52 protein-coding genes and 2 tRNA genes (2 of these 54 running past the window's edge) are annotated in these 55,471 nt (G+C 65.9%); 22 read left to right on the forward strand and 32 right to left on the reverse strand.

What is annotated here, in order from left to right; all coding sequences use genetic code 11:
* From alr to rpsF, 10 genes are all read right to left on the reverse strand, one after another.
* Positions 1–148, reverse strand: partial view of an alanine racemase gene (gene alr, locus Q9R14_RS03320; protein ID WP_306003493.1) — the beginning only. It extends 893 nt beyond the left edge of the window; only the first 148 of its 1,041 coding nucleotides appear in the window; it begins with the start codon at positions 146–148; its stop codon lies off the left edge, out of view.
* A gap of 60 nt (positions 149–208) precedes the next feature.
* Positions 209–1,366 (reverse strand): serine hydrolase domain-containing protein, encoded by a 1,158-nt coding sequence (locus Q9R14_RS03325; RefSeq protein WP_306003494.1) that lies wholly within the window; start codon positions 1,364–1,366, stop codon positions 209–211.
* Positions 1,367–1,847: 481 nt separating this feature from the next.
* Complete coding sequence (locus Q9R14_RS03330) at positions 1,848–3,338, reverse strand: replicative DNA helicase (protein WP_091746147.1); 1,491 nt, start codon at positions 3,336–3,338, stop codon at positions 1,848–1,850.
* 111 nt (positions 3,339–3,449) lie between these two features.
* Positions 3,450–3,926: a hypothetical protein gene (locus Q9R14_RS03335; protein WP_306003495.1), complete on the reverse strand. Its 477-nt coding sequence runs from the start codon at positions 3,924–3,926 to the stop codon at positions 3,450–3,452.
* Positions 3,917–4,282 carry a hypothetical protein gene (locus tag Q9R14_RS03340; protein WP_295239354.1) on the reverse strand — a complete coding sequence of 122 codons (366 nt, stop codon included), beginning with the start codon at positions 4,280–4,282 and terminating at the stop codon, positions 3,917–3,919. The genes Q9R14_RS03335 and Q9R14_RS03340 overlap by 10 nt, the downstream gene beginning before the upstream one ends.
* Before the next feature lie 160 nt (positions 4,283–4,442).
* Complete coding sequence (locus Q9R14_RS03345) at positions 4,443–6,866, reverse strand: TonB-dependent receptor (RefSeq protein ID WP_306003496.1); 2,424 nt, start codon at positions 6,864–6,866, stop codon at positions 4,443–4,445.
* 340 nt (positions 6,867–7,206) lie between these two features.
* Entirely contained in the window at positions 7,207–9,663 is a 2,457-nt protein-coding gene (locus Q9R14_RS03350) for a TonB-dependent receptor (RefSeq protein ID WP_306003497.1), read from the reverse strand.
* Positions 9,664–9,995: 332 nt separating this feature from the next.
* Positions 9,996–10,580, reverse strand: coding sequence for a 50S ribosomal protein L9 (rplI, locus tag Q9R14_RS03355; protein WP_017506581.1), 585 nt, complete (start codon positions 10,578–10,580; stop codon positions 9,996–9,998).
* Position 10,581: 1 nt separating this feature from the next.
* The gene (gene rpsR, locus Q9R14_RS03360; protein WP_008259463.1) at positions 10,582–10,860 is read right to left on the reverse strand and encodes a 30S ribosomal protein S18; all 279 of its coding nucleotides are present in this window, start codon (positions 10,858–10,860) and stop codon (positions 10,582–10,584) included.
* A 12-nt stretch (positions 10,861–10,872) separates the two neighbouring features.
* Complete coding sequence (gene rpsF / locus Q9R14_RS03365) at positions 10,873–11,259, reverse strand: 30S ribosomal protein S6 (RefSeq protein WP_026108635.1); 387 nt, start codon at positions 11,257–11,259, stop codon at positions 10,873–10,875.
* A 219-nt stretch (positions 11,260–11,478) separates the two neighbouring features.
* Here rpsF and Q9R14_RS03370 point away from each other — a divergent pair, with 219 nt between their 5' ends.
* Both Q9R14_RS03370 and Q9R14_RS03375 read left to right on the forward strand, forming a co-directional pair.
* Positions 11,479–13,071 (forward strand): carboxyl transferase domain-containing protein, encoded by a 1,593-nt coding sequence (locus Q9R14_RS03370; protein ID WP_306003498.1) that lies wholly within the window; start codon positions 11,479–11,481, stop codon positions 13,069–13,071.
* 50 nt (positions 13,072–13,121) lie between these two features.
* Positions 13,122–14,021 carry an enoyl-CoA hydratase-related protein gene (locus tag Q9R14_RS03375; RefSeq protein ID WP_306003499.1) on the forward strand — a complete coding sequence of 300 codons (900 nt, stop codon included), beginning with the start codon at positions 13,122–13,124 and terminating at the stop codon, positions 14,019–14,021.
* Positions 14,022–14,056: 35 nt separating this feature from the next.
* Here the strand turns inward: Q9R14_RS03375 and Q9R14_RS03380 are convergent, their stop codons facing one another.
* On the reverse strand, positions 14,057–14,668 hold the full coding sequence (locus Q9R14_RS03380) for a TIGR02466 family protein (protein ID WP_242076764.1): 612 nt from the start codon (positions 14,666–14,668) through the stop codon (positions 14,057–14,059).
* Positions 14,669–14,755: 87 nt separating this feature from the next.
* On the opposite strand from Q9R14_RS03380, the gene Q9R14_RS03385 reads away from it, so the two are divergent.
* A complete protein-coding gene (locus Q9R14_RS03385; protein ID WP_306003500.1) occupies positions 14,756–16,717 on the forward strand; it encodes a biotin carboxylase N-terminal domain-containing protein in 1,962 nt (653 codons plus the stop codon).
* Here Q9R14_RS03385 and Q9R14_RS03390 read toward each other — a convergent pair.
* The gene (locus Q9R14_RS03390) at positions 16,714–17,004 is read right to left on the reverse strand and encodes a putative quinol monooxygenase (RefSeq protein WP_039247635.1); all 291 of its coding nucleotides are present in this window, start codon (positions 17,002–17,004) and stop codon (positions 16,714–16,716) included. The genes Q9R14_RS03385 and Q9R14_RS03390 overlap by 4 nt on opposite strands.
* A gap of 104 nt (positions 17,005–17,108) precedes the next feature.
* Here Q9R14_RS03390 and Q9R14_RS03395 point away from each other — a divergent pair, with 104 nt between their 5' ends.
* From Q9R14_RS03395 to Q9R14_RS03410, 4 genes are all read left to right on the forward strand, one after another.
* Positions 17,109–17,507, forward strand: a complete 399-nt coding sequence (locus Q9R14_RS03395) for a DUF1489 domain-containing protein (RefSeq protein WP_306003501.1) — start codon at positions 17,109–17,111, stop codon at positions 17,505–17,507.
* A 63-nt stretch (positions 17,508–17,570) separates the two neighbouring features.
* On the forward strand, positions 17,571–18,917 hold the full coding sequence (locus tag Q9R14_RS03400; protein WP_371929778.1) for an MATE family efflux transporter: 1,347 nt from the start codon (positions 17,571–17,573) through the stop codon (positions 18,915–18,917).
* A gap of 54 nt (positions 18,918–18,971) precedes the next feature.
* Positions 18,972–20,675 carry a methionine--tRNA ligase gene (gene metG / locus Q9R14_RS03405; protein WP_306003503.1) on the forward strand — a complete coding sequence of 568 codons (1,704 nt, stop codon included), beginning with the start codon at positions 18,972–18,974 and terminating at the stop codon, positions 20,673–20,675.
* A 17-nt stretch (positions 20,676–20,692) separates the two neighbouring features.
* Positions 20,693–21,406: a 2OG-Fe(II) oxygenase family protein gene (locus tag Q9R14_RS03410; RefSeq protein ID WP_306003504.1), complete on the forward strand. Its 714-nt coding sequence runs from the start codon at positions 20,693–20,695 to the stop codon at positions 21,404–21,406.
* On the opposite strand, the gene Q9R14_RS03415 is transcribed toward Q9R14_RS03410, so the two are convergent.
* Genes Q9R14_RS03415 through rlmB form a run of 3 tightly spaced genes read right to left on the reverse strand, consistent with a single transcriptional unit; the run spans position 21,407 to position 23,464 of the window.
* A complete protein-coding gene (locus Q9R14_RS03415; protein ID WP_306003505.1) occupies positions 21,407–21,745 on the reverse strand; it encodes a rhodanese-like domain-containing protein in 339 nt (112 codons plus the stop codon).
* The gene (locus Q9R14_RS03420; protein ID WP_306003506.1) at positions 21,742–22,548 is read right to left on the reverse strand and encodes a TerC family protein; all 807 of its coding nucleotides are present in this window, start codon (positions 22,546–22,548) and stop codon (positions 21,742–21,744) included. Before Q9R14_RS03420 ends, Q9R14_RS03415 begins: the two co-directional genes overlap by 4 nt.
* Positions 22,549–22,579: 31 nt before the next feature.
* Complete coding sequence (rlmB, locus tag Q9R14_RS03425; RefSeq protein ID WP_306003507.1) at positions 22,580–23,464, reverse strand: 23S rRNA (guanosine(2251)-2'-O)-methyltransferase RlmB; 885 nt, start codon at positions 23,462–23,464, stop codon at positions 22,580–22,582.
* 149 nt (positions 23,465–23,613) lie between these two features.
* Between rlmB and Q9R14_RS03430 the strand changes: the two genes are divergently transcribed.
* The 3 genes from Q9R14_RS03430 to tuf all read left to right on the forward strand — a co-directional run bounded on the left by Q9R14_RS03430 (position 23,614) and on the right by tuf (position 25,107).
* Positions 23,614–23,697: transfer RNA gene (locus Q9R14_RS03430), tRNA-Tyr, on the forward strand.
* Between the two features lie 81 nt (positions 23,698–23,778).
* Positions 23,779–23,852, forward strand: a tRNA-Gly gene (locus Q9R14_RS03435).
* Positions 23,853–23,916: 64 nt separating this feature from the next.
* Positions 23,917–25,107 (forward strand): elongation factor Tu, encoded by a 1,191-nt coding sequence (gene tuf / locus Q9R14_RS03440; protein WP_017506879.1) that lies wholly within the window; start codon positions 23,917–23,919, stop codon positions 25,105–25,107.
* 262 nt (positions 25,108–25,369) lie between these two features.
* Here the strand turns inward: tuf and Q9R14_RS03445 are convergent, their stop codons facing one another.
* From Q9R14_RS03445 to Q9R14_RS03455, 3 genes are all read right to left on the reverse strand, one after another.
* Complete coding sequence (locus tag Q9R14_RS03445) at positions 25,370–26,257, reverse strand: pentapeptide repeat-containing protein (protein WP_039247899.1); 888 nt, start codon at positions 26,255–26,257, stop codon at positions 25,370–25,372.
* Between the two features lie 81 nt (positions 26,258–26,338).
* Positions 26,339–26,830, reverse strand: a complete 492-nt coding sequence (locus Q9R14_RS03450) for a pentapeptide repeat-containing protein (RefSeq protein ID WP_017506525.1) — start codon at positions 26,828–26,830, stop codon at positions 26,339–26,341.
* Between the two features lie 57 nt (positions 26,831–26,887).
* A complete protein-coding gene (locus tag Q9R14_RS03455) occupies positions 26,888–29,416 on the reverse strand; it encodes a TSCPD domain-containing protein (protein ID WP_306003508.1) in 2,529 nt (842 codons plus the stop codon).
* Positions 29,417–29,622: 206 nt separating this feature from the next.
* Between Q9R14_RS03455 and Q9R14_RS03460 the strand changes: the two genes are divergently transcribed.
* Genes Q9R14_RS03460 through Q9R14_RS03470 form a run of 3 tightly spaced genes read left to right on the forward strand, consistent with a single transcriptional unit; the run spans position 29,623 to position 31,030 of the window.
* Positions 29,623–30,015, forward strand: coding sequence for an NADH:ubiquinone oxidoreductase subunit NDUFA12 (locus Q9R14_RS03460; protein WP_039247905.1), 393 nt, complete (start codon positions 29,623–29,625; stop codon positions 30,013–30,015).
* Positions 30,012–30,665: a DUF2155 domain-containing protein gene (locus Q9R14_RS03465; protein WP_306003509.1), complete on the forward strand. Its 654-nt coding sequence runs from the start codon at positions 30,012–30,014 to the stop codon at positions 30,663–30,665. Before Q9R14_RS03460 ends, Q9R14_RS03465 begins: the two co-directional genes overlap by 4 nt.
* A gap of 26 nt (positions 30,666–30,691) precedes the next feature.
* A complete protein-coding gene (locus tag Q9R14_RS03470; RefSeq protein ID WP_306003510.1) occupies positions 30,692–31,030 on the forward strand; it encodes an EF-hand domain-containing protein in 339 nt (112 codons plus the stop codon).
* Here the strand turns inward: Q9R14_RS03470 and lepB are convergent.
* From lepB to aroQ, 5 genes are all read right to left on the reverse strand, one after another.
* Positions 31,027–31,791 carry a signal peptidase I gene (gene lepB / locus Q9R14_RS03475; RefSeq protein ID WP_306003511.1) on the reverse strand — a complete coding sequence of 255 codons (765 nt, stop codon included), beginning with the start codon at positions 31,789–31,791 and terminating at the stop codon, positions 31,027–31,029. The two genes, Q9R14_RS03470 and lepB, sit on opposite strands and share 4 nt — an antisense overlap.
* Before the next feature lie 78 nt (positions 31,792–31,869).
* Positions 31,870–32,577, reverse strand: a complete 708-nt coding sequence (aat, locus tag Q9R14_RS03480) for a leucyl/phenylalanyl-tRNA--protein transferase (protein ID WP_371929754.1) — start codon at positions 32,575–32,577, stop codon at positions 31,870–31,872.
* Positions 32,547–33,899, reverse strand: coding sequence for an acetyl-CoA carboxylase biotin carboxylase subunit (gene accC / locus Q9R14_RS03485; protein WP_306003512.1), 1,353 nt, complete (start codon positions 33,897–33,899; stop codon positions 32,547–32,549). Before accC ends, aat begins: the two co-directional genes overlap by 31 nt.
* Positions 33,900–33,908: 9 nt before the next feature.
* Positions 33,909–34,400 (reverse strand): acetyl-CoA carboxylase biotin carboxyl carrier protein, encoded by a 492-nt coding sequence (accB, locus tag Q9R14_RS03490; RefSeq protein WP_306003513.1) that lies wholly within the window; start codon positions 34,398–34,400, stop codon positions 33,909–33,911.
* A gap of 47 nt (positions 34,401–34,447) precedes the next feature.
* On the reverse strand, positions 34,448–34,894 hold the full coding sequence (aroQ, locus tag Q9R14_RS03495; RefSeq protein WP_112861799.1) for a type II 3-dehydroquinate dehydratase: 447 nt from the start codon (positions 34,892–34,894) through the stop codon (positions 34,448–34,450).
* A 336-nt stretch (positions 34,895–35,230) separates the two neighbouring features.
* On the opposite strand from aroQ, the gene thiS reads away from it, so the two are divergent.
* Positions 35,231–35,431, forward strand: a complete 201-nt coding sequence (gene thiS, locus Q9R14_RS03500; protein WP_295172788.1) for a sulfur carrier protein ThiS — start codon at positions 35,231–35,233, stop codon at positions 35,429–35,431.
* 61 nt (positions 35,432–35,492) lie between these two features.
* A complete protein-coding gene (locus tag Q9R14_RS03505) occupies positions 35,493–36,275 on the forward strand; it encodes a HisA/HisF-related TIM barrel protein (RefSeq protein WP_039247919.1) in 783 nt (260 codons plus the stop codon).
* Positions 36,276–36,403: 128 nt separating this feature from the next.
* Here the strand turns inward: Q9R14_RS03505 and udk are convergent, their stop codons facing one another.
* Entirely contained in the window at positions 36,404–37,051 is a 648-nt protein-coding gene (gene udk, locus Q9R14_RS03510) for a uridine kinase (protein ID WP_039247924.1), read from the reverse strand.
* A 170-nt stretch (positions 37,052–37,221) separates the two neighbouring features.
* Here udk and Q9R14_RS03515 point away from each other — a divergent pair, with 170 nt between their 5' ends.
* Both Q9R14_RS03515 and Q9R14_RS03520 read left to right on the forward strand, forming a co-directional pair.
* Positions 37,222–38,850, forward strand: a complete 1,629-nt coding sequence (locus tag Q9R14_RS03515) for a long-chain-fatty-acid--CoA ligase (RefSeq protein ID WP_306003514.1) — start codon at positions 37,222–37,224, stop codon at positions 38,848–38,850.
* An 18-nt stretch (positions 38,851–38,868) separates the two neighbouring features.
* The gene (locus Q9R14_RS03520; RefSeq protein WP_306003515.1) at positions 38,869–39,537 is read left to right on the forward strand and encodes a DUF1499 domain-containing protein; all 669 of its coding nucleotides are present in this window, start codon (positions 38,869–38,871) and stop codon (positions 39,535–39,537) included.
* Here Q9R14_RS03520 and Q9R14_RS03525 read toward each other — a convergent pair.
* The gene (locus Q9R14_RS03525; protein WP_306004113.1) at positions 39,534–40,436 is read right to left on the reverse strand and encodes an MBL fold metallo-hydrolase; all 903 of its coding nucleotides are present in this window, start codon (positions 40,434–40,436) and stop codon (positions 39,534–39,536) included. The two genes, Q9R14_RS03520 and Q9R14_RS03525, sit on opposite strands and share 4 nt — an antisense overlap.
* A gap of 65 nt (positions 40,437–40,501) precedes the next feature.
* Here Q9R14_RS03525 and Q9R14_RS03530 point away from each other — a divergent pair, with 65 nt between their 5' ends.
* From Q9R14_RS03530 to Q9R14_RS03540, 3 genes are all read left to right on the forward strand, one after another.
* Complete coding sequence (locus Q9R14_RS03530; RefSeq protein WP_165116191.1) at positions 40,502–40,648, forward strand: hypothetical protein; 147 nt, start codon at positions 40,502–40,504, stop codon at positions 40,646–40,648.
* Positions 40,649–40,955: 307 nt separating this feature from the next.
* Positions 40,956–44,132, forward strand: coding sequence for a TonB-dependent receptor (locus tag Q9R14_RS03535; RefSeq protein ID WP_306003516.1), 3,177 nt, complete (start codon positions 40,956–40,958; stop codon positions 44,130–44,132).
* Between the two features lie 144 nt (positions 44,133–44,276).
* Positions 44,277–44,831, forward strand: coding sequence for a hypothetical protein (locus Q9R14_RS03540; protein ID WP_306003517.1), 555 nt, complete (start codon positions 44,277–44,279; stop codon positions 44,829–44,831).
* Positions 44,832–44,876: 45 nt separating this feature from the next.
* Here the strand turns inward: Q9R14_RS03540 and metH are convergent, their stop codons facing one another.
* Genes metH through Q9R14_RS03560 form a run of 4 tightly spaced genes read right to left on the reverse strand, consistent with a single transcriptional unit; the run spans position 44,877 to position 50,550 of the window.
* Entirely contained in the window at positions 44,877–47,543 is a 2,667-nt protein-coding gene (metH, locus tag Q9R14_RS03545) for a methionine synthase (RefSeq protein WP_306003518.1), read from the reverse strand.
* Entirely contained in the window at positions 47,544–48,638 is a 1,095-nt protein-coding gene (locus Q9R14_RS03550; RefSeq protein ID WP_306003519.1) for a homocysteine S-methyltransferase family protein, read from the reverse strand.
* On the reverse strand, positions 48,635–49,591 hold the full coding sequence (metF, locus tag Q9R14_RS03555; protein WP_306003520.1) for a methylenetetrahydrofolate reductase [NAD(P)H]: 957 nt from the start codon (positions 49,589–49,591) through the stop codon (positions 48,635–48,637). Before metF ends, Q9R14_RS03550 begins: the two co-directional genes overlap by 4 nt.
* On the reverse strand, positions 49,591–50,550 hold the full coding sequence (locus Q9R14_RS03560; protein ID WP_161639379.1) for a metalloregulator ArsR/SmtB family transcription factor: 960 nt from the start codon (positions 50,548–50,550) through the stop codon (positions 49,591–49,593). Before Q9R14_RS03560 ends, metF begins: the two co-directional genes overlap by 1 nt.
* 119 nt (positions 50,551–50,669) lie before the next feature.
* Here Q9R14_RS03560 and Q9R14_RS03565 point away from each other — a divergent pair, with 119 nt between their 5' ends.
* Positions 50,670–51,059 carry an EF-hand domain-containing protein gene (locus Q9R14_RS03565; protein ID WP_306003521.1) on the forward strand — a complete coding sequence of 130 codons (390 nt, stop codon included), beginning with the start codon at positions 50,670–50,672 and terminating at the stop codon, positions 51,057–51,059.
* Between the two features lie 2 nt (positions 51,060–51,061).
* On the opposite strand, the gene Q9R14_RS03570 is transcribed toward Q9R14_RS03565, so the two are convergent.
* Together Q9R14_RS03570 and ettA are read right to left on the reverse strand one after the other, a co-directional pair.
* Entirely contained in the window at positions 51,062–51,988 is a 927-nt protein-coding gene (locus tag Q9R14_RS03570) for a 2-hydroxyacid dehydrogenase (RefSeq protein WP_306003522.1), read from the reverse strand.
* A gap of 29 nt (positions 51,989–52,017) precedes the next feature.
* The gene (ettA, locus tag Q9R14_RS03575; RefSeq protein WP_306003523.1) at positions 52,018–53,685 is read right to left on the reverse strand and encodes an energy-dependent translational throttle protein EttA; all 1,668 of its coding nucleotides are present in this window, start codon (positions 53,683–53,685) and stop codon (positions 52,018–52,020) included.
* Between the two features lie 220 nt (positions 53,686–53,905).
* Between ettA and Q9R14_RS03580 the strand changes: the two genes are divergently transcribed.
* The gene (locus Q9R14_RS03580) at positions 53,906–55,309 is read left to right on the forward strand and encodes a Do family serine endopeptidase (RefSeq protein WP_306003524.1); all 1,404 of its coding nucleotides are present in this window, start codon (positions 53,906–53,908) and stop codon (positions 55,307–55,309) included.
* Between the two features lie 4 nt (positions 55,310–55,313).
* Here Q9R14_RS03580 and Q9R14_RS03585 read toward each other — a convergent pair whose 3' ends face one another.
* Positions 55,314–55,471: the end of a VOC family protein gene (locus tag Q9R14_RS03585; RefSeq protein ID WP_306003525.1), read on the reverse strand. The gene runs 265 nt beyond the window's last position; 158 of the gene's 423 nt are visible here — the last part of the coding sequence; the start codon falls outside the window, past its right edge — the gene reads right to left on this strand; it ends in the stop codon at positions 55,314–55,316.

Below are 55,471 nucleotides of genomic sequence, written 5' to 3' on the forward strand. Positions count from 1 at the left end.
TCAGCCGCGCCGCCACAGCCTGCGCGCCCAGTCCATAGCCGTCCGCCTTGACCACCGGATGCACCGGCTGGCCGCTGACGGCCTCCAGCGTGTGATAGTTGCGCGCCAGGGCGTTCAGATCGACGGAGAGGACGGCGGGGGCGGTCATGCCGCCCTTATGATCCAAGTTCGGCGCGATGGAAGAGGGAGCCGGGCGCAAAATGGTCGTCTATCCGTCCAGCGAGGCGTTGACGGCGGCGCGGACGGCGCGGAACGGCAGGGCAGGGCCGACGTCGCCGTTGCACAACACCGCGACCGTCACCTTTCGGTCGATCCAGGTTTCCAGAAAGGCGGAAAAGCCGTTGACGTAGCCATAGTGCAGGATCGACCGGCCCCGCGCATTGGCCGTGGGAAGCAGCAGGCCCAGTCCATATTGGACATCGCCATAGCTGGCGTCAGCGGGCGAGAACCGATTGGCGCCGCTGAGACGCCCGTCGCGCAGCCGACCGGGCTTAAGCATCTCCTCGACCCAGCGGCGCTCAAAAATCCGCCCGGACAGCAAGGCCTCGTGCCAGCGCACCAGATCCGGCGCGGTCGCCCGCATGGCGCCGGCCGCGCCGGTGTCGGAAATCTCGATGTGGGCGGCGTTGGTGAAGGCGCCCGCCGTGTCGCCCGGCGTATAGCCGTTGACCCTGCCGGGCACGACGTCGCGGTCGGCGTCCACGGCGGCGGACGTCAGGGACACCGAGTCAAGGACGAGGGTGCGCATGGCCTGGGCCAAAGGGGCGCCGACGACCTGTTCGATCACAGCCCCCAGAACGATGTAGTTGGCGTTGCTGTACAGCCAGGCCGAGCCCGGATCGAAGTCGAACAGACGCGTCTGTCTGACGATGTTTTCGGCCAAGGCGATTTGTGAGCGGGGTTCAGCGTCATCGGCGGCGCAGACCGGCTGGGCGTCGTCGCTGAGGCCGGCGGTGTGGTTCATCAACTCCCGTAGTGTAAAGCGCGGCACGGCAGCGAAGATGGGCAAATAGGCGGAGACAGGTTCGTCCAAGCCGACCCTATCCTCGGACGCCAGTTTGACGACGCAAGCGGCCGCGAACTGTTTGGTCAACGAACCGATGCGGAAGACGGAACCCGGCGTCATCACCGCGTTCAGCTCCAGATTGGCGCGGCCGTAGACCTTCACCATCGGCGGCGCGCCGTCGCGCGAGATCGCCACACAGACGCCGGGGCAGGCGCCGGCGGTCAAGGCCGCGCCGACCGCCGCATCGACAGCTGTCTGGAATGGAGGAAGGTCGGCGGCGGCGGTGGCGGGAACTGTCGCGGCGGCCGTCAGGGCGACCCCGCCGCCGAGCATCGATCGTCTGGAAACGTCTGATCGCACGCCCGCGCCCTCCCGCCTGTCGGTCCCCATCTTTAAACCCGACGAGCCGAAGCGTCGATCACCGACTCATGGCGTCAAACGCGCGCTCACGGGCGTTCAACCTCAAGGGCGCGTTAATTATCATTCAGATTGTTTCGCCGAGCGATGAGCATATCGTCGGCTGGCTCCAGCCAATCCGGTGAGGGTTTTGGAGACGAAGCCATGCGGAAGTTTTTGTCTGCGGCCGCGCGTCTTGCTGCGGGTTCGGTGATCGCCGCAGCCGCCCTGATCGGTTGATCGACTGCCGGCGCCGAGACAAGTCAGCCGACAAGCTACTATCAGACAGCTCAGCAATGCATTCGCGACGGCATCGCCTATTGCACGGCCACCTATCCGTCAGGAGCGGAACGCCAACAGTGCATCGCCGACATGCGCGCGGCCTGTAACGGTTCCTGACAAGGAAATGTCTGTCGCTCTGCATCGACGGGGCGGCGGATAGGCGCTACTCGTAGCTGACTTCCTCATAGCCGTGCGCCAGGTTGCCGAAGCGGACGGTGTCGGCGTCGAAGGCCAGTTTGACGATGCCGATGGGGCCGTGGCGCTGCTTGCCGATGACGACCTCGGCCTGGCCTTGCAGGCGGTCCATATCCTGCTGCCATTGCAGGTGTTCCTCGGTCCCCTCGCGCGGCTCGGCGCGGCCAAGGTAGTAGCTTTCGCGATAGACGAACATCACGCAGTCGGCGTCCTGCTCGATCGAGCCGGATTCCCGAAGGTCCGATAGTTGAGGGCGTTTGTCGTCGCGCTGTTCCACCTGACGCGACAGCTGCGACAGGGCGATGATCGGCACCGACAGTTCCTTGGCCAGGGCCTTCAGTCCGCCGGTGATTTCGGACACTTCCTGCACGCGGTTCTTCTGGCCGCCGCTATTGCCGGTCGTGACCAGCTGCAGATAGTCGACGATGATCAGGTCCAGCCCATGTTCCATGCGCTTCAGGCGGCGCGCGCGGGCCGCCAGCTTGGAGATGGACAGGCCGCCGGTGGCGTCGATGTAGAGGGGGCTTTCGCCGATCTCGACCGCCGCGTCGCGCAGCTTGCCGAAGTCCGTAGCGTCGATCTCGCCCTTGCGCAGCTTGTCCGACGAGACGCCAGACGCATCGGCGAGGATACGCATCGCCAGCTGTTCGGCGCTCATTTCCAGCGAATAGAAGGCGACGACGCCGCCGTTGACCGTCTTGCGGCCCTCCGGCGTCGGCTCCCACTGATAGGCGCGCGCCACGTTGAAGGCCATGTTGGTCGCCAGCGCCGTCTTGCCCATCGACGGACGACCGGCGAGGATCAGCAGGTCGGACGGGTGCAGGCCGCCCAGTTTGCGGTCCAGATCGTTAAGGCCGGTGGCGAGGCCGGCCAACTTGCCCTCGCGCTGATACGCTTCGGCCGCCATTTGAACAGCGCCGGACAAGGCGTTGGAGAAGCTGACGAAACCGGACGAAGGCTTGCCCGTCTCGGCCAGCGAATACAGGGTCTGTTCGGCCTGTTCGATCTGCTCGTCGGCGGGCGTCTCGGGATTGGGCGCCTCCTTGATCATGTCGCCGCCGATGCGGATCAGGTCGCGGCGCAGCGCCAGGTCATAGACGACGCGGGCGTAGTCTGGCGCATTGGCGGCGGGCGGCGCGCGGTCCACCAGATCGGCGAGGTAGCGCAGGCCGCCGAACTCCTGGAAAGCCGGATCCTGCTTGAACCGCTCCATCAGAATGGTGGGCTCGGCCAGCAGGCCCTGGCGGATATGGTCCTCGATCGCGTCGAACAGCCGCTGGTGGAACGGTTCGTAGAAGTGCGAGCCACGCAGCCGGTCGTTCAACCGCTCGAACACGGCGTTGTCGAACATCAGCGAGCCCAGCAGCGCCTGTTCGGCCTCCAGATTGTGCGGCATCGAAGTGAAGCCGCCGGAGTCCAGCGGAGACGATGAGAAGGGCATGGGGGCGAAGGCGTTCATCGATTAACGCTTTAGCCCTCTCACGCCCTTGCGTCAGACGCGGACGCCGCCTGGACCGTGGACAGATCGCGCCGCCTTGGGGACGAACCGGAATTCCTCAATGGGCTCGCATCAGGAGGCCGACACAAGACTGGTCAGCGCAAAGCTCCAGAAGACCCACTTCAGCCCGACGGCTTGAACGCTGGCGCGAAAAAGGGATCGCGGCCGATCCAGTAGATACGCCATCGTCACGATCATCCAGATCCAGGCGGATGTCGCCAGTCCCAGCCAGCCGTTGTCCCAATGGATGCCGACGATATAGGCGCCGCCGCCGAGCGCCAGGCCGGGCCAGACTGATTTGAAGAACCGCCTAGAAAGTTCGGCCGGAAGCAGCGTGAAGACGCCCGCCTCAACAGTCATCAGGGCTAACCCAATCGCCGCCAGGACTAGCGGGGAAAGGCGATCCAGTGCGTCAGGAACGACGCCGTCGCCCGGAGCCAATAGGCCAAGCCCGACAACCCCGCCGATCAACAGCAGGCTGCCGCCTGCGAATATCGCAAATGAGCGGCCGATGCCCGATGGGGTCAGATCATCGGCGATCAGGCGCACGGATAGTCGTGCGCCATCCATTCGCGGACGGCCTGGGTCACGCTGATGTTGCGACGGCTTTGCGGGACGGCGTTGAGATGGCCCAGGATGGCGTTGGGCGAAAAGCCGACCTTGTCCGGCATGCAGGTCGCGGGCTGACGGCCGGCCGCCTTGGCCTGGGTCTGTTCGGCGCGGACGGTGCGAACGGCGGTGCGGAACTCGGCCATCAGGCGACGGGTGTCCGAGCGCAGCAGGGCGGTGGGATTCTGAGGAATGGCGTTGGCGGTGGTCAGGAATTCCTGAACCGTCATGGCGTTGGCCGCGCCGGCGAAAAGCGTCAGCGCCAAGACGCCGGCTGCGATCGATCTGGTCTTCATCTGGTCCCCTCCAAAGCCCCCTCTGGCAGCGCGCAGGTTGAACGGCGATATGTGTCGCAACTGGGGCGAAGCCGAACGGTCAAGCTGAAGGTTTCGTAATGCGAACAAGGAAAAGGGCGCTCCGCAGAGCGCCCCTGCCTAGCCGACGATCAGCCCGACCTCACCATTTCAGGCTGAGGCGCGCATAGCCGTAGCGACCGTTGAAACCGAAGGGCGAATAGTAGGGGAAGCCCAGAACGCCGTTGGAGTTCAGCGACGCCGGCACGAAGTCCGGATATTCGTCGAACACATTATCCACGCCGATCGCCACCCCGACGCGTTCAGTGAGCTGGAACCGGCCTTCCAGATCCACGACCGTCTTGGCCCCGGTGCTGTAGTCGTTCGCCGCCGTGGATCCGGGTTGCAGCACGTCGCCATAGTAGGTGGCGCGAACCGTGGCGCCCCACTTGTCCCGGCTCCAGTCCGTCGACGCCGAGACCTTGGTGTCGGGCGTGCCGTCTTCGATGGTCAGGATGCGCTGGCGGGCGAACAGGGTCGGCACCGGATTCAGTACCGAGGAGGACGTCGGCACGCGGTTGACCGACACATCGTTGAAGTTGGCCGCGACAGTGAAGTCGAAATCGCCGAGCGTGTCGGTCGGCAGACGATAACGCCCGACGACATCCACGCCTTCGGTCGAGGTCGAGACGCCGTTCAGGAAGAAGCGCGCGGCCTGGACGCCTTGCGGATCCAGCAGGCCGGCGACCTGGCCCGAGAATGTCCGGTTGATCAGTTCGGACAGAACGATCTGATCGTCGATGTCGATCTTGTAGGCGTCGACGGTCAGGTCGAACCGTCCCAACCGCACCACGGCGCCCAGCGAATAGTTGGTCGAGGTCTCGGCCTCCAGCGGACGCGCGCCAAGGGCCGCTGCGACGGTGCTGGTGGCCGGGAAGGTGCCGGTCTCGACCACGGCGCCGTTCTGGATCACCGAGGCGGTGGAGGTGAAGAAGGACTGCTGCAAAGACGGCGCGCGGAAGGCGGTCGAGACCGAACCCCGCAGGGCGAAGCTGGGGGTGAAGTCATAGCGGGCCGACAGCTTGCCCGTCTGGGTGTCGCCGAAGTCGGAATAGTCCTCGAACCGCACGGCGCCTTCGACGCGCAGCTTGTCGGTCAGGGGAATTTCGACGTCGGCGTAGGCGGCGAAGTTGTCGCGATCGACATCCACGGCGTTCGAGGGCTGGAAGCCGACGAAGCCCTGGGCGCCGCCGGTCAGGGCCGTGTTGGCGCCCAGGGGGCCGCGGTTGTAGCTCTCGGGCTGACCGGCCTCGATCTTGTAGTTTTCCCAGCGCTGCTCCAGGCCCCAGGCGAAGTTCAGCGGGCCGCCGGACAGACCGACCTCGAACTCACGGCTGAAGTCGGCGCCCAGCACCAACTGGTCATAGATCAGGCTGCCGGAATCGAAGCTGGTCGGCGAAGTCGCGCCGTAGGTGGAGTTCAGCGAATCCTCTGTGCGGAAGTCCAGGGCGTTGCGGCCATAGGTCAGGCTGATGTCCGTATTCCAGCCCGCCAGTTCGCCGCGCAGGCCGCCGGCCAGCGAGGCGTCCTTCGAATTGATGGCGACCTTCGGCAGGAAGCCGTTCGGGTAGATGGAGGCGACATTGTTGACGTTGTCGGACAGGCGAGGGAAGGCGGCGCCTTCGCTGTCGCGGTCCTGATAACCGGCCCAGCCATAAGCCTCCCAACCATTGCCCAAACCCTTGCCGGCGTTGGCGAAAACGGTCCATTGCTCCACGTCCGGGTCGCCGAAGCGGGCGGTGATCGCGCCGTTCGCCGCCGCGCGGGGGTCATAGTCCGAACGATTGGTCGACTCGCGGTTCAGATACTCGGCCGACAGGGTCAGAAAGCCGTCGTCGCCCAGCGAGAACCCCTGCCAGGCCGAGGCCGTGACGGTGCCGCCGTCGGTCTCGTCACGTTCGCCGCGCGCGGTCTTCACCGTCGTGAAATACTGGCCGTAGGTCACGCTGGCGCCGCCGCCGCTGGAGGCCTCCTTCAGGCGCAGGTTGACCACGCCGGCGATGGCGTCGGAGCCATATTGCGCCGAGGCGCCGTCGCGCAGCACCTCAACCCGATCCAGAGCGCCGGTCGGAATGGTGTTCAGATCGACGGCGGCCGAGCCTCGCCCCACCACGCCGTTGACGTTGACCAGGGCCGAGGCGTGGCGACGCGTGCCGTTGACCAGCACCAGCGTCTGGTCCGGCGACAGGCCGCGCAGGGTGATCGGGCGGATCGAGTCCGAGCCATCGTTGGCGGACGGCCGCTGGAAGGTCAGCGAGGGCACGGCCTGGGCCAGGGCGGTGGCGAACTCGGTGGTGCCGCGCGTCTGCAACGCCTCGGACGTCACGACATCGACGGGCGCCAGGGTGTCGAGGCGCGACCGGTTCTGAACCCGCGTGCCGGTCACGACGATGTCGTCCACCTGCGCCGCCTCATCGGCGACGGGCTCGGCGTCTTGAGCAAAGGCCGGAGCGGCGCTCAGCAGGGCGAAGGTCGAGACGGTGGCGAGCAGCGCCGGTGCGGCGGCCCGGCGAGAAAGAGAGCGCATTGAGAGATTTCCTAAAGTCTGTTTTTGGCGCGAGCGCGCATCGCCGCCGCTTACCGCGACGGGCATTTTATGATCGGCTTGGGTTGGGTATGGCGTGCGTTCTTAGTCGCAACATCGCGCGATGGCGGGCGGCGTCGCCGTAGAACGGGGGGTGATCTTCATGGCCTCTCCAACCGCAAGGTCGGGGAGGTCCCGGCGGTCATGGCCATATCAGGGCGAAGGTGCGGCGGGTCAATCGACGCAGGCGACCATGTTTTGTTGCAGCAGGCAGTAGCAAATCTATCGTCACGCAAATGGGGCGCTCCGAAGAGCGCTCCATTCGGCTGTGATATTGCTTGGCTTAGAAGTTGTAGCTTAGACGGCCGTAGAAGAAGCGGCCGTTGAAGCCGTAGGGCGAGTAGCTTGGATAGCCCACCGAACCGGTCGCGCCGTTGATGTTGGTCGGCGTGGCGGTTGGATATTCGTCGGTCAGGTTGTTCACGCCGACAGCGAGCGAGACGCCGAACGGCAGGGTGTAGCGGCCCTCCAGATCCACCAGCAGCGCGTCGCCCGTTTCGTAGTCCAGGGTGGCGTTGTTGTTGGCGACCAGAACGCTGTCGTAGCTGGTGCCTTTCAAGGTCGCCCCGAAATCGCCCAGCGACCAGTCCACGCTGGCGACGATCTTCTGTTCAGGCGTGCCCTGCTCAAACGACAGTTTGGAAGAGCGGTCGAACAGGAAGGCGTCGGACGGGGCAATGGCTAGGTTGCTGGGAACGGCAGGCGTCTTGGTCACTTCGGTAGAGTTGAAGTTGCCCGCCAGTGTGAAATCGAACCGCCCGAAATCCTGTTGTGTCCGATAGCGCGCCACGACATCAACACCGCTGGTCGAGGTGTCGACACCGTTCAGGAAAAACCGCGCGCCGGTGACGCCGAACGGAGCGAGCAGCGCCTGAATGGCAGCCGTGGATTGCGCCGTCTGGCTGGGCCGCGACACGCCGAGCGTCTCGGAATAGATGATCCGGTCAGCGACATCGATGCGGTAGGTGTCCACCGTCAGTTCAAAGCCTTCATGTCGGAAGACCGCGCCGAGCGAGTAGTTGGTCGAGGTCTCGGGCTCCAGCGGCTTTGAGCCCAGGGCGATCGCGATGGGATCATCGACCCGGTACGAGCCGTTCTGCTGCAGCACCACGCCGCCCGCTGTGGCGACAAGGTTGGTGGCGATGTAGCTGAAGTACTGTTGCTGAAGGGCTGGTGATTTGAAGCCCGTCGAAATGGCGCCACGCAGGGCGAAGGCCTCGGTGAAGTCGTAGCGTCCCGAAATCTTGCCCGTGAACTGATCGCCGAAATCGGAATAGTCCTCGTAGCGCCCGGCCAGGCCGACGCTGAACTGTTCAGAGAATTTGCCCTCCAGATCGATGTAGGCGCTGATGTTGTTGCGATCGACATCGACCGCATTGGATGGCGCAAAGCCGGGGAAGCCCTGCGATCCGGCGCCGCCGGCCGTGACGGGGCCCTTATTGTAGGACGTCGGTTCGCCTGCGGTGACGTTGAAGTCCTCGCGTCGGTATTCGACGCCGATGGCGACGTTGAGCGGTTCATACAGGTTCGCTTCGATCTGTTTGACCGCATCCACGCCGATGGTCAGTTGACCGTAGCTGAGGCCGCCGGCGTCGAACTGGGTCTGAGACGCGGCGCCGTAGGAGGCGTTCAGGGAGTTCAGGACGCGATAATCCAGCTCATTACGCCCATAGCCGACCGAGATGTCCCAGTCGAAGCCGGCTGCGGGGCCTTTCAGGCCGCCGTATATATTATAGTCGTCGATGTCGGCGGCAATGATCGGCAGGAAGCCATTGGGATAGATGGCGGTGACGTTGTTGGAGTTGTTGAAGGCGCGGGCGGTCGCCGCAGCCTCGGACTTGCGCTTCTGATAGCCGCCGAAGGCGTAGGCTTCCCATTCGCCGCCGAGCGGTTTGCCGGCGTTGAAATAGCCGGTGTAGGCTTCGGTATAGGGGTCGCCGAAGCGACCGATGACGGTGGTTGCACTGCCTCCGTTGACGGCGGTGGTCGCGGCGTAGTCGGAGCGATTGGTGGGCTGGCGTTTCTGGACTTCGCCCGAAAGGGTCAGGAAGCCGTCGCCGAACAGGGGCAGGCCCACCCAGCCGGCAAGCGAGGTCTGTTCGCCGTCGCGGCGGCTGTGCTCGCCGCGGGCGGTCGTGAAGTCGGTGTCGTAGATGCCGTAGTTGGCGGTGATGCCGCCGCCGCTCGACGCCTGGCGCAGACGCAGATTGATGACGCCGGCGATGGCGTCGGCGCCGTACTGCGCCGAAGCGCCGTCACGCAGGACTTCGACCGAGCCGAGGCTGATCGATGGAATCGTATTCAGGTCGAAGGCGGTGGAGCCACGGCCAAGCGCGCCGTTGACATTGACCAGGGCGCCGACATGGCCGCGCTGACCGTTGATCAGGACCAGGGTCTGGTCAGGAGCCAGACCGCGCAGGGTTGCTGGACGGACGTGATCCGAGCCGTCGGAAATGGCGGGACGAGGGAAGTTGATGGACGGGGCGGTGGCGGCGAGGGCGGCGGCCAGCTCTGTGCCAGTACCCTGTTTCGCCAGAGTTTCGCCGGTGATGACATCGACGGGCGCGACGCTGTCGAGCCGGCTGCGCCCAACGGTGCGCGTGCCGGTGACGACGATCTCATCGACATCGGTGGCTTCGCTTGGCGGAGGGGTGGTCTGGGCGAACGCCGATGAGGCGATGAAGAGCGCGCTGGTGGAGGCGAAGGCCAACAGGGCCTGACGACCGTATCCGAGTTTCATTGATAGTCCCCGACGATGCACGACAGCCCTCTATGTCGGCGCTCGGCAGGCCGCCATGCCGTCGCCCGCGGCTGGCGTCTCGAAAGGCGCAATAATCTTGCGCATATATTCGAAACGCGAGCTGCAGTTGCAGGCTGTGACCGCAATGTGACGGCGTCAAGCAAGCTTAATGTCTAGATGCCCGTTTCGAAGATCAATGATCTGGCTTTGTTGTAATCTTGTCATAGGTCAAGGTGACGATCGGCCGTGCGGTTGGCGATCGCCTCCCGCGCAGCAAAAAGGGCGCGTCTCTTGCGAGACGCGCCCTTGATGTCTTTCAGGATCCGGTCGGATCAGGCTTCGTCGCCGAAGCCTTCTTGTTGACCGGCGCCGCCTTCGATCAGTTCCTGGGCCGATTGCTCGGCGGCCTGGCGCTCATCGTCGAACTGGCTGCGGATCACGTCCTCGCCCTTGGCTTGGCGCTCGGCCTCGTCCATCGAGCGGGCGATGTTGATCTTGACCGTGGCGCGGACCTCGGCGTGCAGGCGAACCGGCACTTCGTGGACGCCCAGGCTCTTGATCGCCGTGTTCAGGACGACCTGCGAGCGCTCGACCTTGCCGCCTTCGGCCTGGATGGCCTCGGCGACGTCGCGACCGGCGACCGAACCGTACAGGTGACCGGTTTCACCGGCCTGACGGATCATGACGTAGGTCTGGCCGTCGATCTTGTCGGCGACCTTCTGAGCGTCGGCCTTGTTCTTCTCGTTGCGCTGCTCGATGGCGGCGCGGTCGAGTTCGAACGCCTTCAGGTTGGCGGCGGTGGCCCGGCGGGCCTTGTCGCGCGGCAGAAGGAAGTTGCGAGCGAAGCCGTCCTTGACAGTGACGACGTCGCCGATGGCGCCGAGGTTATCGACGCGTTCCAGCAGAACGACCTTCATCTCACTTCACCACGTAAGGCAGGAGGGCCAGATAGCGAGCGCGCTTGATGGCCTTGGCCAGTTCACGCTGCTTCTTCTGGGAGACGGCGGTGATGCGCGAAGGCACGATCTTGCCGCGTTCGGAGACGTAACGCTGCAGCAGCTTGACGTCCTTGTAGTCGATCTTCGGCGCATTGGCGCCCGAGAACGGGCAGACCTTGCGGCGACGATAGAAGGGGCGGCGGCCGGCGGCGCCGGAGCCCGCCGGTGCGCCCGGGGTCGGGGCGGTGGTATCGGTCATGTTCCGGGTTCCTTATTCGGCGTCGGCGGCGGCGTCGTCGCGCGGGGTGCGCTCGCGCTCACGCTCGCGTTCACGCTCGCGGCGGGCCAGCAGCGGCGACAGTTCCAGGTCGAGTTCCTCGACGCGGACGGTCAGCCAGCGCAGCACGTCTTCGTTGATCGACAGCTGACGCTCGACTTCGGCCATGGCGGCCGGAGGGGCGTCGACGGCCAGCAGCGAATAGTGAGCCTTGCGGTTCTTCTTCACGCGGTACGTCAGGTTGCGCAGACCCCAGTATTCGATCTTGGCGACCGAGCCGCCACCGGCGACGATCAGATCCTTGATGGTGTCATTCAGCGCTTCGGCCTGTTGCGCCGAGATATCCTGGCGCGTCATGACCGTGTGCTCGTAAAGAGCCATGCGGTAGTCTCCCTTGTGGGCGTCGGCGCGGAAACGACCGGGTAAGTCGGTCTCCACGATGGCTCCTGGCGCGGCGGCCGGACCGAACGTCCAACCCTTTGGTGCTCCGCGACAGGACCGAAGCCCTGGAAAGGCGGGGCCTATAGGCGAAAAGGGGCGAGGAAGCAAGGATGGCGGCAGACGCTTGTGGCGCCCCTCGACCCCGCCTAAACCAACCCCATGCCGAAGCTGACGTCCGCGGTCGATCCGCAAAGCCAAAAATACAAGTCCCTGCACGCGCACAACAGCGCCCTGGTCGCCGAGTTGCGCAACCATGTGGCCAAGGCCGCGCGCGGCGGGTCTGACAAGTCCCGCGACCGTCACGTCGCTCGCGGCAAGCTGTTGCCGCGCGACCGCGTCGAGCGCCTGCTGGACCCCGGCTCGCCCTTCTTGGAGATCGGGCAACTGGCTGCGCACGACATGTATGACGGCGAGGCCCCGGCGGCGGGCGTCATCGCCGGCATCGGCCGGGTTTCGGGCCGCGAGGTCATGATCGTCTGCAACGACCCGACGGTTAAGGGCGGCGCCTACTTCCCCATGACGGTGAAGAAGCACCTGCGCGCCCAGGAGATCGCCGAGCAGAACCGCCTGCCGTGCGTCTATCTGGTCGATAGCGGCGGGGCCAACCTGCCGCACCAGGCCGAGGTGTTTCCCGACCGCGATCATTTCGGCCGCATCTTCTTCAATCAGGCCCGGATGAGCGCCAAGGGCATCGCCCAGATCGCCTGCGTCATGGGCCTGTCCACCGCCGGCGGGGCCTATGTGCCGGCCATGTCGGACGAGACGATCATCGTCAGGAACCAGGGGGCAATCTTCCTGGCCGGCCCGCCGCTGGTGAAGGCGGCGACGGGCGAGGTCATCTCGGCGGAGGAGCTGGGCGGGGCCGAGACCCACGGCCGTCGCTCCGGCGTGGTCGACCATGTCGCCGAGAATGATGAGCATGCGCTGGAGATCGTGCGCTCCATCGTCGCCAATCTGAACACGACCAAGGCCGTCGAGATGGATGTGCGCGAACCGCGCGCCCCCGCCTTCGACGCGGAGGAGCTGTACGGCCTGATCCCAGACGACGTGCGCGCCCCCTATGATGTGCGCGAGGTCATCTCTCGGCTGGTGGACGGGTCGGAGTTCGACGAGTTCAAGAGCCTGTACGGCTCGACCCTGGTGTGCGGGTTCGCGCGCATCTGGGGCTATCCGGTCGCCATCCTGGCCAACAACGGCGTCATCTTTTCCGAAAGCGCCCAGAAGGGCGCGCACTTCATCGAACTGGCCTGCAAGCGCAAGATTCCGCTGCTGTTCCTGCAAAACATCAGTGGCTTCATGGTCGGCGGGAAATATGAGGCGGGCGGCATCGCCAAGGACGGCGCCAAACTGGTGACGGCCGTGGCCTCGGCCGAAGTGCCCAAGTTCACCGTCCTGATCGGCGGGAGCTTCGGAGCCGGAAACTACGGCATGTGCGGCCGGGCCTATTCGCCGCGCTTCCTGTTCACCTGGCCCAACAGCCGGATCGGGGTCATGGGCGGCGAGCAGGCCGCCAGTGTGCTGGCCACCGTGCACCGCGACGCCGAGACTTGGTCCCCTGACGACGCCGAGGCCTTCAAGGCGCCGATCCGCCAGAAGTATGAGGACGAGGGCAATCCCTATTACGCCACCGCCCGCCTGTGGGACGACGGCGTCATCGATCCGGCCCAGACCCGTGATGTGCTGGGCCTGGCCATCAGCGCCAGCCTGAACGCCCCCATCCCGGAGACGACGTTCGGCCTGTTCCGGATGTAACCTATTGGTCCGCGCCTCGTTGTGAGCGGACACGCAGTTTGGAGACCCCCATGGCCGATCAACCGACCGAAGCCGACCTCAACGCCCTGGACGTCACCGACGCCGAGGCGGCCGAGATCAACAGCATCGCCCAGCCGCTGGTGCCCGATGCGGCGCCGGACGCCGACGATGATCTGGTGCAGATCGATTCGACCACCGACGGCGTCGTCTTCGTCACCATCAACCGTCCGCAGAAGAAGAACGCCTTCGACGCGGCGACCATCTCGGCCCTGCACGAGGCGTTCGAAACGCTGCACGGCGCGGACCGGGTGCGGGCCGTCCTCATTCGGGGGGCGGGCGGCACCTTCAGCGCCGGGGCCGATCTGAACTGGATGCGCGACGCCGCCGGCTGGTCCGAGAGCGACAACCGCGACGACGCCATGGGCCTGGCGAAAATGCTGAAGGCCCTGCACGACATTCCCGCCCTGACGGTGGCGGTGGTCGAAGGCAACGCCATGGGCGGCGGAGCGGGCATCGTCGCCGCCTGCGACATGGCGGTGGCGGTCGAGGGGGCACGCTTTGCCTTCTCCGAGGTCAAGCTGGGTCTGATCCCGGCGACCATCGCTCCCTATGTGATCGAGGCTGTCGGCGCGCGCCGCGCCCGCCAGTTGTTCCTGACCGCCAACGCCTTCGACGCCGACTACGCCGCCCATGCCGGCCTGATCGACCTCGTGCTGCCCGAAGGATCGGTGGACGAGTTCATCTCGATGCTGAGCGACAGCCTGACCAACAATGCGCCGGGCGCGATGGGCGAGGCCAAGCGACTGGTCAACGACATCGCGCACCACAAGATCGATAACGGTCTGATGGATGAAACCGCCAAACGCATCGCCCGCGCCCGCGTATCGGACGAAGGCCGCGAGGGCGTCGCCGCCTTCTTGGAAAAGCGCAAGGCCAGCTGGACGGTCTGATTGCACTGATCGGCCGCCGGAAACGGCGGCCGATTTCACGCGTAGTTGAAGCTGATCGAAATCCGGTCGGCCTTGGCCAGATTGGTCGGCACCTCGTGCCGCAGCCAGCTTTCCCACATCAGCACCGTGCCTGCCTGAGGCTGCAGATAGACGAACGGCCGCTCGGCCTCGCTCGCCTCATCCGTCACCGACGGTCGGGCCATCATGAAGGGCAGGCGGGGATCTTCCAGCTTTAGCGATGAGGCGCCGTCTGGCACGTCGATATAGACGGTGCCCGACAGGAAGGCGTGCGGGTGGATGTGACCCGTATGGCCGCCGCCGGGCTTCAAGATGTTGACCCACAGATTGTCGAGGCGGGGTTTGCGGGCCAGGTCGAAGTTCAGCGCCTTGGCGTAGGCGACGGCATGACGATCCAGATGGCGCTTCAGCTCGGCGAACTCGGGGAATCGCTGGGGCAGGTCGTTCAGCGATCCGTAGGAGGTATAGCCGCGATAGGCGTTGGCCTTGCACCACCGGCGGCCGGCCTCATCCTCCTCGGCCATCATCCGGATGACGTCGATCAGCTGTGCGTTGAAGTCGGACCAGCCACGCCCTTCGGCGAGGGAGGCTTCATAGACCTGGGTGACGAAGAGGGGGCGCAGGGACATCGGAGGGGCTTAACGCCTGCCGCGTCGCGTGAGAAGGGTCGTGCTCTGCCTCTCGCCTGATGCGCACGATCCGGCTAAGACCGCTTCATGTTCAAGTCCGTCCTTGTCGCCAATCGCGGCGAAATCGCCTGCCGTGTCTTCCGCACCGCCAAGCGGATGGGGATTCGCACCATCGCCGTCTATTCCGAGGCGGACGCCAACGCCCTGCATGTGCGCGAGGCCGACGAGGCGGTGCTGATCGGACCGGCGGCGGCGCGCGAATCCTATCTGGACGGCGCCAAGGTGTTGGCGGCGGCCAAGGCGACCGGCGCAGAGGCGATCCACCCCGGATATGGCTTCCTGAGCGAGAATGCCGACTTCGCCGAGGCCGTCGCGGCGGCGGGCCTGATCTGGATCGGGCCGGACCCGTCCTCGATTCGCGCCATGGGTCTGAAGGACGCGGCCAAGGAGCTGATGATCCAGGCCGGGGTGCCGGTGACGCCCGGCTATCAGGGCGCGGACCAATCGGAAGAGACCCTGACGGCCGAGGCGGCGCGGATCGGCTATCCGGTGCTGATCAAGGCGGTCGCGGGCGGCGGCGGCAAGGGGATGAAACGGGTCGATGATCCGGCCGATTTCGCCGCCGGTCTGGCCAGCGCCAAGCGCGAGGGGGCTGCGGCCTTCGGCGACGACCGGGTGCTGATCGAACGCTACATCACCCGCCCACGCCACATCGAGGTGCAGGTGTTCGGCGACAAGCACGGCGAGGTCGTCCACCTTTATGAGCGCGACTGTTCGCTGCAACGCCGCCACCAGAAGGTGATCGAAGAGGCGCCCGCGCCGGGCATGAGCGAGGCCGTGCGCGCCGCCGTGACCGGGGCCGCGATCAAGGCGGCCCGGGCGGTCAACTATGTCGGGGCCGGGACCATCGAGTTCATCGCCGACGCCTCGGACGGGCTGAAGGCGGACGGCGTCTGGTTCATGGAGATGAACACCCGGCTGCAGGTCGAGCATCCCGTGACCGAGAGCGTGACGGGCGTCGATCTGGTCGAGTGGCAGTTCCGCGTTGCCGCGGGCGAGCCGGTCCCCCTGAAGCAGGCCGAGATCCAGCTGAACGGCTGGGCCATGGAGGCGCGGCTGTATGCCGAGGATCCGGCCAACGGATTCCTGCCTTCCATCGGCAAGCTGGAGCATTTCGTCATGCCTGAAGGCATCCGCGTCGATACCGGCGTGGAGCAGGGCGGCGAGGTCAGCCAGTTCTATGATCCGATGATCGCCAAGCTGATCGTGCATGAGGACACGCGCGAGGAGGCGGCGGCGCGGCTGGCCGAGGCGGCGGGCGAGGTCGAGGTCTGGCCGGTCAAGGCCAACGCAGGCTTCCTGAAACGCTGTCTGGAGCACCCGCGCTTCGTCGCAGGCGACGTGGACACGGGCTTCATCGCGGCGGAGGAGGCGGCGTTGCAGCCGCAGCCGTCCGACGAAGCGACGCTGGCGGCCCTGACCCTGATTGCGGAAGCAGCGGCGGATGCCGTCGAGGCGCGTTCCGACCGGTTCAGCCCTTGGGGCGGCCAGCCGGGCCTGTCCTATGGCGTGCGCCTGAATGTGCCGGCGCAGACGACCGTCTGGGCCCATGTCGACGGTCAAGGGGTGTCCGCTGCGGTGACGCCCATCGAAACGGGCTGGCGCGGTTCTCAGGGCGAAGTGGCTCATGTCGGGTTCGACCAGGTTCAGGCCGGGGATCGCCTGTTCGGCTATCAGGCCGTTGACGACGGTTTTGTCCTGTTCGTCGATGGCGAGGCGCGTCGCGTCACGCCCTATCGCGCCGCCGTGGGGTCCGGCGCGGGCGCGGTGTCGGATGGCTCGCTGCGCGCGCCCATGCCGGGCAAGATCGTGGCTACGCCGGTCAAGGCCGGCGATGCGGTGACGAAGGGCCAGCCGGTCGTGGTGCTGGAAGCCATGAAGATGGAACACGCCCTGACCGCGCCGTTCGACGGCGTGGTGGAAAGCGTCGCGTCTCTTGGCGACCAGGTCGTCGAGGCGGCCGTGCTGGCGGTGGTGAAGGCGGACTAAAGCCCCACGCCGCCGATCGGGCGCGTCACGACCGTGTCGCCCCATAGCGCGATCAAGCCGAGCGCCGGACGCATCACTCTGGATTCGCGGATCGTGTTGAACCAGGCATCGTGCGAGGCCTTGCTCATCCAGACCTCTGTGACGAGCAGGGCGTCGGCGTCATTCACATCGTGCGCCACGACGTAGCTGTGGCAGCCCGGTCGTTTCACATTGGGATCCAGCAGGCAGAGGCCCAGTTCGTCGCGGCGGCCGGGATGGGCCGTCAGGCGGGTAATCAATCCGTACATACTGGTCCTAAACGCGCTGGGCGAACTGAGCGGCGCGCGATCATGACTAACCCCTTTAGATTAAGAATCTGGCCAATGCGCTTAAGGGGCACTACGTGGGCGCCATGCCGCTTCACATGATCAAGCTGGGCGTCGGGGTGCCGGACGTCGAATGGCTGGAGGCCCGCGCCGCCCGGGGCGGGGCGCTCGTCGTCCACACACGCATGACGCCGAAACGGGCGACCGAGATCGAGGACGGCGGTTCGCTTTACTGGGTGGTGAGGGGGACTATCGTCTGTCGCCAACCGGTTCTGGACATCGCCACCTTCGGCGAGGGCAAGCAAAGCCGATGCGAGATCACGCTCGAACCCAAGGTCATCCGCACCGCGCCCATGGCCCGGCGACCCTTTCAGGGCTGGCGATACTTCGAGCCCAAGGATGCGCCGGTCGATCTGACCGACCTCGACGCCGGCGAGGCGCCTGAGGAACTGGTGCGTCAGCTTCGCGAACTGGGCGCCTGGTAGGCCGAGCCCTCAAAGTTTTTGGGAGTTGACCCCGGCGGGTCGGCGTGGCCTGTGCCGCGTCCGATGATCGCGCTCAGCTCCCAGACCCGTACCGCCTTCCGCGACCTGCTGAACCTGGCATGGCCGGTGATCCTGGCGCGTATCGGCATCATGACCATGGGCCTGACCGACGCCATCGTTGTGGGCAACTATTCCAGCCAGGAGCTGGCGTTCCATTCGCTGGCCTGGGCGCCGACGTCCATCGTGGTGACGACGGCGGTGGGCCTGATGCTGGGCGTGCAGGTGATGACGGCGCGGATGCTGGGCGAGGGGCGTCGGCACGCTGTCGGCTCGGTGCTGCGTCGCGGCCTGACCTATTCGTTGCAGATCGGCGTGGTGTCGATGATCGCCCTGATCGCCATCGGCCCGTGGGGGCTGGGCAAGCTGGGCCTGGAGGACGGTCTGGCGGAGGGCGCCGGGCCTGCCCTGATCGTCTTCGCCCTGTCCATGCCCTTCTATCTGATCTCGGTGACGGGCCAGTTCTTCTTGGAGGCTCTGGGCCGGCCAAAGCCCGGCATGGTCGCCATGTGGGTGGCGAACGGGGTCAATCTGGTGCTGAACATCGTGCTGGTGCCGGACCTGCTCGGCTTCGGCTTCGACGGCGCCTTCGCTTCGGCCTGGGCGACGTTCGGGGCGCGGGCGGCGCTGGCGATCTTTCTGGTGTTCTACATCCTGCGTCTGCCCGAGGCGCGGGCGCTGGGCATCTTCGACAAGCCCGAGCGCGATCCCGAGGCCGCGCGCGAGCAGGTCAAGGTCGGCCTGGGCGCCGGGGCCTCCTACTTCATCGAGGTCGGGGCCTTCTCTGGCTTCACCTTCTTCGCCGGTCAGATCGGCACGGCGGAGACGGCGGCCTGGGCGGTGGTGCTGAACGTCTCGGCGATCGTGTTCATGCTGCCCATGGGTCTGTCGTCGGCGACGGCGGTGCTGGTGGGCCGCAGCTATGGCGCCGGCGACGGGCGAGGGGTGATGCGCGCCGGTCTGGTGGGGCTGGGTGTGGTGACGGCCCTGACATTGGTGGTCGCCCTGCTGGTTTGGCCCAGCGCCCATCTGATCGTCGGCGCCTATAATCGCGATCCGGCGCTGCTGGCCATCGCCGCGCCGGCCCTGGTGCTGGCGACGCTTTTCTTCGTCGCGGACGGCATTCAGGTCGTGGCGGCCCAGGCCAACCGGGCGGCGGGCGACGTCTGGTGGCCCACCATCATGCATTTCGCCGCCTATGGGGCGGTGATGATGCCGCTGGGCTGGGTGCTGGCGCATCAGATGGGCGTGAACGGCCTGGTCTGGGCGGTGGTGATCGCCAGCCTGGCGTCCTCGACCCTGCTGACCGGGCGTTTCATCCGTATTGCGCGCCGTCTGCCGCAAGGCGTTTGAGGAAACCGCGCCGCCGCTCTATATCCCTGCGCTTCCCCGAACACCTGGACGATCATGGCCCGCATCCTCATCACCTCGGCGCTGCCCTACATCAACGGCATCAAGCACCTGGGGAATCTGGCGGGCTCGATGTTGCCGGCCGACGTCTGGGCGCGGTTCAAGCGGGCCCAGGGGCATGAGGTCCTCTATATCTGCGCCACCGATGAGCACGGCACCCCGGCCGAGCTGGCCGCCGCCGCCGCTGGCCAGGATGTGCGGACCTATTGCGACGAGCAGCACGAAATCCAGAAGGCCGCAGGGCAAGCCTTCGGGCTCAGCTACGACTGGTTCGGCCGGTCGTCTAATCCGCAGAACCACCGGTTGACCCAGCATTTCGCCGAGGCGCTGGAGAGGAACGGCCTGATCGAGGAGCGGGTGGATCGGATGATCTATTCGATCGACGACGCCCGCTTCCTGCCCGACCGCTATGTCGAGGGAACCTGCCCCCACTGCGGCCATGTCGGCGCGCGTGGCGATCAGTGCGACAACTGCGGACGGCTGCTGGATCCGACCGACCTGATCGATCCCTATTCGTCGGTGTCGGGCTCCAAGAACCTGGAGGTGCGCGACACGCGTCACCTCTATCTGCTCCAGACCAAGATCGAGCCGGAAATCCGCGCCTGGGTCGACGGCAAGACCGGCTGGCAACAGCTGGCCAAGTCCATCGCCTACAAACATCTGGACGAGGGGCTGATCGACCGGGGCATCACCCGCGACCTGGCCTGGGGCGTGCCGGTGACCAAGGACGGCTTCCCGCGCCCGGGCATGGAGGACAAGGTCTTCTACGTCTGGTTCGACGCCCCCATCGAATACATCGCCGCGACCGAGGAATGGGCCGAGGCGACGGGCGGGTCATGGCGTGACTGGTGGCGTCTGGACGAGGGGGCTGAGGACGTTCGCTATGTCCAGTTCATGGGCAAGGACAACGTCGCCTTCCACACCGTCAGCTTCCCCGCGACCATCATCGGCTCGGGCGAGCCGTGGAAGACGGTGGATCAATTGAAGGCCTTCAACTGGCTGAACTGGTATGGGGGCAAGTTCTCCACCAGCCAGAAGCGCGGCGTCTTCATGGATCAGGCGTTGGAGCTTCTGCCGGCCGATTACTGGCGCTGGCGCCTGACGGCCTATGGGCCCGAGCACGCGGACTCGGCTTTCACCTGGGAGGACTTCCAGGCCTCGACCAACAAGGACCTGGCCGATGTGCTGGGGAACTTCGTCAACCGCATCGTCAAGTTCGCCGAGTCGAAGTTCGACGGCGTCGTGCCGGAGGGCGGCGAACCCGGTCCGGTGGAGATCCAGCTGGAGGCCGACATCAAGGCCGCCGTCGCCGAGGCGACCGAACAGCTGGAGGCGATGGAGTTTAGAAAGGCCGCCGTCGCCATCCGCGCCGCCTGGGTCCTGGGCAACGAGTATCTGCAGGTCGCGGCGCCCTGGACGGCGCTGAAGACTGATCGCGACCGCGCGGCGGTGGGCGTGCGCACGGGTCTGAACCTGGTGGCCCTGTTTGCGCGTCTGGCTGCGCCGATCCTGCCCTTCACCGCGCCCAAGATCGCGGCCTCGGTTGGGGTGGAGGACCTGAGCTGGCCTGCCACCGACGAGGATTTGCTGAACCGTCTGCCGGTCGGCGGCAAGGTCGAAGCTCAGGGCGTGCTGTTCGCCAAGATCGAGGACGCCCAGGTCGCGGAATGGTCCGAACGCTTCGGCGGCGCGGACGCCTGATCCGAAGGGGATAAGCGATGACGCCGACCCTGACGCCCCTGACCGAGGCAGCGCGCGCCGCCATTCGCGAACGGCTGGCGCGCACGGGGCGGGCGCAGATCGACGGCGTCCTGGCGCCAACCGACGCTCAGGCGCTCTACGACGCGGCGACGCGCGCCGACTACAATGTCGTGACGCGACGCGGGACCGGCCATGTCGATCTGCCCGCTGCCTGGCTGGCCTCTCTGACGCCGGATCAGAAGCAGGCGCTGGGTCAGGCGGTGCAGGTCTCGGCCCAGACCGACTTCCAATATCTGTACGACAATCACCCGATCTACGATCTGGTCCAGGCGGGGCAGGCGGCGCCGGTGTGGTCTGATCTGTTGGACTTTCTGAACGGCGAGGCCTTCCTGGGCCTGATGCGGGACGTGACCGGCGAGCCGCAGCTCGCCCTGGCCGATGCGCAACTGACTCGTTATCGCGCCGGCCATTTTCTGACCGAGCATGACGATCACGCCGAGGGCAAAAATCGCTTCTTCGCCAATGTGCTGAACCTGACGCCGGCCTGGCGAATCGAGTGGGGCGGCCTGCTGGCCTTCCATGGCGCCGACGGCAATGTGGCGGAGGCCTTCACGCCGCGCTTCAACACCCTGAATCTGCTGAAGGTGCCGACGCCCCATTCGGTGACACAGGTCGCCCTGTCGGCGGCGGCGGACCGGATTTCGGTCACCGGCTGGCTGCGCGGTCGCTGATCAGTCCTGCTCGGCGAACACGACGGGAAGCCCCGCCGCGTTCCAGGCCTGGATGCCGCCGGTCAGGTTGAACAGCGGCTGACCGTCGGGGCCGGTCGGGCCGACGAAGGCGCAGACCTGGTGGCTGCGGCCGCCCTTCAGGCATTGGACGATGATCTTCTTGTCGGCCGGAAGGTCCAGCGCCTCCCAGGCGGCGGGCATCTGGCTGAGCGGGGCCAGGATCGCGCCGTCGATGCGGGCGGCGGCGAACTCCTCCGGCTCGCGCACATCGATCAGCACCGCTTCGCCGGCCTGCAGCCAGGCGGCGGCCTCTTCGACGGTGACCGTGGCGACGGTCATGGCGCGACCGTCGGTTCGGCGGGTGCCGGCGTCGGGCTGTCCTCTGTGCGCTTCTGGCCCAGGTGTTTGGCCGCTTCCTCGGGACCGATCTCAAGGAAGGCCGGGGCCGAGGCGTTGAACTCGTCCATATGGCCGGTGCGGACCACCACCTGACGGGCGCCGTCCCAGATCATATGCAGGGCGACATAGAGCACGACGACCAGACCGATATAGCCGATCCAGCTGAAGCGATGCAGAAGCTTGGCGATATACGTGGCGGCGACGCCCATCAGGGCGATCGACAGGACCAGGCCGAAGACCATGATCCAGGGGTGTTCGTGCGCGGCGCCGGCGACGGCCAGCACATTGTCCAGCGACATGGTGATATCGGCGACCATAATCTGAACCAGGGCGGCGCCGAAGCTCTTGCGCTTGATGCCCAGTTCCTCGGGCGACGGACCAGAGCCGTGCTCGATGCTCATGGCCAGTTCGAGTTCCTTCTCGGCCTCGGCCTGGTCGTGCGTCGCCTGCTCGCGCAGCTCGCGCCACATCTTCCAGCACACCCACAGCAGCAGAAGGCCGCCGGCCAGCAGCAGGCCGACCAGGGCCAGAAGCTGCACGGTGATCAGCGCAAAGCCGATTCGCATGACGACGGCGGCGGCCAGACCGATCAGAATGGCCTTCTTGCGCTGGTCCTGAGGCAGGGCGGCGGCGGCCAGGCCCACGGCGACGGCGTTGTCGCCGGCCAGGACCAGATCCATCAGCAGGACCTGGCCCAGAGCCGTGGCCTGGCTGGCGAGTTCGGGAGACGAGAGGAATTCCATTTCCGCTCCTTAGCCTCGGTGCGGCGTTCTGTCAGCCGCGTTGCGCGCGCGCCGCTTCATAAAGCGCGACCGCCGCCGCATTGGATACGTTCAGGCTCTCGAATCCGCCCGGCATGGGGATCTTGGCCAGGACGTCGCAATGTTCGGCCACCAGGCGACGGATGCCGTCGCCTTCGGACCCCATGACCAGAACGGTCGGCTGATGATCAAGCGCCTCCTCCAGCGTCTGTTCGCCCGTTCCGTCCAGGCCGACCGCGCGCCAGCCCATATCGGCCAGCCGCTCCAGCGCACGCGACAGATTCGTCACCCGCGCATGGGGTAGGCGTTCGGTGGCGCCGACGGCCGCCTTGGCCAGGGCGCCGGCGAGGGCCGGAGCGTGACGGTCCTGAACGATGATGCCCCGCGCGCCGAACGCCAGGGCCGATCGGAAGATGGCGCCGACGTTCTGAGGGTCGGTCAGCTGATCCAGCATGACGATGACGCCCTCAGCCGGCTCGGCCAGCTCTTCCAGCGACACGCCTTCCAGCGGCTGGACCTTGAAGGCCAGTCCTTGGTGCACGGCGCCGGGGGGCAGCATCCGGGCCAAGGCCTGGATTTCGACCACCTCGATCCTGTGGCCGTTTGCCAGAGCATTGTTCTCGATCTCGGCGGCGCGCTCGGCCGTGGCCAGCAGACGACCCATGCCGCGACGGGCGGGATTCGCCAGAGCGGCCAGAACCGGGTGGCGCCCCCACAGAAAATTATCGGCGTCCGACTTGCCCCGATCGGGCGAACGGGGCTGACGAGGGGTTTCCTCGCGCCGGCCAAACCCTTGCGCAGCGGGCTTTTGACCCTTGTCGCGGGGGCCGTCGGGACGGTTTCCGAAGACCGGTTTTTTACCGCTTTTACGGTCGTTGCGTTCTGATTTCGACGACACTATAAGACGCCCTCCGATTTGGAGCCCCAAGGGCTTTCGGGTCTGGGCGCCCCCTCTATCCTAGAGGAGGCGACAAGCCGAAGGCTTTTGTTTCGTCCCGCTTCTTTATGGGCGGAAACGAGGGGTCCGACGGTTCGACAAGGCGCGCTGGGGGAATGTCCCGAGTGGCAAAGGGGGGGGACTGTAAATCCCCTGCGTAAGCTTCGAAGGTTCGAGTCCTTCTTCCCCCACCACGCGCCTTGACGGATACGACGGATCAGGACGACGGAGAGGAACCGGCTGCGGCGTTCCGAAAGAACTTCCGCAGTCTCCGCGCGGGTATAGCACAATGGTAGTGCAGCAGCCTTCCAAGCTGAGGATGTCGGTTCGATCCCGTCTACCCGCTCCAGGTTTTTAAAAAGATCAGCATCGCGCCCCTCCGCTGACGGACCCGGGCCATCAGGAGTTTGGCCATGGCCAAGGAAAAGTTCGAACGGACGAAGCCGCACTGCAACATCGGCACGATTGGTCACGTTGACCACGGCAAGACGACGTTGACGGCTGCGATCACGATGACGCTGGCGAAGGCCGGCGGCGCGAAGGCGATGAACTACGCCGACATCGACGCTGCGCCGGAAGAGAAGGCGCGCGGTATCACGATCAACACCGCGCACGTGGAATATGAGACGGCCAACCGTCACTACGCCCACGTCGACTGCCCCGGCCACGCCGACTATGTGAAGAACATGATCACCGGCGCGGCGCAGATGGACGGCGCGATCCTGGTGGTGTCGGCCGCTGACGGCCCGATGCCGCAGACCCGCGAGCACATCCTGCTGGCCCGTCAGGTCGGCGTGCCGGCCCTGGTGGTCTTCATGAACAAGGTCGACCTGGTCGACGACGAAGAACTGCTGGAACTGGTCGAGATGGAAGTGCGCGAGCTGCTGAGCAGCTACCAGTTCCCCGGCGACGACATTCCGATCACCAAGGGTTCGGCCAAGGCCGCGACCGACGGCGTGAACCCGGAAATCGGCGAACAGCGCGTTCTGGCCCTGATGGAAACCGTCGACGCCTACATCCCGCAGCCGGAGCGTCCGGTCGACCTGCCGTTCCTGATGCCGGTCGAAGACGTGTTCTCGATCTCGGGCCGCGGCACCGTGGTCACGGGCCGCGTCGAGAAGGGCATCATCAAGGTCGGTGAGGAAGTCGAGATCGTCGGCATCCGTCCGGTCCAGAAGACGACCTGCACGGGCGTGGAAATGTTCCGCAAGCTGCTGGACCAAGGTCAAGCGGGCGACAACGTCGGCGTTCTGCTGCGCGGCACCAAGCGTGAAGACGTCGAGCGCGGCCAGGTTCTGTGCAAGCCGGGCTCCATCACCCCGCACACCAAGTTCCTGGCCGAAGCCTACATCCTGACCAAGGAAGAAGGCGGTCGTCACACCCCGTTCTTCACGAACTATCGCCCGCAGTTCTACTTCCGCACGACGGACGTGACCGGCATCGTTCAGCTGAAGGAAGGCGTCGAGATGATCATGCCGGGCGACAACGCCGAGCTGAACGTCGAGCTGATCACCCCGATCGCGATGGACCAGGGCCTGCGCTTCGCCATCCGTGAAGGCGGCCGCACCGTCGGCGCCGGCGTCGTGGCCAAGATCATCGCCTAAGCTAAACGGCCTCAAGCCGCGCGCCTCCGCGAGGCGCGCATAGGCCAAAGACAAAGTAGCGTAACAGAACGGCCCCCGGAGCAATCCGGGGGCCGTTTTGCTGTCTAGGTGATCGGCAGACTGAATGAGCCACGGCAGCCGCCAAGACGGCATTGGGCCGCGTCTTGCTGCGGTCCGGTTGGGCTTGGGGCCGCTCCGGCTTCGGGATCGCTGACGAGTTTTGTGAGTGGTCCCGCCCTGAAGCGAGGAGCGCCTGGGCGCGCTAGTTCTGCGCGTTGACGAAGTTGCGCACGCGGGGCGGGACCGGCGGCGTGGGCGGAGTACGGATCACGCGGATCGAGCTGCTGCGGCAGGCTTGAGGCGTCAGGCGGCCGGGCAGGCGGGTCGAGCCGTCGCCGCAGGCTTCGCTGATCTGGTCTTGGGTCAGGCCGCGCGCGCCCGACAGGTCGGCGCCGCGAATGTCCGTGCGACGCAGCGAGGCGTTGGAAAAGTCGGCGCGCGAGAAGCTGCCGCCGGTCAACCGCGCCCCATCCAGGCTGGCGTTCGAAAAGTCCGCGCTGGAGAAATCGCCGCCCGAAAGGTTCGAGGCCGTGACTTCGGCATTGGAAAAGTTGGCGCCGGACGCCCGGACATTGGCCAGGGTGGCGCCGAACAGTTCCGAGTTGGAGAAGTTGGCTCCAGACAGGGTGGCGCCGGTGAAGTTAACCCCGTGCATCTCGCTGCCGGATAGGTTGGCGCGGGTCAGGTTGGCGCGAACGAAGGACGACCCTTGCGCCTCGGCCCCATTGATCTGCGCCCCGGTGAAGTTGGCCAGAGTGAAGTTGGCGCCGACGATCTCGACGCCGCCCATGTTGGCGCGGCTGAAATCACTGCCGGTGAAGTTCGAGCCCATCATCTCGGCGCCGCGTAGATTGGCGCCGACCAAGGTGGCGTTCATGAAGCTGGCGCCGGTGAAGGTGGCGCCCGACAGATTGCGGCCGGACAGTTCGCAGCGGTTGCACGATCCGCCCAGCGACACCGAACGGGCCACATCGCGGTCCTGCATCGACATCTCGACCCCGGCGAAGGCGGGGGAGGCGGCGAGCGCCAGTCCCAGCGTCAGCAGGGCCAATGTGGGGCGGACCCGGATATGTTCAGCGATCTGTTTCACGCACTCTGAATGCCTCGAAAGCCGGGCGACACCTACTTAAATCGAGGTAACTTCATGAAATCGAGGCAAGGTCGGCGCCGCTCAGCATGCCGGAATGCGCAAGCCCCGAGGCAGGACGGTGGAGCCGTCGCCGCAGGCCCGGTTCAGTTGGGCCTGGGTCAGGCCTGTGGCCCGCGCCAGCTGGGCGCCCGACAGATTGGTCCCCGACAGGGTCGCGCCGGCGAAGCTGGCCCCCTCCAGATAGGCGCCGACGAAGCTGGCGTTGGTCAGGTTGGCGCGCGAGAAGTTGGAGCCGGAGAAGACGCCGCCATAGGCCTCGACGTCGCGCATGTCGGTGTTTGAGAAGCGCGTGCGGTTCATGACGCTGAGGCTGAGGTCCGCCTGACGCAGGCGTGAGCCGGCCAGGTTCAGCCCCCGCGCCTCCAGCCCCGAAAAGTCACCCTGAAAAAGATTGCAACCGGCGCAGGAGGCGCCGCGCCGCACGCTGGCGATCTGGCCCGCGTTCTGGGCCAGCGCAGGCGCGGCGACGGCCAGCAGGGCGGCGATCAGGCCGAGGGAAAGTGTGCGTTTCATGGACCGGGCTCCGACGTTCGATCGTCTGTCAGCAAACCCTAGGCCATAACCCTTAACCTAGCCCTGATCGCCGCCCTGAAGCGCCGAGGCCGCCCCGCAGGTGTCGCAGACCCAGGCGGCGCCGCGTTGCTGCAGGCTGAAATCGCCGCAGGCGGGGCAGGCGACGGCCTCGCTGTTGGCGGCGGCGCGGGCTTCCGGCTCGCCCTTCTTGCCGAAGGGCAGGACGACCAGGTTGTCGGGCGCGGAACCGCGCGCGAACCCTTTTGAGATGAAGCGGGCGGCGGGCACGGCCGCGTTGGCGTCGGGTTTGCCGTCCCCCAGTCCATCCGCGTTCAGGTCGTCGGTCCCGGCATTGGCCAGCTCGACGCGGTCCAGATAGGAGACGCCCAGTTCGCGGAAGATGTAGTCCAGGATCGAGGTCGCCGACTTGATGGAATCGTTGCCGGTGACGCGGCCGGCCGGCTCGAACCGGGTGAAGACGAAGGCGTCCACGAACTCGTCCAGCGGCACGCCGTATTGCAGGCCGATCGAGATGGCGATGGCGAAGTTGTTCATCAGGCTGCGGAAGGCGGCGCCTTCCTTGTGCATGTCGATGAAGATCTCACCCAGTTCGCCGTCTTCGTATTCGCCGGTGTGGATATAGACCTTGTGGCCCCCGACGGCGGCCTTCTGGATATAGCCCTTGCGCCGGTCGGGCAGTTTGCGGCGCGCGCGTTCGCGCTCGACCACGCGTTCGACGACCCGTTCCGTCGGAGCCGGGCGAGGGGCTTCGCGGGCCGGCTCGGGGCGGGCGGCGTCGATGTTTGGCAGGGACAGCAGCGGGCCGACGGGCGGCGCGGCGCGCGACAGGCGAAGGGCGCGGCGGCCGTCCAGCGCACCTTGGCTCAACAGGCGTGCGGCCTGGGTGGAGGTCGTGCGCCAGTCTATCGGTTCGATCGCGAGGTCCGGCATGTCGCTGAACGGCTCGACGGCGCGCCGCAGCTCGGCCGCCGCCGCCGCCGGATCGGCCAGCAGGGCGGCGACGGACGCCGGCGCCTCGGGCCAGTCGCGCAGATCGCCATGACCGAAGACCCAGCGCGTCGCCGCTGTCTCCGCCTCTTCCGACACGCCCAGCAGGGTCAGCAGCAGACCATCGCCGTCTTCCACACCCAGGACGTCGCGGATGAAGCCGGGATCCAGGACGGGGGCGGCGAAGACCGTGTCGAAATCCTCGGCCCAGCCCAGGGCGGTCTCGATGGCCGCCAGTTCGATGTCCGTGAAGCCCAGGGCGCGCAGGGCTGTGTGGTCGATGCCTGGCGCCTCGACAAGTGTACGACGACCGAAGGTCCACCGCTCCGCCGCCTCCACATCGCCGCCCGCTGCGGAGATGGCCGAGGCAAGCGCGGGGTGCAGCCGGCGACCGATCTCGCCGTCCGCCGTCTGGAACACGTCGACCGCCGCGACGCGACCCAGGCCCAGTCGCAGCCGCGCCTCCGCATCCTCGACGAACAGGCCGATGGCCGAATGGCGACGCGGCGTCTCCGGGTCTTCCCAGTCGGGGCAGGGGCCGCGCAGGCTCGCCAGTTCGGCCGAGGTCTTCGCCGCGGTCGCCGCGACTACTTCGGCGAACGCCTTCGCTTGATCTGTCCGGTCGCCGTGCGCCACGAGAGCCTCCAAAAGGCCGTCCAATCCTAGCGCGATGGGACCGGGCCGCGTGGACTGTAGGTCCAGCGCCACCGTCAGCAGGCGGGTCAGATCCGTCAGATTGGTCGCCATGTGTCCGTCGAGCGCCAGGACGGCGCCTAGGTCGATCAAGGCCCGCGCGGTGTGCGCCGTCGCGGTCTCCGCATCGCGCGGGTCGAAGGCGACGATCAAACTGCCGTCCAGCGCCGCCTCGGCCGCCAGTAAGGCTTCGGGCGCGCCCGCCGCGATCTGGGTCCGGTCCGCCAGGGCGACCAGAGGCGCGCCTTCGACCACCGGTTCCAGGGCCATTGTGGGCCGTTCGCCGTCGACGGCTCTCAGGATATCGGCATCGCTGGCGCCGCACCGCCGCGCCAAGGCCGCCGCCCGGCCCAGGGCCGGATTGCGCGAAGGGTCGCCGCAGTCGCCGCGCGGGCCTTCGCAGCGATCCACCGCATCGGCCACGCCCGCCAGCGCCTCGGCCAGGGCGTCGGCCGCCTGGGCCCCCAGGCGCGCGGCCGCGCGCCGCCCGGCGTGCGCCTTCAGCCGCGCCGCCGCGCCGGGATCGTTCAGATCGATGACGCCGACGGCCGCCGGGCCAGACGCCGCCGGCGTCACCAGGCCCAGCCTGAAGGCGCCTGACAGCTCTTCGACGAACGCAGCGGCCTCGGCCCGGTCGAACACCCCCTCGGCCACGCCCGTGGCGGCCAGCCGTTCGGCCCAGGCGTCGACGCCGCCGTTCAGCCAGTCGCCCGACAGGGGCGTTGCAAACCCCTCGGCCTCGACCCAGTCCAGCCAGGCCTCGATCCGGACGTCGGACCAGCCGGCGGGGGCCAGGACCTGTTGCACGCCGGATAGGCGCTCGATGGCGCGGGTCTCCATCGCGACTCGTTCGGCCCGAGCGGCGAAGCCGGATTGAAAGCGCATGGCGGCGTCTCTCCGAAAGGTTCGGGCAAGCCTAGGATGCGCTCGCGCCTCAGCCAATACATCTGGTGTCGCAGGGCGGGTTTGCCCACAAGATATCGATTCATGACGAGGCGCTTGAACGCTGGACGAAGAGGGCGCGGGTTTCTATGATCCGCACCAGACGCCGCCTCCCTTTCCGGCGACCCCTTACGGTTGGATTCCACGACGTGTTGAGCAAGATTTTCGGCTGGTGGGAGGGCGCCACGATCGGCACCCGGTTCACCATCGCCAAGCGCGGTCGCTTCGTCGGCCAGGACGAGAACGGCAATCGCTACTACGAGAGCCGCGATAACGTCAGCTACGACGGCCGCAAGCGTCGCTGGGTCATCTATGACGGCTATGCCGAGGCGTCCAAGGTGACGCCCGACTGGCACGGCTGGCTGCACTACACCTTCGACCAGCCGCCGACCGAGCAGCCACTGCCGCGTCGCGCCTGGGAGAAGGAGCATCTGCCCAATCTGACCGGCACGCCCCTGGCCTGGCGTCCGCCCGGCTCGCTGGCCGGCGACGCCAAGCGCCCGGCCGCGACTGGCGACTATCAGGCCTGGACGCCCGAGTGAAAATCCGCCGCATCCTGGTGGGCGCGGCGTCCGTCGCGGCCGTGCTGAGCGCGGGCGCGGTGACCGCCAGCGTGCTTCAGGACGCGCCGCGCGATGCACGTCCAGTCCAGGATCCGATCGGCGACATTCTGCGCACCACCCCGGCCCAGCCCTCGGTCCCGACCGAGACGCCGCCTGCGGGCGCACCGGCTCCGCGTTCTCCGGTCGCCGTGGCCCCGCCGCCCAACGTCGTCATCGCCGAGGACGCCGCCGTCGAGGAAAAGGCCGAGGCGGAGGTCGCGGCCGAGAAGCCCGTCGCGACCAAGGCCATCGACCAGCCCGCCACGCCTGCGCGCCGCCAACGTCGCAAGTTCGCGATCATCCAGGCCATCGACAAGGTCACCGCCGAGACGATGAAGTTCGAGGTCGAGGTCGGCGGTCGCCCCGTGCGCTTCAACCAGAATCTGATCTTCGCGGCCCGCGCGTGCGAGGTGACGACGCCCGACGAACTGACCGAAGACGCCATCGCCTATATGGACGTCTCGCTTCAGGCGCGCGGCCGGCAGGAAGGCCGCCAGATCTTCCGCGGCTGGATGTTCGCCTCGTCGCCCGCCGTCAGCGGCATCCAGAACCCCTACTACGACGCCTGGGTCGTCGGCTGTAAGAACTGAGCTCTGACGCCGCGAGGAGGCGCGCCATGGATCGCAACAAGCCGCCCAAGAAGACCGAAACGGTCGAAATTCGACTGCCCCACGCGACCAAGACCGCCTTCATGGCCCGGTGCCGTGACGAGGGCCGGACAGCCAGCGACGCCATTCGCCGCTTCATAGACGCCGAGTTGAACGCGACGTCATCCGCGCGTCCTCAACCCCGCCTGAGCTGGCGACCCCTGCTGGCCGCCGCTGTCGCGGGCCTGGCGCTGGGCGCCGTCGCCGCGCCCTCCCTGGCCCAGTCGTCGCCCACCCGCGCCGAGTTCGACCGGCTGGACCGCAATCACGACGGCGTCGTCAGCTTCGACGAATACCGCGCACGCTAGCGGATGCGGACCATGAACCGGTCCCACTGAAGGTTCAGCCAAGTCCAGGGCTTGAACAGGCCGGCGCCCGGCTTCCATGAGGCCAGCACCACCTCGGCCCGGCCGATGATGTTTTCGGCCGGCAGCAGGCCGACGCCGATCTCGGGCGGCCAGCGGCTGTCCAGCGAGTTGTCGCGATTGTCGCCCATCATCAGATAGCAGCCCACCGGCACGCGGCGCACAGGCGTGTCGTCGCCCGGCAGGTCCGGCCCACCGTCGTAGGTGACGTAGGATCGTCCATCGGCCAGGGTCTCGCGCACCTGCTGGACCCGTCGCTGCGGCGCATCGTGATCGGCGACGACATCCAGCCGGGTCTGGCGGACCGGATCGCCATTGACGAAGACGACGCCGCCCCGCACCTGAACCGTATCGCCCGGCAGGCCGACGACCCGCTTGATCCAGGCCTCGCTGGGGTCGCGCGGCAGGCGGAACACCACCACGTCGCCGCGTCTCGGTTCGCGCCCGAACAGCCGTCCCGGCGACATCGCCGGATTGAACGGCAGAGACGCCGTGCTCCAGCCATAGGGATATTTCGACACGACGATATAATCGCCGGTCACCAGCCCCGGCTCCATCGACGACGAGGGGATGGTGAAGGGTTGGAACAGCACGATGCGGATCGCGAGCGCCAGGATGATGGCGAAGATCAGCGTCAGGGCGATCTCGCGCACCTCGCGAAGAAGGGACGGACGGGGCGGGGCTTTGGGCGGGGTCTGGGTCATGCCACCATTGACCGTCAGGCCGGGCGAAGACGCCAATCCAAACCTGTCGGGACAGGTCTCAAATCGTGTCCGGACAGACTAGGCGCTGGCCAAGGAGACGGCTTCTGCGCCGGTCAGGGGCGCGCGCAACGCCTCTTGGTCCGGCCTGACCGACAGCGCGGGCTGAAGCCGTTGCAGATAGACCGCCTGAGGCGTTTCGACCGCACCGAACTGGCTGAGATGGTCGGTCAGGAACTGGGCGTCCAACAGGGTCCAGCCGCCCTTTCGCAGGCGCGCCACCAGATGCACCAGAGCGACCTTGGAGGCGTCCCGCTCGCGGCTGAACATGCTCTCGCCGAAGAAGGCCCCGCCCAGCGACACGCCGTAAAGCCCGCCGACGAGTCGCTCATCGCGCCAGCATTCGATGGAATGAACGAAGCCCATGGCGAACAGGGCGGCGTACAGCCGCCGGATCGGGCCGTTGATCCAGGTGTCTTCGCGATCGGGCCCTTGCGCCGCCGCACAGCCGTCCAGCACCGCTTCGAAGGCGGTGTCGACCCGCACCTCGAACGGTTCGCCCCGCACGGTGCGACGCAGGCGGCTGGGGATGTGGAAGGCGTCCAGCGGGATGACGCCGCGCTGTTCCGGCTCGATGATGAAGACGCGCGGATCGTCACGCGCCTCGGCCATCGGAAACACGCCCCGGGCGTAGCAGGCCAGCAGGTCCTCGGGGCCGAAACCGCCGAAAGGCCCGCTGGCGCTGAAATCGGGGTCGGTCAGGCGTGGCCCTTCTGACGGGCCGCCCATTTCTCCAGCCAGTGGATGTCATAATCGCCAGACAGGATGTCCGGCTCGGCCAGCAGCTTCTGGAACAGGGGGATGGTCGTGTCGACGCCGCCGATGACGACCTCGTTCAGCGAACGCTTCAGGCGCGCAATGGCCTCTTCGCGGTCGCGGCCGTGGACAATCAGCTTGCCGATCAGGCTGTCGTAATAGGGCGGGATCGAATAGCCGGCGTAGATCGCGCTATCCAGCCGCACGCCCAGGCCACCCGGCGCGTGGAAGTCGGTGATCTTGCCCGGCGACGGGGTGAAGGTCTCCGGGTTCTCGGCGTTGATCCGCACCTCGATGGCATGGCCCTCAAAGTGGATGTCGTCCTGGGTGAAGGACAGCGGCAGACCGGCGGCGATACGCACCTGTTCACGCACCAGGTCGACGCCGGTGATCATTTCGGTGACCGGGTGTTCAACCTGCAGGCGGGTGTTCATCTCGATGAAGAAGAACTCGCCGTCCTCCCACAGGAACTCGATGGTGCCGACGCCCAGATAGCCGATGGCGGCGATGGCCTTGTTGACCGTCTCGCCGATCTTCTTGCGACCCTCGGCCGACAGGGCGGGCGAGGGTGCCTCTTCCAGCACCTTCTGGTGACGGCGTTGCAACGAGCAGTCGCGTTCGCCCAGATGCACGACATTCCCGTGGCTGTCGGCGATGACCTGGATCTCGATGTGGCGCGGCTTCTGGAGGTAGCGCTCCATATAGACGGCGCCGTTGCCGAAGGCGGCCAGAGCTTCCGACTGGGCGGTCTGGACCGCCTCGACCAGATCGTCAGGCGTCAGGGCGACCTTCATGCCGCGTCCGCCGCCGCCCGCCGCCGCCTTGACGATCAGGGGGAAGCCGATGGACTTGGACGCCTCGATCGCGGCCTCGACAGTCTCGACCTCGCCATCCGAGCCGGGAACGACGGGGATGCCGGCGTCCTTGACCGTCTGTTTGGCGCTGATCTTGTCGCCCATGACCCGGATATGTTCGGGCTTGGGACCGATGAAGCTCATGCCGTGGGCCTCGACGATCTCGGCGAAGCGGGCGTTTTCGGACAGGAAGCCGTAGCCGGGGTGGATGGCCTGGGCGCCGGTGATTTCCGCCGCCGCGATGATCGAGGGGATGTTCAGATACGACTTGGCGGCCGAGGCCGGGCCGATGCAGACGCTCTCGTCGGCCAGCCGCACCCACATGGCACCGCGGTCGGCTTCGGAATGCACGGCGACGGTGGAGATGCCCATCTCCTTGCACGCTCGGTGGATGCGCAGCGCGATCTCGCCGCGGTTGGCGATCAGAACCTTGGTGAACATCGCGGCGCCTTAGGCTTCCAGCAGGACGAGGGGTTCGCCGAACTCGACCGGCTGGGCGTCGCCGACCAGGATTTCGGCCACCACGCCGTCGCGCGGCGCCTGGATCGGGTTCATCGTCTTCATGGCTTCGACGATCAGCAGGGTCTGGCCCTTCTTGACCTTGTCGCCGGGCTGGACGAAGGCCGGGGCCTCCGGCGAGGCCTGCAGATAGGCTGTGCCGACCATCGGCGACTTCACCTCTTCGCCCGCGCGGGCGACGATCGTGGCGGGATCCGACGGCATGGCGGCCGGCGCAGCAGCGGCGGCGGGCGCAGCGGCGACCGGAGCGGGGGCGGCGGCGTACTGGACCGGGGCGGCGTTGACGGTGACTTCGCGCGCCACGCGGATGCGCAGTTCGCCGCGCTCGACCTCGACTTCCGTCAGATCGGTCTCGTTCAGGATTTCGGCCAGCTGGCGAACCAGGTCGGCGTCGATTTCGGCGTGTTTCTTGTCATCGGCCATTGGAGTTGCGCCTTGTCTTTCGTGGTCTTTGATAAACGGGACGGGGCTCAGCCGCGTTCCCGAACCTGGGTGAGGGCCGCCTGGACGGCCAGTTCATAGCCCGCCGCGCCAAAGCCGGCGATGACGCCGGTCGCCGCGGAGGACACATAGGAGTGATGGCGAAACGCCTCGCGCGCCGCCGGATTGGACAGGTGCAACTCGATCACCGGGATCGACAGCGTCTTCAACGCATCGTGCAGCGCCACCGACGTATGCCCGTAGGCCGCCGGATTGAGGATAAGGGCGTGAGCGCCTTCGCGCGCCTCCTGGATCCAGTCGACCAGCACGCCTTCGTGGTTGGTCTGGCGAAACACGATTTGCGCCTCGCCGGCCGCCCTGACGCATCGCTGCTCGATGTCCGCCAGGGTGTCGCGGCCATAGATATCCGGCTCGCGAACCCCGAGCAGGTTCAGATTGGGGCCGTTCAGCACATGAATGACGGGCGTTTCGGCCATGGTTCCAGAATCGATCCGGCGCAGCGCGGCGCAAGAGGGGCCTTTTAGCGGACGCAGGGCGTGGGTCAAACGCTCGCGGCGTCGAACCTTACCCGACGTTACGTACGATGGCGTGGATTTCGCAGCGCCGGCCGCCATCGTCCCTGGTCGGGACAGCCTGAGGGAGCGCCGAGGATGCGCCAGGACGGCAAACTGATCCTGAGAACCGTGGTGGCGACCTTCGCGGCCCTGGCCGTCGCGATCGGCGCCTTCCTGTTCGAGGCGGGCTGAGCGCACAGTCTGGCGAAGCGGCCTGTCACCGTCTATCTGACGCGCGGAGGCCCAGGGAGAACGCGCGTGCACCAGATCCATCTCAACGGCGAGCCGCGCCAGGTCCAGGCCGCCAACATCCTGGCCCTGGTCGAGGAACTGTCGCTGGACCCGCGCAAGGTCGCCGTCGAACGCAACCTCGAGATCGTGCCCAAGTCCCTGCACGCCGCCACGCCCGTCGCCGCAGGCGACCGCATCGAACTGGTCCAGTTCGTCGGCGGCGGTTGATTAGATCAAATCGGGCTACGACGGGTTCCCCCGCGCGCCGGAGAGGCCTAGGTCAGCATCCATGACCGATACAGCCAACGAAACCTGGTCCGTCGCCGGCCGCACCTTCAACTCGCGCCTGATCGTGGGCACCGGCAAATACGCCGACTACGCCCAGAACGCCGCCGCCGCCGAGGCGGCCGGAGCCGAGATCGTCACCGTGGCGGTGCGGCGTGTGAACCTGTCCGACCCGACCCAGCCGATGCTGGTCGATTATGTGAAGCCGGATCGCTTCACCTTCCTGCCCAACACCGCCGGCTGTTTCACCGGCGAGGATGCGGTGCGCACCCTGCGGCTGGCGCGCGAGGCGGGAGGGTGGAGCCTGGTCAAGCTGGAGGTGCTGTCCAACACCGCCCACCTCTATCCCGACATGATCGAGACGCTGCGGGCGCTGGATCTGCTGATCAAGGACGGCTTCGACGTCATGGTCTATTGCACCGACGACGTGGTGATGGCCAAGCGGCTGGAAGACGCCGGCGCCGCCGCCATCATGCCCGCCGCCGCCCCGATCGGCTCAGGGCTCGGCATCCAGAACGAGGTCAATGTTCGCCTCATCGTCGAGCAGGCCAAGGTGCCGGTGCTGGTCGATGCGGGCGTCGGCACGGCTTCGGACGCGACCCGCGCGATGGAGCTGGGCTGCGACGCCGTCCTGATGAACACCGCCATCGCCGGGGCCAAGGACCCGATCCGCATGGCCCGCGCCATGAAGCACGCCGTCATCGCCGGCCGCGACGCCTATCTGGCCGGGCGGATGGCCAAGCGGATGTATGCCGACCCGTCGTCGCCGCTTGCGGGACTGATCTAAGCGGTCCTCACTCCACACAGGAGAAGTGGGCTGGCGTGATGACGGTTGAGGGGGCTGCTAGGGCACAGTTTCATCCTTACGATCACGCGGCGTACAGATAGGCCAGACCGCATCAGAGACCTGTGGTCCTAATCGTCCAGCAGCGCTTGCAGCAGCGGATGGGCCAGCACCGGCGCGGCCAGGCGCACGACGGCCTGGGGATCTTCCAGACGCACCGCCGCCGTCGCATCGGCGACAATGAAGTCGGCGTGGGTGCGCGACGGTTCGGTCAAACGCTCGTGGCCCGGCCGCACGGTGGCCAGATACTGCGCCACGACCGAATCCGCCGACCGGCCCCGCTCGGCCTGGTCGCGCAGCAGGCGGCGGATGAAGCGGATGTCGGCGGGGGTGTCCACGAAGACCCGGATGTCGAACAGGGCGGTCAGGTCGGGGGTGCACAGAACGTGCGTGCCCTCGACGATCACCACCTCGGCCGCCGGGATCGGCTCGCCGCCCGGCTCGCGGCCGTGGTGGATGAAGGAATAGACTGGCGCCGTCACCGCGCGCCCGGCCTTCAATGCTTTCAAATCCGCGATCATCAGGTCGTGATCGCGCGCCGTCACATCGTCGAAGTCGAAGGTCGCGGCGTCGAAGCCGGGCAGGGAGGCCGCGTCCTTGTAATAGCTGTCCTCGCGCACCAGCACTGCCGACCCTTCGGGCAGGGCCGAGACCAGCGCCTCCGCCAGGGTGCTCTTGCCGGAGCCGGAGCCCCCCGTAATCGCGATCAATATGGTCATGGGCGGCCTTCTAGAGCGGTCGCGACGCCAGCGCCACGGGGGACGATCCGCCGCGCCGTGGCTGACGCCCCAGTTGACGTTGGGTCACGTTGCTTATCGCCGATCACCGATGTTAGCGTCGGCTCAAGCGTCGCATCAAAGCAGACGCATCCAAGGGACAAGGATACGACATGCTGGGCTTGATGCAGGACTGGCCGCTGACGGTCGACAAGATTATCGACCACGCCAAAAACTGGCATGGCGAGCGCGAAGTGGTGACGCGCTCGGTCGAGGGGCCCATCGTTCGCACGACCTACGCCCAGATCCACGACCGGGCCAAACGCGTGTCCAGCGCACTGAAGGACTGGGGGATTCAGCCGGGCGACCGCGTCGCCACCCTGGCCTGGAACACCGCCAACCACATCGAGGCCTGGTACGGCATCATGGGCATCGGCGGAGTGTGCCACACCCTGAACCCGCGTCTGTTCCCCGAACAGCTCGTCTACATCATCAATCACGCCGAAGACCGGATCATCTTCGTCGACCTGACCTTCGTGCCGCTGCTGGAAGCGATCCTGCCGCATATCCCCAAGGTCGAGCGCGTCGTCGTCATGACCGACGCCGCCCACATGCCGCAGACGAAGCTGCCCAAGGCCGTCGCCTATGAGGACGCGATCGCCGGTCAGTCGACCGATGTCGTCTGGGGCGACTTCGACGAACAGACGGCCTGCGGCCTCTGCTACACCTCTGGCACCACGGGCAATCCGAAGGGCGTGCTGTATTCGCACCGCTCCAACTTCCTGCACACCTTCATGGGCCTTCAGGCCACGGTGATGGGCGCCACGCCCAAGGAGGTGATCCTGCCGGTCGTGCCGATGTTCCACGCCAACGCCTGGGGCATCGCCTTCGCCGGTCCCGCCGCCGGCACCAAGCTGGTGATGCCGGGCGCCAAGATGGACGGTCAGTCGATCTATGAGCTGATTGAACAGGAGGGCGTAACCTTCTCGGCCGCCGTGCCGACTGTCTGGCAGGGCCTGTTCGCCCACATGAAACAGAACGGTCTGGGCTTCTCGACCCTGAAACGCGTGCTGATCGGCGGCTCGGCCTGCCCCGAAAGCCTGATCCGCGGCTTCCAGGACGATTTCGGCGTTGAGGTCACCCACGCCTGGGGCATGACCGAGACCTCGCCCATCGGCACCATCGCCAACCTGCCGCCCGAAATCCTGAAGCTCTCGTACGACGAGCAGATGAAGTACCGCCTGAAGCAGGGCGTGCCGCCGCTGGGCGTCGAGCTGAAGCTGAAGGACGAGGCGGGCGCCGAACTGCCTCACGACGGCGCCACCTTCGGTCGTCTGATGGTCAAGGGGCCGACGATCAGCCGCGCCTACTTCAAGGAAGACGGCTCGATCCTAGACGACGAAGGCTTCTTCGACACCGGCGATGTGGCCACGGTCGACGACCTGGGCTTCATGCAGATCACCGATCGCGCCAAGGACGTGATCAAGTCTGGCGGCGAGTGGATCAGCTCCATCGAGATCGAGAACATCGCCGTGGGTCACCCCAAGGTCGAGATCGCCGCCGTCATCGGCGCGGCCCACCCCAAATGGGACGAACGGCCCGTGCTGATCCTGAAGCTCAAGCCCGACGAGACGCTGGACAAGCAGGAGCATCTGGACTTCCTGACCGGAAAGATCGCCAAATGGTGGATGCCCGACGACGTGGTCGCCGTGGACGACATCCCGCTGGGCGCGACCGGCAAGATCGACAAGAAGCTTCTTCGTGACCGGATGAAGGACTATCGTCTGCCGACCGCTGCCTAAGTGAGAACCGGAGCCTGAATGCCGACCAGAAAGCCCGTACCCGCCATTCTGCCCTGGCTGACGGCGCTCGCGGCGGCGCCCTTCGTGCTGGTCGTGGCGGCCGTTACGGCGACGCGGTTCGGCGGGCTCGATCTGGCGATCGGCTACGACTTGTTGACCTGGACCGTGGCGCGCTTCTTGGCCTGGGTCGGCCTGGCGGCGGCTCTGACGGCGGCGGTGCTGGCGCTGCGCGACCTGAAGGGAAGGGGGCCTTATGCGCTGGCGGCGTTGGTCCTGGCGGGCGGGACCGTCGCCGGCTTCGTGCTGCGTCAAGGCCAGGATGCGACGTCCCATCCGCGTGACGTCAGCACCAATCTGGACGAGCCGCCCGGCCTGCCGCGCGCCGCCGGCGTGCGCAGCGGTTCGCCGCAGACCTGTGACGGCGTGGACGCCGTCCCGACCCAGGTCCTGGCCCAGCAGGCGACCTCGGCGCTGGTCGATGCTGGCTTCGTCGTCACCCGCGCCACAACCTTCCAGGTCGAGGCCGTGCACGCCGGCGCCTGGTTCGGCTTCGCCACCGACGCCGTCGTTCGCATCCGCCCCGGCCGCACCGACATCCGCGTCGCGGCACGCGGCAGCCGTCCCGACGGCGGCGCCACCTGCCGCCTCGCCGCGAAGATCGCCCGAAACCTGGCAGCAGAACGCTAGGCCAGACGGAACCGCGCCGACAAGTCGGGCGCGCCATCACTGATCGCCGCGCCGTCCTCGACCAGCTTGATCAGATGCGCCAGCACCGATAGCGAAGCGGCCGGCCATAGCTGCTGATCGACGGCGGCATACAGAACCGGGACCATTTCCGTGATCGTGCGATCTCCCGCCGCCAGCCGCTGGAGCACTTGCGCCTCCCGCTCCAGCCGATGCGCGCGATAGGCCTCAAGAAACGGCCGCACTTGCGTCACCGGCGCCCCGTGCGTCGGCCACAACACGTCGAAGTCGCGTGCGATAACCGCGTCCAGACTGGCCATATACTGGCGCATGCTCCCATCCGGCGGCGCCACGACCGTCGTCGACCATCCCATCACATGGTCGCCGCAGAACAGGGCGTTCTCCTCGCGCAAGGCGAAGGCCATGTGATTTGACGCATGGCCGGGCGTAAACATCGCCTCGATCGTCCAGCCGTCGCCTTCGATCACCTCGCCGCCCGTCAGCAGCACATCGGGCGCGAAGTCGGCATCCTCATCCTCGTCCAGCGCACCCGACGCATGCGTTTCGCGCACCGGAGGCCGAGCCGCCGAAATCCGCGCTCCGGTCGCCTCGGCAAAGGGCTGGGCCAGAGGTGCATGATCCCGATGCGTGTGGGTCACCAGCACATGGCTGACCCGCCGCCCCTCGACCGCCGCCATCAGCGCCGCCAGATGCGTTTCGTCCAGCGGCCCCGGATCGATCACCGCGACCTCGGCCCCCTGGTCCGGTCGGCCGACGATATAGGTCCCAGTCCCGGTGAAGGTGAACGGCCCCGGATTGTCGGCGATCACCCGCTGGATCAATGGCGACACCTGATCGCGCCGCCCGTAGGCGAAGTCGAACGCCCTTACGAACGGGATCATCATCACGGCCGCGTTTGGCGCAGAGCTTGCGTTAACGTCTCGGTAATCATGCTTGGAGCGCCCCAATGGCTCGTTCGATCGCCAACGCTGTATCAAATCGGCTCCCGTTCGTCGCGGCGGCGATCCTGTGTCTCGCCGCAGTGCAACTGATCGCCGCCTCCTGCACGCCGGAACCGGCGCCCTATGCGGCGCGGGTGATGATCCAACGATAGGCCACAATTAGCGCTCGAGATGTGGTGTCTCTCCGGCTAAAACTGGCGCGTCGCTGGCATGAATGTTTCTAAGCCTCAGTTATCTAATGGGTAATTGGATTGGTTTGGATTTTCCGCCTCGAAGCACGCTCTAAATCGTGTGTGGCCATATTGCGACAGCTACGCGACGAAGAGGTTAAGTGCGGCCCTTAATGCTGGCACGTCAATGGGGCGAGCGTATTGTCGAATCCAATCCACGCACAATGGGAGCGCGGAGCTTTATGCATCTGGCACGTCTGTCAGATTGGCATTCAGGAGGGACTAAGTTTTGAAAATCCAAACCATTCGTGAGCGCTTGTTGGCTGGCACGATGATCGGTGGGGTCGCTTTGGCTGCGGTAGTGGCCTTGCCTGTCGCCGGTGTCTTGCTGTCGCCGACCGCAGCTCACGCCCAAGATTATACCAGCGGCGTGCTGTCCGGGACCGTTTCTGATGCCTCCGGAGCTTCCGTTGCCGGCGCGACGGTCACCGCGACTTCCGCACAGGGCACTGTGCGTACGGCCACGACCGGTTCTGACGGCACCTTCCGCATGCCGGCGCTGCCTGTCGGCGCATACTCGATCTCGATCTCGCAATCAGGCTATACCACGCTGACGCAGCGCGCGGCGGTGAATCCCGGAAGCTCGTCATACGCATTCACTCTATTGGCCGAAGGCTCCAGCGACGCTGCGGATCTGGGTGATATCGTTGTGACCGCGCGGCGAGTGCAGGATTTCAACGCCACAGATACGGGCCTGACTGTCAACGTGCAGGATTTCGCTGAACGAGTCCCGACCGGTCGCAGCATCAATGCGGTGACATTGTTCACGCCGGGCACAAGCTCTCCTGATGCAACGATCAACGCGAGCTCGCGTCGTAACCAGAGCCTCGTCTCCGTCTCGGGGACGTCGGCCGCCGAAAGTGTTTATTATATCAACGGTCTCAACGTCACCGACCAACGTACCTTCCTGGGCTACGGTGAAGTGCCGTTTGACTTCATTCAAACGATCGAAGTTAAAACCGGTGGTTACCAAGCAGAGTTTGGTCGCGGCACTGGCGGCGTCGTCAATATCGTCACACGTTCCGGCACCAATGAATTCACTGGCGGCTTGAGCGTTTTCCACACTCCGAATGACCTCCGGGCATCGCGCGGCACATCCTATCAGCAGGGCGGCAACAACTCAGCCGGTCTGGAAGTCTACAATCAATACGCCTATTCCCAGTCCACCGATTACACGGCGTATCTCGGTGGTCCGATCATCAAAGACCACCTCTTCTTCTTCGGCACCTACAACATCCGCGATGTTGAAAGCGAAGGTGCGCTGTCTCGTTCGTTTGCCTATAACTCGGCAAATGGTGCCATCACGCCCGGCGCCACGTACAGCCAAGGGATTTCATCATACAATGACCCGCGTTGGGGTTTGAAACTCGACTTCGTGATCAATCCCAATCACCGGATCGAGGCGACGCTTCTAAACGATGAGACGACGACGGAAAGCCAAACCCGTACCTACAGTGCGACGACTTCGGCGGGCCTCACTTCGATAACCGATCCGCTCTATTCGGATGCGGGCGGACTGACCCAAATCTATAAGTATACCGGTGTCTTCACTGACTGGTTCACGTTGTCCGCGCTTTATGGCAAGCTAGAAAGCAGCTATCTGGATTACGGTACGCCTGTCGGTCTTCCTGGCGTGTACGACTATGCCCGTCCCGGTGGTGCTGGCTATGTGGGCGTTGGTCGACAAGCCGGGCCGTATAATCTTGCTGGCGAGGATATCCGCGAGACTTATCGCATTGATGGCGATTTCTATTTCAATCTGTTCGGTGAGCATCACGTCCGTGTTGGTTACGATCGTGAAGATCTGACCAGTTCGGCAACAAGTGCTTATTCCGGTGGCGCGCTCTATAACGTTCTGACTGCTGCTCAGTGCGCCGGGATTGCCCCTGCAGGTCAGGGTTGCTTGAACATCACCACCTTTGCGAACAACGGCACATTTACTGGGGAACAGTCGGCTTTCTACATTCAAGATTCGTGGGATCTGACGAGCAACTTCAGTCTGCAGCTAGGTGTACGTAACGACCGTTACACCTACAATAACGTCGATGGCGAAGCATATATCGATATTAAAGATCAATGGGCGCCGCGGATTGGATTCAACTGGGATCCATTCGATAGCGGCAACGATCGTGTGTACGGTTCGGTCGGCGACTACTATCTCCCGATTGCTACGAATACGTCGATCCGCGCATCGTCTGGCGAGGTGTACACCGACGCTTATTATGCTGGTCCCACCAGAGATGGCACGGGGAACGTCGTTCTCGATGCCAATGGGTACCCGACGTACGGGGCGCTTTACCAACTCGACTATCTGAGCCCTCCTGGCGCGCCGGATCCGCGTTCGGTAACCGAAGCCGACTTGAAACCCATGTATGAACGTGAGTTTGTGCTCGGTTATGAGCATAACTTCACTGATGGAATGTTCGCTGACTGGTCAGTCGGTGTCCGCGGCATCTATCGCAATCTGGAGAGTGCGATTGAGGATACGGCCATCGGCGATGCAGTTGTTCGGTATTGCGTGCGCAATAACATTGCTTGCGGTCAATCGGGCCCTGGTGACGCCGGCTTCGCTTCGTTGTTCCCCTACGTTCTGTTTAATCCAGGTGATGCGGCCACTGTTTACATTGACCTGCAGGGTGACACACGGACCGATGCAGCCGGTAATCCCAATCCGGCCTACAATCCTCAGACGATTGAGCTGACCAAAGAGGACCTTGGCTTTGACGAGGTCGAGCGGACCTACAAGGCGCTTGAGTTCACGTTCCGACGTGAGTTTGATGGCAAGTGGGGTCTCGCTGGATCGTACACGCTCGCTAAGTCCGAGGGTAACTACGAAGGCGCTGTGAAGTCTGACATTGGTCAAACCGACACGTCTTTGACGCAAGACTACGACCACGTCGCCAACCAGCTCGGTTCTTATGGGTATCTCCCGAACCACCATGCTCACACGTTCAAGGTGTACGGCAATTGGTCGCCGGTCGAGCGCTTCAATGTCGGTGCTAACTTCACGGCTCAGTCGGGTCGTAAGTACGGGTGCATTGGACGGGTGCCGCTGGCTGTAGATCCTCTGGCGCCGCAGACGGGTGGTCCGTCGGGTTGGTATTGCCCATTCGGCCCGAACAACAGCTCGATTCAGACGCCGCGTGGCTCTCAGGGTGAAACGCCCTGGACCTACCAGATGGACCTCAACCTGACCTACACCGTTGCCGAGACCAACTATGGCAAGCTGACGGCTTCGGTTGATGTGTTTAACGTGTTTGACAACGACGAGCCCACCCGCGTCGTCGAGCAAGGTTTGATCCGGACCTCCGGCAACGTGCTTACCGCTCGCTCGCCGTACTACGGGCTGCCGAGAAGCTACCAAGCGCCTCGCTCGCTCCGGTTCGGTCTGCGTTACCAGTTCTAAAAAAAACTAGCTGCAGTTAAGACTGAGGCGGCGGGGCAACGCTCCGCCGCCTTTTTCGTTTAAGCGGCGCCGTAGAAAAACCATTCGGGCGGGCGAGCGTTACGGATCGTCGCCGGTTTGAGGCGCGCTCCTTCAAGGAAGATTATGCTGAAATTTGTCGTTCCCGGACTGTCGGTCCTGTCGCTGCTGGCCGCCGGCGCGGCGGTCGCTCAAACTCAGGATGGACCGATCGTGACGGGTACTCGCTCGGGCGAGACCGCCGATGCGTTGAAGACGCGCGAGGCCATCGCCTATGCACGGCCGTTGCCGCGGGGCGCGCCGAGCGCCGACTATCCGCTGGTGGCCTGGTGTGATGCCCTGGTGACGGGCCATGCCGATCTGGGCGAGACGCTGACGTCGCGCGCGCCGGAGGATGTCGAGTTGGTGCGTCTGGGCCGTCTTGAAGCCCAAGATTTCCGCAGCGCCCTGGCGGCGGCCGCGCCGCGCCAATCGGCGGCTTCGAAGGCCGAGGCCGAGCAGGCCGTCGCCGCCGTCAAGGCGCAGTGGGCGCCGCTGATGGCCAATCCCGACGCCGAGGCGCGCAGTCAGTCGTTCGGCCTGTTCTTCGGTCTGCCGGGCCGGTGCGAGCACGCCGCGCGCCGCCTGCGCGACAACATCACCACGCCGCCCGCCACGCTGGAGAGCGTCGGCATCAACTGATCGGTTCGGCGGTTATCCGATGACAGACGTCGGCTTGAGCCCGGCTCAAGCCGCCGTTTCGCGTTTGGCGGCGTAGGGATCGTAGTTGAGGATGGGGGCCAGCCAGCGCTCAGCCGTGGCGACGTCCCAGCCCTTGCGCCGGGCGTAGTCCTCGACCTGGTCCAGATCGATCTTGCCGACGCCGAAATAGTGGCTGCCCGGATGGCCGAAGTAGAGGCCGGACACCGAGGCCGGCGGCGTCATGGCGAAGCTTTCGGTCAGGGCCATGCCTGCGTGGTTTCCTGCGTCGAGCAGGCGGAAGAGGGTGGCCTTTTCCGTGTGATCGGGCTGGGCCGGATAGCCAGGGGCAGGGCGGATGCCTTGGTAGTGTTCGGCGATCAGAGCATCGATATCGGCCGTCTCATCGGCGGCATAGCCCCACAGGGTGGTGCGGACCTCCTTGTGCAGCCGTTCGGCGAAGGCCTCGGCCAGGCGGTCGGCCAGGGCGGTGGCGAGGATGGCGGAATAGTCGTCGCCCGCGTCCTTGAACCGTTTGGCGATCTCCAGCTCGCCGTGACCGGCGGTGACGGCGAAGGCGCCGATATAGTCGTCGCCCTCATCCGCGATGAAGTCGGACAGGGCCAGGTTCGGCTTGCCGTTCGACTTCTTGATCTGCTGGCGCAGGGTGTGGAAGCGGGCGATCTCCGTGTCGCGGCCTTCGTCGGCGAAGACGATGACATCGTCGCCGTCGGCGCGGGCGGGCCAGAAGCCGACGACGCCTTTGGCTGTGAACCACTTCTCGTCGATGATCCGCTTCAGCATGACTTGCGCGTCGGCGAACAGGTCGCGCGCGGCCTCGCCGACGATTTCGTCGTCGAGGATCAGCGGATAGCGGCCGATCAGCTCCCAACTGGCGAAGAAGGGAGTCCAGTCGATGTGGTCGGCCAGATCCTGCAGGTCCCAGCCCTCGAACGCCTTCACGCCGAGGAAGGCCGGCTTGCCGGGCATGGGCTGGGCGGGGTCCATGCGGAAGCGATTCTCGCGCGCCTGAGCCAGGGTGGCGCGGGCCTTCACTTCCTGGCCGCGGGCATATTGCTCGCGGATGCGGATGTATTCGTCGCGAGTGGCGGCTTCGTTCTTCGCGCGCTCGGTCTTGGACAGCAGGCCCGAAACGACGCTGACGGCGCGCGACGCATCGACGACATAGGTGGTCGAGCCCCGGCGATAGGCCGGCTCGATCTTGACCGCCGTATGGGTGCGGCTGGTGGTGGCGCCCCCGATCAGCAGAGGGATGTCGAAGCCGCGCCGCTCCATTTCGGCGCCGACGAAAACCATTTCGTCCAGCGACGGCGTGATCAGGCCCGACAGGCCGATGATGTCGACGTTGTGAGCTTTGGCCTCGTCCAGGATGCGGTCGGCCGGGACCATGACGCCGAGGTCGATGACCTCGTAGTTGTTACATTGCAGCACGACGCCGACGATATTCTTGCCGATGTCGTGGACGTCGCCCTTGACGGTGGCCATCAGGATGCGGCCCGCCTGCTCGCGAGGCTTGCCCGCCTTTTCGGCCTCCATGAAGGGCTCCAGCCAGGCGACGGCCTGTTTCATCACGCGGGCGGACTTCACCACCTGCGGCAGGAACATCTTGCCCGAGCCGAACAGGTCGCCGACCACGTTCATCCCGTCCATCAGCGGGCCTTCGATGACGTGCAGCGGGCGCTCTGACGCCAGGCGCGCCTCTTCGGTGTCGGCCTCGATGAACTCCGTGATGCCGTTGACCAGGGCGTGTTCGATCCGCTTGCCGACCGGCTGTTCGCGCCATTTCAGATCGACGACGCGGGCCTGACCCTTCTCGCCCTTGTAGCGGGGCGCCATGTCGACCAGCCGCTCGGTGTTCGAGACATTGGTCCGCTGCGGCCGGTTCAGGATCACATCCTCGACCGCCTCGCGCAGCTCGGCGTCGATGTCGTCATAGACCGGCAGGTCGCCGGCGTTGACGATGCCCATGTCCATGCCGGCGTTGATGGCGTGGTACAGGAAGACGCTGTGAATCGCGCGGCGCACCGGCTCGTTGCCGCGGAAGCTGAACGAGACGTTCGACACCCCGCCCGAGACGCGAGCGTAGGGAAGGGTGCGTTTGATCTCCCGCGTCGCCTCGATGAAGTCGACGGCATAGTTGTCATGCTCCTCAATCCCGGTCGCCACGGCGAAGATGTTGGGGTCGAAGATGATGTCCTCGGGCGGGAAGCCGACCTCGTTGACCAGAATGTCGTAAGCGCGGGTGCAGATCTCGATCTTGCGCGCGGCGGTGTCGGCCTGACCGACCTCGTCGAAGGCCATGACCACGACGGCGGCGCCGTAACGCAGGCATTTGATCGCATGGTCACGGAAGGCCTGTTCGCCCTCCTTCATGCTGATCGAGTTGACGATGGGCTTGCCCTGAACGCACTTCAGGCCCGCCTCGATCACCTCCCATTTGGAGCTGTCGATCATCACCGGCACACGGGCGATGTCGGGCTCGGCCGCGATCAGATTCAGGAAGGTCCGCATGGCGACGGCGCCGTCGAGCAGCCCCTCGTCCATATTGACGTCGATGATCTGGGCGCCGGCCTCGACCTGCTGGCGAGCGACATCCAGCGCGGCCGAATAGTCGCCCTCGACCACCAGCTTGCGGAATTTGGCCGAGCCGGTGACGTTGGTCCGTTCGCCGACGTTGATGAAGACAGGACGCACTTACGCTACCAATTCAAAAGGTTCGAGGCCACTCAGGCGCAGGGCCACGGGTCGTTCCGGGATGGCGCGGGGTTTCAGCGGCGCGACCTCTTCGGCGACGTGACGAATGTGATCCGGCGTCGTGCCGCAGCAGCCCCCGACGATATTGACCAGACCCGAGGCGGCCCATTCCTCGATGAAGTGGGCGGTCTCGTGCGGCTCCTCGTCGTATTGGCCCATGGCGTTGGGCAGGCCGGCGTTCGGGTAGGCGGCGACCAGGGTGTCGGCGACGCGGCTAAGCTCGGCGATGAAGGGTCGCATCAGGTCGGCGCCCAGGGCGCAGTTGAAGCCGACGGCAAACGGTTTGGCGTGGCGTACGCTGTTCCAGAAGGCCTCGGCCGTCTGGCCCGACAAGGTGCGGCCCGAGCGGTCGGTGATGGTGCCGCTGATCCAGATGGGCAGGGCGTCCATGCCTTCGTCTTCCAGGTCCTTGATCGCCTTGATCGCGGCCTTGCAGTTCAGCGTGTCGGTGATGGTCTCGATCAGATAGAGATCGACGCCGCCCTCGTTCAGCGCCTTCACCTGATGGCGATAGGCCTCATAGACCTGATCGAAGATGACGCTGCGGGCGCCGGGGTCGTTCACGTCGGACGACATCGACAGCATCTTGTTCAGCGGGCCGATGGAGCCGGCGGCGAACCGCGGCTTGTGCGGCTCCTTTTCGGTCCAGCGGTCGGCCGAGGCGCGGGCCAGTTTCGCGCCCTCCAGATTGATGTCCCATACCGCCTGGGCGTCCAGGGCATAGTCCTCCTGGGCGATGGTGGTGCCGGAGAAGGTGTTGGTTTCGCTGATGTCGGCGCCGGCGGCGAAATACTGGTCGTGCAGGTCGGCGATGACATCGGGCCGCGTGATGCAGAGGATGTCGTTGTTCCCCTTCATCTGGTGTTTCTCGTCATAGCCGTTGCCGGCGACGAAGCGGTCGGCGCGGAAGTCGGCCTCGTCCAGCCCGCGACGCTGGATCATGACGCCCCAACTGCCGTCGAGGACCAGGATGCGCTCCTTGGCCGCCTGATGCAGGGCGGCGATGCGTTCTGCCCGAGTTAGAGAAGCGGTCATTGGGCTGCCGCCGTCTCGCGCACGCCCAGAACGCGACAGATCGCATAAACCAGATCGGCGCGGTTCAGGGTGTAGAAGTGGAAGTCCGAGAAGCCCTCTTCCTGCAGACGAGCGCAGGTCTCGGCTGCGACGGAGGCGGCCAGCAGTTTGCGGGTCTCAGGATCGTCGTCCAGGCCGTCGAAATGCGCCTTCAGCCAGTCGGGAATGCTGGCGCCGCACGCGCCGCACATCCGCTGAAGGCCGGCGAAGTTGGACACCGGCATGACGCCGGGGATCAGGGGGATGGTGACGCCCGCCGCCCGCACCCGGTCGCGGAACCGCAGGAAGGCGTCGATGTCGAAGAAGAACTGGCTGACGGCGCGGCTTGCTCCGGCGTCGACCTTGGCCTTCAGCACCTCGATGTCGTGATCGATGGAGAGGCTTTCGGGATGGCGTTCGGGATAGGCGCCGACCGTGACGTCGAATCCTCCGATGCGGTTGATGGCGGCGGTCAGTTCGGTGGCGTTGGCGTAGCCGTCGGCGCGCGGCTGATAGACCCCGCCGATGCCGGCGCCGCCGGGCGGATCGCCGCGCAGAGCCACGATGTGATCGACGCCGATAGTCTTATAGCCTTCGATGACCTCATCGACCTCTTCGCGGCTGGCCTCGACGCAGGTCAGGTGGGCGGCGGGGCGGAGCGAAGTTTCCGTGATGATGCGCTGAACTGTGCGGTGGGTCCGCTCGCGGGTCGAACCGCCGGCGCCATAGGTGACGGAGACGAAGGCGGGGTTGAGAGGCTCCAGACGGCGGATCGCCTTCCACAGATTGGCCTCGGCCTCATCGGTCTTGGGCGGAAAGAATTCGAACGAGACACGCACGGCGTCGCGGTTCGATCCAGCGCGGGCGACGGGGCCAAGCGGCGATAGCAACAGGGCGCGGGCGTCGGCCAGGTTGAGGGAGGCGGAGGAGGCCATCAGGCGGTCTTTCTGTCCTGGACGCGGCGTTCCGCCGTCCAGATGGTCACGGTCAGGCCCTCGGCGTCGTGGGGCAGGGCGATGGGGGCCGATGGCGTCAGGCCGCCGTCGACCAGCCAGCCGTTGATCTCGCTGTCGGCGAAGCCGAGGCGGCGATGCTGATGCGCCTCACGCATATGTTCGAAGTCATGCGGGGCGAAGTCGATGATGACCAGGCGACCGCCCGGGCTGACAAGGCGGGCGGCCTCAGCGACGGCGGCGGACGGATCAGACAGGTAGTGCAGCACCTGATGTACGATCACCAGATCGGCGCTGGCGGCGGGCAGGCGTGTGGCGAAGATATCGCCGTGACGCAGTTCGACCTGCTCCACGCCCGCCTTGGTGACGTTGGTGCGGGCGATGTTCAGCATGTTCTGGCTGAGGTCCAGCCCGACCGACATCTTGGCCTTCTTGCCGAATAAGGTCAGCATCCGGCCAGAACCCGTGCCGAGATCGACGACGCGTTCGAAGGGGCCGGGCCCCACAGCCTTCTCCAGCGCCGCCTCGACAGCGCTTTCGCTGACATAGAGCGAACGCAAACGGTCCCACTGGGGCGCGACCTGTTCGAAATAGCTGGCGGCGGCTTCCTCGCGATCCTTGCGGACCTCGTCCAGACGCCGATGGTCGGCCTCGCCGGCATCTTCGGCCAGGATGTCCAGCACCGTGTCGATCAACCGGCGCGCCTGGGCGTCATGCGACAGGCGGTAATAGACGCGGGCGCCGTCGGGAAAGCGCTCGATGAGCCCGGCGTCGGTCATCAACTTCAGATGGCGCGACACCCGGGGTTGGCTCTGGTCCAGAATGCGCGACATTTCCATGACCGACAGCTCTTCGCCCGCCAGCAGCGACAAAAGGCGCAAACGGGTGGGTTCGCCGGCGGCGCGGAGGGCTTCGACAGTCTGATCGGCGGACAAACTCATATGCTCATATAAAGATATCCTTATATGATTTGGCAAGTGAAATCGGTTTCTTGGAAACGCATCCACGGGAATGGTTCGTGCGCGCGTTAAAGCCAGCAGACCCGTCTTGGAGTGATCTCATGCGTAGCCTGTTCATCGCCGCTCTTGCTGTCGCCGCCGCCAGTCCGGCGTTGGCCCAGAGCGACTTTCCCGAGGCACCGGCCGCTGAAATGTCAGGGCGGCTTATGGGCGGTCAGATGCGGCCGCCGGAGCGCGAAAGTCTGGCCCAGATGCAGGCGCGCATGACCCAGATGTTCAACCGTCTGGACGCCAATGAAGACGGCGTGGTCGATGCCAGCGAACTGGCCAATGCGCGCGGCGGTCGGATGCTGGCGCGCTTCGACGCCGATGCAGACGGACGCATCACTCGCGAGGAGTTCGATGTGGGTCTCGCCGCCGCCTTCAAGGCGATGGACAATAACGGCGACGGCGTGGTGACGGCGGATGAGCGGCCGCAGCGGCCCCGCTGAAGTCAGACGACGGGCGTCTTCAGCGGCTCGCCCGCGAAATGCGCCTGCAGATTTTCGATCAGCAGCATCAGCATGCCCTGCACCCCGGCGGTCGTGGCCCCGGCGGTGTGGGGCGTGAGAATGACATTGGGCACGTCGGCCCAGCGGGCCGGATCTGTCGGCTCTTCGACGAAGACATCCAGGGCCGCTTGACCCAGAGCACCTGATTTCAGTGCGGCGATCAGGGCGTCCTCGTCCACGACCTGACCGCGCGAGACGTTGACCAGCAGGCCGTCGGGGCCGAGAGCCTCGATGATGTCCCGTGAGATCAGGCTGCGATTGGTCTCATCCGCCTTGCAGGCGACGACCAGGATGTCGCTGGCCTTGGCGAGCGCCAGCAGGCTGTCGGCGCGCGGCCATTTGGCGTCATGGGGACGCGGCCCCCACCAACTGACCGCCATGCGGAAGGCCCCGGCGCGGTCGGCGACGGCCTTGCCGATGTGGCCCAAGCCGACGATGCCCAGCTTCTGTCCGGCGAGCGACGTCGTGATGGTGCGGGTCTCGAAGGTCCAGCCGCCAGCGCGAACCTGACGGTCGCCTGAGGCGATCTGACGGCGCGCGGCCAGGATCAGGCCCAGGGCGTGATCGGCGACATCCTCGTGATTGACGCCGGGAGCGTGGGTGACGGGCAGGCCGCGCTGGCGGCACCAGTCAATGTCGATCCCGTCATAGCCGGAGGTGAAACAGGCGATCAGGTCGAGATTGGGCAGGCGTTCGATCAGCGCCTTGTCCAGCGTCGCCTCGCCGGCGACGACCATGACGCGGATGTCGTGGGCGGCCTCGATCGGCGGACCTTCCCAGAAGCGATAGACGTCGTAGGCGCTCTCCAGAAATCCCGAGAGCGGGGCGAGATGCCGCTGCATGATGAGAACGGCGGGGCGTTGGGTCATGCAGCGGCTCCTCTTGTCGGATCAGGCGATCAGCGGCCGAACTTCTGGTGCTGGATGCGCTTGGGGATGATGCTGTCGGCGCCCAGGCGACGCATCTTGTCCTGTTCGTAGGCTTCGAAGTTGCCCTCGAACCATTCCACATGGCCGTCACCCTCGAAGGCGAGGATGTGGGTGGCCAGACGGTCAAGGAACCAGCGATCGTGGGAGATGACCACGGCGCAGCCCGCGAACTCTTCCAGGGCCTCTTCGAGGTTCTGCAAGGTCTCGATGTCCAGGTCGTTGGTCGGTTCGTCGAGCAGAATCAGATTGCCGCCCGAGGCCAGGGTCTTGGCCAGGTGCACGCGGTTACGCTCACCGCCGGACAGTTGGCCGACCTTCTTCTGCTGGTCGCCGCCCTTGAAGTTGAAGCTGCCGACATAGGCGCGGGTGTTGATCTCGCGCTTGCCGACCATCATCACGTCGGTGCCGCCCGAGATGGCCTGCCAGATGGTTTCATCCGGCTTCAGGTCGTCGCGCGACTGGTCGACATAGGCCAGCTTGACCGTCTCGCCGACGCGGATGGAGCCGCCGTCGGGCTGTTCCTGGCCGGTGATCAGCTTGAACATGGTCGACTTGCCGGCGCCGTTGGGGCCGATGACGCCGACGATGCCGTTGGGCGGCAGTTTGAAGGTCAGGTTGTCGAACAGCGTCTTGTCGCCATAGGTCTTTTGCAGACCCTCGACTTCCAGAACGACGTTGCCGAGGCGCGGGCCAGGCGGGATCTGGATGTGGGCGTGCGTCTGGGCGCCGCGCATCGATTCCTGTTCCTCGACCATCCGCTCGTAGGCGGCCAGACGGGCCTTGGACTTGGCCTGACGGGCCTTGGCGCCCGAACGGACCCATTCCAGTTCGCGGGTGAGGGCGCGCTGGCGGGCTTCGGATTCCGACTGTTCCTGCACGACGCGTTTGGTCTTGGCTTCCAGCCACGAGGAATAGTTGCCCTCGTGCGGGTGGCCCTTGCCGCGATCCAGCTCCAGCGTCCATTTGGTGACGAGGTCCAGGAAGTAGCGGTCGTGGGTCACGAGGATGACGCAGCCGGGGAAGTTTTCCAGGTGGTGCTGCAGCCAGGCGACGGACTCGGCGTCCAGGTGGTTGGTCGGTTCGTCGAGCAGCAGCATGTCGGGCTTGGACAGCAGCAGGCGGGCCAGGGCCACGCGGCGCTTTTCACCGCCGGACAGGTTGGTGACTTCCCAGTCGTCGGGGGGGCAGCGCAGGGCGCCCATGGCTTGGTCGATCCGGGCGTCTATGTCCCAGACGTCGCCAGCGTCGATCTTTTCTTGGAGGGAGGTCATCTCCTCCATCAGCTCGTCGGTGTAGTTCTCGCCCAGTTCGGCGGCGACTTCGTTGAAGCGGTTGACCCACTGCTTCTCTTCGCACCAGGCCTCGACGTTCTGCCGCACGTTCAGGGCCGGATCGAGCTGCGGCTCCTGCTCCAGATAGCCGCGCTTGATGCCGTCGGCGGCGCGGGCCTCGCCGTTGAACTCGTTGTCCAGGCCGGCCATGATCTTCAGCAGGGTGGACTTACCCGAGCCGTTGACGCCGACGACGCCGATCTTGGCGTCGTTGTAGAAGCTGAGCCAGATGTTCTCGAAGATCTTGCGGCCGCCGGGGAAGGTCTTGGTCAGACCCTGCATCTGGAAAATATATTGCTGCGCCATGAGGTGCGGTGCGCCCTTCGGGTTTCGTCGGATTGGGAGGTTTGGCCGGATGTAGCGATCCTGCGCGAGAAGGGCAAATATGGCGGGCAGGCGGCCGGACGGAACGGCTGTAAAGCTTGTCCGTTGATGACAGTCACACGCCTTGATCCGGCCCGAAACTGGGTGCGGAATGGCGTCATTCTACGCTTGCCAGTCTCGGATGCCCCAGTCTCGGATGCCCATGAAGACCCGATCGATCGTGCTCGCCGCCGCCTTCGCCCTGTCGGCGTGCGGCAATCCCTCGAATTCGAAGGCGCAGGAGGGCGAGTTCGCCCAACCGACGCGCACCGCCCCGGCCGATGCGGCGGGGATGAAGTCCAGCTTCGCGCCCGTGGTGCGATCCGCCGCGCCGGCCGTGGTCAATATCTCGGCGCGCAGCGTGCAACGGGTGCAGGCCGATCCCTTCTTCCAGTTCTTTGGCGGCGGCATCCCCCAGGCGCGGGTGGCGGAATCCGTGGGGTCCGGCGTCATCGTCCGTTCGGACGGGATCGTGGTGACCAACAACCACGTCATTGACGGCGCCCAGCAGATCAAGGTGGTGCTGAACGACCGGCGCGAGTTTCCGGCCACCGTCATCTTGGCCGACGAGCGCAGCGACATCGCGGTGCTGAGGCTGGAAAACGTCAGCGACCGCCTGCCGGTGCTGGCCATCGACGATCAGGAAGAGCAGCAGGTCGGCGATCTGGTCCTAGCCATCGGCAATCCGTTCGGCGTGGGTCAGACGGTGACGAACGGCATCATCTCGGCCCTGAACCGGACCGAGACCGGCATTTCCGACAGCGGCTCCTTCATCCAGACCGATGCGGCCATCAATCCCGGCAATTCGGGCGGGGCGCTGGTGGACATGGACGGCGACCTGATCGGCATCAACACCGCCATTTTCTCGCGCTCGGGCTCCTCGGCAGGGGTCGGGTTCGCCGTGCCGGCTGCCATGGTCAAGCGGGTCGTCGACAGCGCGCTGGGCGGCGCAACGGCTGTGGTGCGGCCCTGGCTGGGCGTGAAGGGCGACACTGTGACTGGCGACATCGCCGGCAGCCTGGGTCTGAGCCGGCCGCAGGGGCTGGTCGTCACTGACGTCTACGCCAACGGCCCGGCCGCGCGCGCCGGTATTCGTCAGGGCGATGTCATCACCGCCGTCGATGGTCAGGAGATCAACGACCAGAACGGGCTGAACTATCGCGTCGGCTCGCGCAATCCGAACGATCAGGTGCAGGTGTCCATCCTGCGCGACGGTCGGGCGCAGACGCTCACCGCGCGGGTTCAGACCCTGCCGGGCGACGCCGATCCCAAACAGGGGACGACGATCCAGTCCGGCCCCTTCGCCGGCGCCGAGGTCGTGGCGCTTAGCCCGGCTCTAGCGGACCGCCTGGGGGGCGATCCGTTCGCAACGGGCGTCATCGTGACCGGCGTGTCCGGGCGCGGCTATGCGGCGCGCGCCGGCTTCCGCCAGAACGACCTGATCGTCAGCATCAATGGCCGCGCCATCGGCTCGGCCCGCGATGTCGAGGCCGCCAGTTCCGGTCGCGGCCCATGGGAGGTCGTCGTCAATCGTGGCGGCCGTCAGATTCGCGGCGTGCTGAGATAGGTCGTCACGCCTTCGTCGGCCCGCCGATCGACCAGGTGTGGCCGAAGGGGTCGCGCAGGACGCCGTAGCGGTCGCCCCAGAACTGATCGGCCATGTCCAAGACGGGTTCAGCGCCGCCGACAGTCATCGCGCGCGTCCACCACGCGTCGGGATCGGCGACCT

Origin of the sequence: Brevundimonas sp. C43 (assembly GCF_030732185.1) — a bacterium.
Classification (GTDB): Bacteria; Pseudomonadota; Alphaproteobacteria; order Caulobacterales; family Caulobacteraceae; genus Brevundimonas; species Brevundimonas diminuta_C.

What these genes read in the sequence shown, in the direction of transcription:
- Q9R14_RS03570 (WP_306003522.1), bottom strand. Translation starts at nt 51,988, where the DNA reads ATGACCCAACGCCCCGCCGTTCTCATCATGCAGCGGCATCTCGCCCCG.
- Q9R14_RS03395 (WP_306003501.1), top strand. Translation starts at nt 17,109, where the DNA reads ATGCCGCTTCACATGATCAAGCTGGGCGTCGGGGTGCCGGACGTCGAA.
- udk (WP_039247924.1), bottom strand. Translation starts at nt 37,051, where the DNA reads ATGACCATATTGATCGCGATTACGGGGGGCTCCGGCTCCGGCAAGAGC.
- Q9R14_RS03375 (WP_306003499.1), top strand. Translation starts at nt 13,122, where the DNA reads ATGGCCGATCAACCGACCGAAGCCGACCTCAACGCCCTGGACGTCACC.
- Q9R14_RS03330 (WP_091746147.1), bottom strand. Translation starts at nt 3,338, where the DNA reads ATGAACGCCTTCGCCCCCATGCCCTTCTCATCGTCTCCGCTGGACTCC.
- Q9R14_RS03565 (WP_306003521.1), top strand. Translation starts at nt 50,670, where the DNA reads ATGCGTAGCCTGTTCATCGCCGCTCTTGCTGTCGCCGCCGCCAGTCCG.
- Q9R14_RS03385 (WP_306003500.1), top strand. Translation starts at nt 14,756, where the DNA reads ATGTTCAAGTCCGTCCTTGTCGCCAATCGCGGCGAAATCGCCTGCCGT.
- metG (WP_306003503.1), top strand. Translation starts at nt 18,972, where the DNA reads ATGGCCCGCATCCTCATCACCTCGGCGCTGCCCTACATCAACGGCATC.
- Q9R14_RS03345 (WP_306003496.1), bottom strand. Translation starts at nt 6,866, where the DNA reads ATGCGCTCTCTTTCTCGCCGGGCCGCCGCACCGGCGCTGCTCGCCACC.
- Q9R14_RS03390 (WP_039247635.1), bottom strand. Translation starts at nt 17,004, where the DNA reads ATGTACGGATTGATTACCCGCCTGACGGCCCATCCCGGCCGCCGCGAC.
- metF (WP_306003520.1), bottom strand. Translation starts at nt 49,591, where the DNA reads ATGGCCTCCTCCGCCTCCCTCAACCTGGCCGACGCCCGCGCCCTGTTG.
- Q9R14_RS03400 (WP_371929778.1), top strand. Translation starts at nt 17,571, where the DNA reads ATGATCGCGCTCAGCTCCCAGACCCGTACCGCCTTCCGCGACCTGCTG.
- Q9R14_RS03470 (WP_306003510.1), top strand. Translation starts at nt 30,692, where the DNA reads ATGGATCGCAACAAGCCGCCCAAGAAGACCGAAACGGTCGAAATTCGA.
- Q9R14_RS03370 (WP_306003498.1), top strand. Translation starts at nt 11,479, where the DNA reads ATGCCGAAGCTGACGTCCGCGGTCGATCCGCAAAGCCAAAAATACAAG.
- Q9R14_RS03380 (WP_242076764.1), bottom strand. Translation starts at nt 14,668, where the DNA reads ATGTCCCTGCGCCCCCTCTTCGTCACCCAGGTCTATGAAGCCTCCCTC.
- Q9R14_RS03580 (WP_306003524.1), top strand. Translation starts at nt 53,906, where the DNA reads ATGAAGACCCGATCGATCGTGCTCGCCGCCGCCTTCGCCCTGTCGGCG.
- Q9R14_RS03530 (WP_165116191.1), top strand. Translation starts at nt 40,502, where the DNA reads ATGGCTCGTTCGATCGCCAACGCTGTATCAAATCGGCTCCCGTTCGTC.
- Q9R14_RS03525 (WP_306004113.1), bottom strand. Translation starts at nt 40,436, where the DNA reads ATGATCCCGTTCGTAAGGGCGTTCGACTTCGCCTACGGGCGGCGCGAT.
- aat (WP_371929754.1), bottom strand. Translation starts at nt 32,577, where the DNA reads ATGGGCGGCCCGTCAGAAGGGCCACGCCTGACCGACCCCGATTTCAGC.
- Q9R14_RS03410 (WP_306003504.1), top strand. Translation starts at nt 20,693, where the DNA reads ATGACGCCGACCCTGACGCCCCTGACCGAGGCAGCGCGCGCCGCCATT.
- tuf (WP_017506879.1), top strand. Translation starts at nt 23,917, where the DNA reads ATGGCCAAGGAAAAGTTCGAACGGACGAAGCCGCACTGCAACATCGGC.
- Q9R14_RS03505 (WP_039247919.1), top strand. Translation starts at nt 35,493, where the DNA reads ATGACCGATACAGCCAACGAAACCTGGTCCGTCGCCGGCCGCACCTTC.
- Q9R14_RS03415 (WP_306003505.1), bottom strand. Translation starts at nt 21,745, where the DNA reads ATGACCGTCGCCACGGTCACCGTCGAAGAGGCCGCCGCCTGGCTGCAG.
- Q9R14_RS03550 (WP_306003519.1), bottom strand. Translation starts at nt 48,638, where the DNA reads ATGACCGCTTCTCTAACTCGGGCAGAACGCATCGCCGCCCTGCATCAG.
- Q9R14_RS03340 (WP_295239354.1), bottom strand. Translation starts at nt 4,282, where the DNA reads ATGAAGACCAGATCGATCGCAGCCGGCGTCTTGGCGCTGACGCTTTTC.
- aroQ (WP_112861799.1), bottom strand. Translation starts at nt 34,894, where the DNA reads ATGGCCGAAACGCCCGTCATTCATGTGCTGAACGGCCCCAATCTGAAC.
- Q9R14_RS03450 (WP_017506525.1), bottom strand. Translation starts at nt 26,830, where the DNA reads ATGAAACGCACACTTTCCCTCGGCCTGATCGCCGCCCTGCTGGCCGTC.
- ettA (WP_306003523.1), bottom strand. Translation starts at nt 53,685, where the DNA reads ATGGCGCAGCAATATATTTTCCAGATGCAGGGTCTGACCAAGACCTTC.
- Q9R14_RS03350 (WP_306003497.1), bottom strand. Translation starts at nt 9,663, where the DNA reads ATGAAACTCGGATACGGTCGTCAGGCCCTGTTGGCCTTCGCCTCCACC.
- Q9R14_RS03540 (WP_306003517.1), top strand. Translation starts at nt 44,277, where the DNA reads ATGCTGAAATTTGTCGTTCCCGGACTGTCGGTCCTGTCGCTGCTGGCC.
- rplI (WP_017506581.1), bottom strand. Translation starts at nt 10,580, where the DNA reads ATGAAGGTCGTTCTGCTGGAACGCGTCGATAACCTCGGCGCCATCGGC.
- rpsR (WP_008259463.1), bottom strand. Translation starts at nt 10,860, where the DNA reads ATGACCGATACCACCGCCCCGACCCCGGGCGCACCGGCGGGCTCCGGC.
- accB (WP_306003513.1), bottom strand. Translation starts at nt 34,400, where the DNA reads ATGGCCGATGACAAGAAACACGCCGAAATCGACGCCGACCTGGTTCGC.
- rpsF (WP_026108635.1), bottom strand. Translation starts at nt 11,259, where the DNA reads ATGGCTCTTTACGAGCACACGGTCATGACGCGCCAGGATATCTCGGCG.
- Q9R14_RS03420 (WP_306003506.1), bottom strand. Translation starts at nt 22,548, where the DNA reads ATGGAATTCCTCTCGTCTCCCGAACTCGCCAGCCAGGCCACGGCTCTG.
- lepB (WP_306003511.1), bottom strand. Translation starts at nt 31,791, where the DNA reads ATGACCCAGACCCCGCCCAAAGCCCCGCCCCGTCCGTCCCTTCTTCGC.
- Q9R14_RS03515 (WP_306003514.1), top strand. Translation starts at nt 37,222, where the DNA reads ATGCTGGGCTTGATGCAGGACTGGCCGCTGACGGTCGACAAGATTATC.
- Q9R14_RS03560 (WP_161639379.1), bottom strand. Translation starts at nt 50,550, where the DNA reads ATGAGTTTGTCCGCCGATCAGACTGTCGAAGCCCTCCGCGCCGCCGGC.
- accC (WP_306003512.1), bottom strand. Translation starts at nt 33,899, where the DNA reads ATGTTCACCAAGGTTCTGATCGCCAACCGCGGCGAGATCGCGCTGCGC.
- Q9R14_RS03455 (WP_306003508.1), bottom strand. Translation starts at nt 29,416, where the DNA reads ATGCGCTTTCAATCCGGCTTCGCCGCTCGGGCCGAACGAGTCGCGATG.
- Q9R14_RS03520 (WP_306003515.1), top strand. Translation starts at nt 38,869, where the DNA reads ATGCCGACCAGAAAGCCCGTACCCGCCATTCTGCCCTGGCTGACGGCG.